The organism is Rhizobium bangladeshense, from assembly GCF_001662075.1.
Classification (GTDB): Bacteria; Pseudomonadota; Alphaproteobacteria; order Rhizobiales; family Rhizobiaceae; genus Rhizobium; species Rhizobium bangladeshense_B.
In genome coordinates, this window is sequence record NZ_LYPL01000007.1 from 171,232 (window position 1) to 228,554 (window position 57,323).

Annotated in this window: 52 protein-coding genes and 1 riboswitch (2 of these 53 only partly in view); of the genes, 38 read left to right on the forward strand and 14 right to left on the reverse strand. The window is 61.8% G+C overall.

From position 1 onward, the window contains the following. Together A7X77_RS16195 and A7X77_RS16200 are read left to right on the forward strand one after the other, a co-directional pair. Positions 1-1,561: the 3' portion of a GH36-type glycosyl hydrolase domain-containing protein gene (locus A7X77_RS16195; protein ID WP_064683881.1), read on the forward strand. It extends 6,959 nt beyond the left edge of the window; the window shows 1,561 of its 8,520 coding nt (coding positions 6,960-8,520); its start codon lies beyond the left edge, outside the window; the stop codon is at positions 1,559-1,561. 101 nt (positions 1,562-1,662) lie between these two features. Beyond that, a complete protein-coding gene (locus A7X77_RS16200) occupies positions 1,663-2,901 on the forward strand; it encodes an OpgC family protein (RefSeq protein ID WP_064683882.1) in 1,239 nt (412 codons plus the stop codon). 48 nt (positions 2,902-2,949) lie between these two features. On the opposite strand, the gene A7X77_RS16205 is transcribed toward A7X77_RS16200, so the two are convergent. Together A7X77_RS16205 and A7X77_RS16210 are read right to left on the reverse strand one after the other, a co-directional pair. Further along, positions 2,950-3,303, reverse strand: a complete 354-nt coding sequence (locus A7X77_RS16205; RefSeq protein ID WP_064683883.1) for a VOC family protein — start codon at positions 3,301-3,303, stop codon at positions 2,950-2,952. Positions 3,304-3,665: 362 nt separating this feature from the next. Continuing rightward, positions 3,666-5,429 (reverse strand): glucan ABC transporter ATP-binding protein/ permease, encoded by a 1,764-nt coding sequence (locus tag A7X77_RS16210; RefSeq protein ID WP_064683884.1) that lies wholly within the window; start codon positions 5,427-5,429, stop codon positions 3,666-3,668. Between the two features lie 389 nt (positions 5,430-5,818). On the opposite strand from A7X77_RS16210, the gene A7X77_RS16215 reads away from it, so the two are divergent. The 3 genes from A7X77_RS16215 (at position 5,819) to A7X77_RS16225 (ending at position 10,966) form a co-directional block, all read left to right on the forward strand. Further along, the gene (locus A7X77_RS16215; RefSeq protein ID WP_064683990.1) at positions 5,819-6,568 is read left to right on the forward strand and encodes a LuxR family transcriptional regulator; all 750 of its coding nucleotides are present in this window, start codon (positions 5,819-5,821) and stop codon (positions 6,566-6,568) included. 174 nt (positions 6,569-6,742) lie between these two features. After that, positions 6,743-10,207, forward strand: coding sequence for a pyruvate carboxylase (gene pyc / locus A7X77_RS16220; protein WP_064683885.1), 3,465 nt, complete (start codon positions 6,743-6,745; stop codon positions 10,205-10,207). Positions 10,208-10,393: 186 nt separating this feature from the next. Beyond that, positions 10,394-10,966, forward strand: a complete 573-nt coding sequence (locus A7X77_RS16225; RefSeq protein WP_064683886.1) for an NADPH-dependent FMN reductase — start codon at positions 10,394-10,396, stop codon at positions 10,964-10,966. 42 nt (positions 10,967-11,008) lie between these two features. On the opposite strand, the gene A7X77_RS16230 is transcribed toward A7X77_RS16225, so the two are convergent. From A7X77_RS16230 to A7X77_RS16240, 3 genes are all read right to left on the reverse strand, one after another. Further along, positions 11,009-11,770, reverse strand: a complete 762-nt coding sequence (locus tag A7X77_RS16230) for an amino acid ABC transporter ATP-binding protein (protein WP_064683887.1) — start codon at positions 11,768-11,770, stop codon at positions 11,009-11,011. After that, positions 11,767-12,447: an amino acid ABC transporter permease gene (locus A7X77_RS16235; protein WP_064683888.1), complete on the reverse strand. Its 681-nt coding sequence runs from the start codon at positions 12,445-12,447 to the stop codon at positions 11,767-11,769. Before A7X77_RS16235 ends, A7X77_RS16230 begins: the two co-directional genes overlap by 4 nt. A 216-nt stretch (positions 12,448-12,663) precedes the next feature. Next, positions 12,664-13,437: an amino acid ABC transporter substrate-binding protein gene (locus tag A7X77_RS16240; RefSeq protein WP_064683889.1), complete on the reverse strand. Its 774-nt coding sequence runs from the start codon at positions 13,435-13,437 to the stop codon at positions 12,664-12,666. Positions 13,438-13,734: 297 nt separating this feature from the next. Between A7X77_RS16240 and A7X77_RS16245 the strand changes: the two genes are divergently transcribed. The 4 genes from A7X77_RS16245 (at position 13,735) to hisC (ending at position 18,290) form a co-directional block, all read left to right on the forward strand. Then, the gene (locus A7X77_RS16245; RefSeq protein ID WP_064683890.1) at positions 13,735-14,511 is read left to right on the forward strand and encodes a DeoR/GlpR family DNA-binding transcription regulator; all 777 of its coding nucleotides are present in this window, start codon (positions 13,735-13,737) and stop codon (positions 14,509-14,511) included. A gap of 64 nt (positions 14,512-14,575) precedes the next feature. Then, positions 14,576-15,769 carry an MFS transporter gene (locus A7X77_RS16250; RefSeq protein ID WP_064683891.1) on the forward strand — a complete coding sequence of 398 codons (1,194 nt, stop codon included), beginning with the start codon at positions 14,576-14,578 and terminating at the stop codon, positions 15,767-15,769. 192 nt (positions 15,770-15,961) lie between these two features. Further along, positions 15,962-17,212, forward strand: coding sequence for a flavodoxin-dependent (E)-4-hydroxy-3-methylbut-2-enyl-diphosphate synthase (gene ispG, locus A7X77_RS16255; protein ID WP_064683892.1), 1,251 nt, complete (start codon positions 15,962-15,964; stop codon positions 17,210-17,212). 16 nt (positions 17,213-17,228) lie between these two features. After that, complete coding sequence (gene hisC / locus A7X77_RS16260; protein WP_064683893.1) at positions 17,229-18,290, forward strand: histidinol-phosphate transaminase; 1,062 nt, start codon at positions 17,229-17,231, stop codon at positions 18,288-18,290. Between the two features lie 8 nt (positions 18,291-18,298). Here hisC and A7X77_RS16265 read toward each other — a convergent pair whose 3' ends face one another. Next, positions 18,299-19,213 (reverse strand): polyprenyl synthetase family protein, encoded by a 915-nt coding sequence (locus A7X77_RS16265; protein ID WP_064683991.1) that lies wholly within the window; start codon positions 19,211-19,213, stop codon positions 18,299-18,301. A gap of 137 nt (positions 19,214-19,350) precedes the next feature. On the opposite strand from A7X77_RS16265, the gene mtgA reads away from it, so the two are divergent. From mtgA to A7X77_RS16290, 5 genes are all read left to right on the forward strand, one after another. Continuing rightward, positions 19,351-20,088, forward strand: a complete 738-nt coding sequence (mtgA, locus tag A7X77_RS16270; RefSeq protein WP_197486849.1) for a monofunctional biosynthetic peptidoglycan transglycosylase — start codon at positions 19,351-19,353, stop codon at positions 20,086-20,088. Positions 20,089-20,183: 95 nt separating this feature from the next. Next, positions 20,184-20,858: a DUF1868 domain-containing protein gene (locus tag A7X77_RS16275; RefSeq protein ID WP_064683894.1), complete on the forward strand. Its 675-nt coding sequence runs from the start codon at positions 20,184-20,186 to the stop codon at positions 20,856-20,858. Positions 20,859-20,867: 9 nt separating this feature from the next. Beyond that, positions 20,868-21,515: a glutathione S-transferase family protein gene (locus A7X77_RS16280; RefSeq protein WP_064683895.1), complete on the forward strand. Its 648-nt coding sequence runs from the start codon at positions 20,868-20,870 to the stop codon at positions 21,513-21,515. Positions 21,516-21,671: 156 nt separating this feature from the next. Continuing rightward, positions 21,672-21,857, forward strand: a complete 186-nt coding sequence (gene rpmF / locus A7X77_RS16285; protein ID WP_003543812.1) for a 50S ribosomal protein L32 — start codon at positions 21,672-21,674, stop codon at positions 21,855-21,857. 147 nt (positions 21,858-22,004) lie between these two features. Continuing rightward, positions 22,005-22,412 (forward strand): hypothetical protein, encoded by a 408-nt coding sequence (locus A7X77_RS16290; RefSeq protein ID WP_064683896.1) that lies wholly within the window; start codon positions 22,005-22,007, stop codon positions 22,410-22,412. On the opposite strand, the gene phaR is transcribed toward A7X77_RS16290, so the two are convergent. Next, complete coding sequence (phaR, locus tag A7X77_RS16295) at positions 22,407-22,982, reverse strand: polyhydroxyalkanoate synthesis repressor PhaR (RefSeq protein ID WP_064683897.1); 576 nt, start codon at positions 22,980-22,982, stop codon at positions 22,407-22,409. The genes A7X77_RS16290 and phaR overlap by 6 nt on opposite strands. Positions 22,983-23,220: 238 nt before the next feature. Here phaR and A7X77_RS16300 point away from each other — a divergent pair, with 238 nt between their 5' ends. Next, on the forward strand, positions 23,221-24,402 hold the full coding sequence (locus A7X77_RS16300) for an acetyl-CoA C-acetyltransferase (RefSeq protein WP_064683898.1): 1,182 nt from the start codon (positions 23,221-23,223) through the stop codon (positions 24,400-24,402). A 71-nt stretch (positions 24,403-24,473) separates the two neighbouring features. Next, positions 24,474-25,199, forward strand: coding sequence for a beta-ketoacyl-ACP reductase (locus tag A7X77_RS16305; RefSeq protein ID WP_064683899.1), 726 nt, complete (start codon positions 24,474-24,476; stop codon positions 25,197-25,199). Positions 25,200-25,377: 178 nt separating this feature from the next. Here the strand turns inward: A7X77_RS16305 and A7X77_RS16310 are convergent, their stop codons facing one another. Next, positions 25,378-25,638 carry a YMGG-like glycine zipper-containing protein gene (locus tag A7X77_RS16310; protein ID WP_010029962.1) on the reverse strand — a complete coding sequence of 87 codons (261 nt, stop codon included), beginning with the start codon at positions 25,636-25,638 and terminating at the stop codon, positions 25,378-25,380. Between the two features lie 26 nt (positions 25,639-25,664). After that, positions 25,665-25,820 carry a DUF3309 family protein gene (locus tag A7X77_RS16315; RefSeq protein ID WP_003543790.1) on the reverse strand — a complete coding sequence of 52 codons (156 nt, stop codon included), beginning with the start codon at positions 25,818-25,820 and terminating at the stop codon, positions 25,665-25,667. 804 nt (positions 25,821-26,624) lie between these two features. Between A7X77_RS16315 and A7X77_RS16320 the strand changes: the two genes are divergently transcribed. Both A7X77_RS16320 and A7X77_RS16325 read left to right on the forward strand, forming a co-directional pair. After that, positions 26,625-29,834, forward strand: coding sequence for a helicase-related protein (locus A7X77_RS16320; protein ID WP_064683900.1), 3,210 nt, complete (start codon positions 26,625-26,627; stop codon positions 29,832-29,834). 2 nt (positions 29,835-29,836) lie between these two features. Then, positions 29,837-30,241 (forward strand): RNA-binding S4 domain-containing protein, encoded by a 405-nt coding sequence (locus A7X77_RS16325; RefSeq protein ID WP_064683901.1) that lies wholly within the window; start codon positions 29,837-29,839, stop codon positions 30,239-30,241. Here the strand turns inward: A7X77_RS16325 and A7X77_RS33095 are convergent. Further along, complete coding sequence (locus tag A7X77_RS33095) at positions 30,238-30,435, reverse strand: hypothetical protein (RefSeq protein WP_156668117.1); 198 nt, start codon at positions 30,433-30,435, stop codon at positions 30,238-30,240. The genes A7X77_RS16325 and A7X77_RS33095 overlap by 4 nt on opposite strands. Between A7X77_RS33095 and fdxA the strand changes: the two genes are divergently transcribed. The 3 genes from fdxA to A7X77_RS16340 all read left to right on the forward strand — a co-directional run bounded on the left by fdxA (position 30,434) and on the right by A7X77_RS16340 (position 32,979). Continuing rightward, positions 30,434-30,772 (forward strand): ferredoxin FdxA, encoded by a 339-nt coding sequence (fdxA, locus tag A7X77_RS16330; RefSeq protein WP_011427210.1) that lies wholly within the window; start codon positions 30,434-30,436, stop codon positions 30,770-30,772. The genes A7X77_RS33095 and fdxA overlap by 2 nt on opposite strands. 393 nt (positions 30,773-31,165) lie before the next feature. After that, entirely contained in the window at positions 31,166-31,738 is a 573-nt protein-coding gene (locus tag A7X77_RS16335; RefSeq protein ID WP_011427211.1) for a CarD family transcriptional regulator, read from the forward strand. A gap of 377 nt (positions 31,739-32,115) precedes the next feature. Next, complete coding sequence (locus tag A7X77_RS16340) at positions 32,116-32,979, forward strand: RNA polymerase factor sigma-32 (protein ID WP_018244054.1); 864 nt, start codon at positions 32,116-32,118, stop codon at positions 32,977-32,979. Positions 32,980-33,083: 104 nt separating this feature from the next. Here A7X77_RS16340 and A7X77_RS16345 read toward each other — a convergent pair whose 3' ends face one another. Both A7X77_RS16345 and A7X77_RS16350 read right to left on the reverse strand, forming a co-directional pair. Next, positions 33,084-34,628, reverse strand: coding sequence for a M48 family metalloprotease (locus A7X77_RS16345; protein WP_064683902.1), 1,545 nt, complete (start codon positions 34,626-34,628; stop codon positions 33,084-33,086). Between the two features lie 399 nt (positions 34,629-35,027). Beyond that, positions 35,028-36,539: an MDR family MFS transporter gene (locus tag A7X77_RS16350; RefSeq protein ID WP_064683903.1), complete on the reverse strand. Its 1,512-nt coding sequence runs from the start codon at positions 36,537-36,539 to the stop codon at positions 35,028-35,030. Positions 36,540-36,652: 113 nt separating this feature from the next. Here A7X77_RS16350 and A7X77_RS16355 point away from each other — a divergent pair, with 113 nt between their 5' ends. The 3 genes from A7X77_RS16355 (at position 36,653) to A7X77_RS16365 (ending at position 39,717) form a co-directional block, all read left to right on the forward strand. Next, positions 36,653-37,180 carry a MarR family winged helix-turn-helix transcriptional regulator gene (locus A7X77_RS16355; RefSeq protein ID WP_064683904.1) on the forward strand — a complete coding sequence of 176 codons (528 nt, stop codon included), beginning with the start codon at positions 36,653-36,655 and terminating at the stop codon, positions 37,178-37,180. Between the two features lie 62 nt (positions 37,181-37,242). Next, entirely contained in the window at positions 37,243-37,893 is a 651-nt protein-coding gene (locus A7X77_RS16360; RefSeq protein WP_064683905.1) for a thiamine diphosphokinase, read from the forward strand. A 3-nt stretch (positions 37,894-37,896) separates the two neighbouring features. Next, complete coding sequence (locus A7X77_RS16365) at positions 37,897-39,717, forward strand: ABC-F family ATP-binding cassette domain-containing protein (protein ID WP_064683906.1); 1,821 nt, start codon at positions 37,897-37,899, stop codon at positions 39,715-39,717. A 48-nt stretch (positions 39,718-39,765) separates the two neighbouring features. Here A7X77_RS16365 and A7X77_RS16370 read toward each other — a convergent pair whose 3' ends face one another. Beyond that, a complete protein-coding gene (locus A7X77_RS16370) occupies positions 39,766-41,622 on the reverse strand; it encodes an ABC transporter ATP-binding protein/permease (protein WP_064683907.1) in 1,857 nt (618 codons plus the stop codon). Between the two features lie 155 nt (positions 41,623-41,777). Continuing rightward, positions 41,778-41,855: riboswitch (SAM riboswitch) on the forward strand. Between the two features lie 49 nt (positions 41,856-41,904). Here A7X77_RS16370 and metA point away from each other — a divergent pair. From metA to A7X77_RS16400, 6 genes are all read left to right on the forward strand, one after another. Next, entirely contained in the window at positions 41,905-42,828 is a 924-nt protein-coding gene (gene metA / locus A7X77_RS16375; RefSeq protein ID WP_064683908.1) for a homoserine O-acetyltransferase MetA, read from the forward strand. A gap of 113 nt (positions 42,829-42,941) precedes the next feature. Continuing rightward, positions 42,942-43,964: an aldose epimerase family protein gene (locus tag A7X77_RS16380; RefSeq protein ID WP_064683993.1), complete on the forward strand. Its 1,023-nt coding sequence runs from the start codon at positions 42,942-42,944 to the stop codon at positions 43,962-43,964. Positions 43,965-44,098: 134 nt separating this feature from the next. Beyond that, positions 44,099-44,872, forward strand: a complete 774-nt coding sequence (locus tag A7X77_RS16385) for a GntR family transcriptional regulator (protein WP_064683909.1) — start codon at positions 44,099-44,101, stop codon at positions 44,870-44,872. Then, entirely contained in the window at positions 44,869-45,900 is a 1,032-nt protein-coding gene (locus tag A7X77_RS16390; protein WP_064683910.1) for an SIS domain-containing protein, read from the forward strand. Before A7X77_RS16385 ends, A7X77_RS16390 begins: the two co-directional genes overlap by 4 nt. Then, a complete protein-coding gene (gene nagA / locus A7X77_RS16395; RefSeq protein ID WP_064683911.1) occupies positions 45,900-47,051 on the forward strand; it encodes an N-acetylglucosamine-6-phosphate deacetylase in 1,152 nt (383 codons plus the stop codon). Before A7X77_RS16390 ends, nagA begins: the two co-directional genes overlap by 1 nt. Positions 47,052-47,068: 17 nt before the next feature. Continuing rightward, positions 47,069-47,797, forward strand: coding sequence for an SIS domain-containing protein (locus A7X77_RS16400; protein WP_064683912.1), 729 nt, complete (start codon positions 47,069-47,071; stop codon positions 47,795-47,797). A 59-nt stretch (positions 47,798-47,856) separates the two neighbouring features. On the opposite strand, the gene efp is transcribed toward A7X77_RS16400, so the two are convergent. Then, positions 47,857-48,426: an elongation factor P gene (efp, locus tag A7X77_RS16405; protein ID WP_010031711.1), complete on the reverse strand. Its 570-nt coding sequence runs from the start codon at positions 48,424-48,426 to the stop codon at positions 47,857-47,859. Positions 48,427-48,574: 148 nt separating this feature from the next. Between efp and epmA the strand changes: the two genes are divergently transcribed. From epmA to A7X77_RS16445, 8 genes are all read left to right on the forward strand, one after another. Then, positions 48,575-49,636 carry an EF-P lysine aminoacylase EpmA gene (epmA, locus tag A7X77_RS16410; RefSeq protein WP_064683913.1) on the forward strand — a complete coding sequence of 354 codons (1,062 nt, stop codon included), beginning with the start codon at positions 48,575-48,577 and terminating at the stop codon, positions 49,634-49,636. Next, entirely contained in the window at positions 49,633-50,685 is a 1,053-nt protein-coding gene (locus A7X77_RS16415) for a lysine-2,3-aminomutase-like protein (RefSeq protein ID WP_064683914.1), read from the forward strand. Before epmA ends, A7X77_RS16415 begins: the two co-directional genes overlap by 4 nt. Positions 50,686-50,947: 262 nt before the next feature. Then, positions 50,948-51,199, forward strand: a complete 252-nt coding sequence (locus A7X77_RS16420; RefSeq protein WP_010031713.1) for an acyl carrier protein — start codon at positions 50,948-50,950, stop codon at positions 51,197-51,199. Beyond that, positions 51,199-52,380, forward strand: a complete 1,182-nt coding sequence (locus A7X77_RS16425) for an acyl-CoA dehydrogenase family protein (protein WP_064683915.1) — start codon at positions 51,199-51,201, stop codon at positions 52,378-52,380. Before A7X77_RS16420 ends, A7X77_RS16425 begins: the two co-directional genes overlap by 1 nt. Positions 52,381-52,385: 5 nt before the next feature. After that, positions 52,386-53,294 carry an amino acid--[acyl-carrier-protein] ligase gene (locus A7X77_RS16430; RefSeq protein ID WP_064683916.1) on the forward strand — a complete coding sequence of 303 codons (909 nt, stop codon included), beginning with the start codon at positions 52,386-52,388 and terminating at the stop codon, positions 53,292-53,294. An 8-nt stretch (positions 53,295-53,302) separates the two neighbouring features. Further along, positions 53,303-54,265 carry a DUF1839 family protein gene (locus tag A7X77_RS16435; protein WP_064683994.1) on the forward strand — a complete coding sequence of 321 codons (963 nt, stop codon included), beginning with the start codon at positions 53,303-53,305 and terminating at the stop codon, positions 54,263-54,265. A 16-nt stretch (positions 54,266-54,281) separates the two neighbouring features. Next, positions 54,282-56,762 (forward strand): glycoside hydrolase family 2 protein, encoded by a 2,481-nt coding sequence (locus A7X77_RS16440; protein WP_064683917.1) that lies wholly within the window; start codon positions 54,282-54,284, stop codon positions 56,760-56,762. A 46-nt stretch (positions 56,763-56,808) separates the two neighbouring features. After that, positions 56,809-57,323 carry the start of a glycosyltransferase family 4 protein gene (locus A7X77_RS16445; RefSeq protein ID WP_064683995.1) on the forward strand. Its footprint extends 664 nt past the window's final position, so 515 of the gene's 1,179 nt are visible here — the first part of the coding sequence; the start codon lies at positions 56,809-56,811; the stop codon falls past the right edge of the window.

Here is a 57,323-nt window from a genome sequence, read left to right on the forward strand (position 1 = left end):
CGATACGCCGACGGAAGAAGAAGCGCGCGCCGTCATCGCCGATATCCGCAAGGCTTCGTTCGACGATGCCGTCGAAGCAAACCGCAGCTTCTGGCGGGATTTCACCGGCAGGCTGCAGATCTCGACGCCGGATCGCGGGATGAACAATCTCGTCAACACCTGGCTGCCCTATCAGAGCCTCGGCTGCCGGATCATGGCCCGCACCGCCTTCTACCAGGCAAGCGGCGCCTTTGGCTTCCGCGATCAGTTGCAGGACACGCTAGCCTTCCTGCTGCACGAACCCTCGATCGCCCGCCGGCAGATCCTGAACGCCGCCTCGCGCCAATTCCGCGAGGGCGACGTCCAGCATTGGTGGCTGCCGGGAACCGGTGCCGGCGTCCGCACGATGATCTCGGACGACGTCGTCTGGCTGAGCTATGCGATCCACCACTATTGCAGCGTCACCGGCGACAAGAGCGTGCTCGACGAGGAAATTGCCTTCCTGGAAGGTCCGGCCCTTCTCGAGGGACAGCACGACTCCTTCTACAAGCCGGAGATTTCCGAGGATAAGGCGAGCGTCTACGAACATGCGGCGCTGGCACTCGATCTCGCCATCGCCCGCAAGGGGACTAACGGCCTGCCGCTGTTCCTCGGCGGCGACTGGAACGACGGCATGAACCGCGTCGGCATCGCCGGCCGCGGCACCAGCGTCTGGCTCGGCTGGTTCCTGGCGGGAGCATTGCGCTCCTTCATTCCCTATGCCGAAGAACGCGGCGACACGGCGCGTGCAAAGCGCTGGTCTGCACATCTCAAGGACTTGAAGAAAGCGCTCGAAACCGCGGGATGGGACGGCGGCTACTATCGCCGGGGCACGTTCGACGATGGCGCGCTGCTCGGTTCCAAGGAAAGCCCTGAATGCCGGATCGATTCGATCGCGCAGTCCTGGAGCGTTCTGTCCGGCGAGGGCGACCCGGCCCGCGCCGTCAAGGCGATGGACGCCGTGCTCGAGCAACTGGTCGACGAGGAAGCCCGCATCATCCGGCTGTTCACGCCGCCTTTCGTCAATTCCGCCAGGGATCCTGGTTATATCAAGGCTTATCCGCCGGGCGTGCGCGAAAACGGCGGCCAATATACTCATGCCGCGACCTGGGTGGTGATGGCGCTGGCGGAACTCAAGCGGGGCGATGATGCGCTGCGCTGCTTCCAGATCCTCAACCCGATCACCCATGCGCTCAACAAGGCATCAGCCGAGCAATACCGGGTCGAACCCTATGTCGTGGCCGCCGACGTCTATGGACATGAGCCTTATACGGCGCGCGGCGGCTGGACCTGGTACACCGGCTCGGCCGGCTGGCTTTACCGGGCGGCCGTCGAGGGCATTCTCGGTATCCGCTTGAAAGACGGCCGGCTTTATGTGCGTCCGTCGCTCCCGTCGGAATGGGACGGTTTTGCGGCAGAGGTGGAGCGGGGCGACGGCAAATACCGCATTTCGGTCTCAAAAGCGTCCAATGCCAGCGGCTACACTCTGTCGATCAACGGCAGCGAAATCGCCGATCCCGAAGAGGGATATCCGCTCGGATAAAAGCGTTTCTCCACGCAGACATCACGGCGATTCGCGAACGGCCAAAAGGGAACCCTTTTGGCCGTCGTCGCGTTTGCAAATCGGATAACAGGAGACACCCCATGGCAAGCACGCTGACCGAAGCCATCGGCGCCGAGCGCAGTTCCCTATCCATCGCTGCGCCAGGGCGCGATACACGGCTTGACGTGCTGCGTGGCCTGGCCCTGATCATGATCTTCATCAATCATGTTCCCGGGCAGTTCTTCGAATATGCCACAACGAAGAATTTCGGCTTTTCCGATGCCGCCGAGGCCTTCGTGCTGATATCAGGCATTGCCGTCGGCCTTGCCTACGGATCCCGCTTTCAGCCGCGCAACCGGCTCAGAATGGCGATCAAGGCGGCAAAGCGGGCCTTCACACTCTACCTCGCCCATATGATCACGACCTTCATGACGCTGGCGCTGTTCATCTGCGGCGCCTGGCTGTTCCACCGGCCCGGACTGCTTGTCGAAATCAATATTCTGGCGGTTCTGATGAACCTCAAGGAAGGCATTCCGGCGCTGCTCCTGCTCGGCCACCAGATCGGCTACAACAATATCCTGCCCATGTACGGGGCGCTGCTGTTGATGGTCCCCATCCTGCTTCTCCTGAACGAGCGAAGCCCGCTGCTGGCGCTTGCCGTCTCGGGCACGGTCTGGCTGCTCGCCGGCATTTATCAGGTGGCGCCGCACAACATGCTGATCGAGGGCTATTGGTTCCTCAATCCGCTGTCCTGGCAGTTCCTGTTTTCGATCGGTATCGTCTCGATCCTGCATATCAAGCGCGGCGGCCGGATCCCGCGGCACCCGCTATTGCTTGGGGTCGCCGCCGCTTACGTCGTGCTGTCCTTCGTCTGGGTGACAGGTCATCTCTGGATTTTCGGCAACTCGCTGGCAGCACTCGGCCTGCCGCCTGTTATCACCGGTTTCGACAAGACCTTCCTGTCGCTGCCGCGGCTGCTGCACGTGCTGGCGTTGACCTATCTGATTATCAGCATCCCCGCATGCTCCCGCATCCTGCGGCGTCCCGCGGACCACCCCCTGACGATCCTCGGCCGCCATTCGCTCAACATCTTTGTCGCCGGCACGATCCTCGCCATGGTCGGCCAGGTGGTGCTCTACATCACCAACAAGGATCCGCTGGTCGGCCCGATCTTCGTCATCGCCGGCATTGCGACGCAATTCACCTATGCCTACTATCTCGAGCACAAGCATCGGCAGGTCAAGGCCAAGAGTAAGCTCGTCACCGAGGTTGCCGCCGTTCCGGTGCCCGTGCGGGTCGGCGGAGCGGCAAACACCTATCGCCGCACCAATCGGAAATAGCAGCCAGCCTTGCCTGGATATACTGAGCCGGCGGGCCATGCAACCGGCTCAGTTTTTGTGAACGAGGATGTTCACCAGCCTGCCCAGGGGATCGCGGACATAAAAGCGCCTGACGCCCCAGGGCTCGTCCACCGGGCCGTATTCGATCGGAAAACCGGCGGCCGACATCGCCGCGAAAGCAGCATCCACATCGTCGACTTCGATCGAGAGGTCAGGCACCGGTGTGCCGGAGCCGCCTTGGCTGGCCACGCTCACCTGAACGTTCATAGGCCTCGCGGCGCCGAAGGTGGTGATCCAGCCGTGATCCATGATGACGTCGAGACCGAGAATATCCTGATAGAACCGCCGCGCCGGCGTGATGTCGGGTGCCGCAATATTGGCGACGATGCGCAGGACCTTCATGTGGCTTTCCCTCCGATGCTTGGACAAGGCGGAAGGTAGGAAGATCGGCAGGGTGGTCAATCGGGCTTCGGCTTGGAACGGCGGCGTGTGGTGCCCCCCTTTGCCCTGCCGGGTATCTCCCCCACAGTTGGGAGATTGGCAAAAAGTTGGCCGCGTAGCCCCTTTCCGCCGCCGTGCGGAATACAGGTTCGTTTGCTGTTTGGGGAAGGCAGTGGGCCCAGCCGATCTCCCCACCTGTTGGGAGAAGCCCGGTAGGGCAGAGGGGGCCCATGGTACACAGAGGAATTGGACTGACCTTACTCCGCCAAAGAAAAAGGCCGGAAGGAGCTATCCTTCCGGCCTTTGTTTTGAAACCCGACCGATCAGGCGGCTTCGGTGGCGTGGGCCTTGCGGACTTCGTCGTCCGTCAGGATACCGCTGGCGCGCAGCAGGGCGGCGAAGCGGCCGTTGCTGTGGCTGAGCTCATCGAAGCTGCCCTGCTCGGCGACGCGGCCGTTGTCCAGGAAGAGGACCATATCGGCTTCGCGTACCGTCGATAGACGGTGGGCGATGATGAAGGTGGTGCGGTTCTCACGCAGGTTGTCGATCGCGGCCTTGACGCGCGCTTCGGTCTCGACGTCGAGCGCCGAGGTCGCCTCGTCGAGCACCAGGATCGGCGCGTCCTTGAGGATGGCGCGGGCGATCGCGATGCGCTGGCGCTCGCCGCCGGAGAGCTTATTGCCGCGTTCGCCGACATGCGTATCGTAACGGTCCTTGCGGGTTTCGATGAAGTCGGCGGCGGCGGCGGCTTCGGCCGCACGGCGCATTTCCTCCTCGCTGGCACCCTCGCGGCCGAGGCGGATATTGTCGCTGATCGAACGGTTCAGCAGGCCGGCATCCTGGAAGACGGTGGCGATATGGCGACGCAGCGACTTCCGGGTCACTTTGGTGATATCGGTGCCGTCGACGAGGATCTGACCACCCTGCGGGTCGTAAACGCGCTGCAGCAGGTTGACCAGGGTCGTCTTGCCGGCGCCGGTCGGGCCGACGATGGCAACCGTCTGGCCGGCCTTCACCGAGAAGGAGACATTGTGCAGACCCTGCGAGCTGTTGCCGAAGCCGAAGGAGACGTCGCGGAATTCGACCGCACCCTTGACGCTCTTGATCTCGCCGTTGCCGGCCGGCTCTTCGCGTTCGCGCACCGAATCTTCGAGCGTGTAGAAGTCCTGCAGCTTGGAACGGGCCTCGAAGATCTGCGTGGCGAATTGACGCATCAGGTCGAGGCGGGCAATCAGCAGGTTGGCAAAGCCGATGAAGGCAATGACGTCACCGACGCGCAGCTGGCCGGACTGAACGAGCATCGTGCCGATGATCAGGACAACCATCATTGCGATGGTCGAGGCCATGCGGTTCAGCGCACTGGCGATTGCCCACCAGTCGAGCACCGGATACTGGGCTTCGAGCAGCCGGTCGGCGAAGGATTTCAACGCCTTGGTTTCGGCCTCGATGCGGTTGTAGCTATGCAGAACGGACACGTTGCTGATCGAGTCGCTGACATGCGAGAAGACGGTATGGTAGTGGTTCTCGACCGAAGCCTGGCCATCCTTGGTACGGCTCATGACCACACGACCGATCAGCCAGTAGGCAATGCCGAGCACGATGAGGACGGCCGATAGGCGCAGGTCCATCGATATTGCCGTCGGCACTAGCAGGGCAAGCGCGATGACCGTCGACAGATGGTTGCGCATGAATTCCAGCCAGAGGCCGAACAGCGTCTCGCAGGCGCGCAGCAGCGTATGCAGCGCGTTGGAGGTGCCGCGCTGGTGGTGCCAGGCGAGCGGCATGGATATGATCCGGCCGAAAGCCTCCGTCAGCAACGTGGCCCGCCGCCCATGGGCAAGCCGATCGGCTTCGCGCGACACCAGGACAAAGGCGATGGTGTTGAACACGGCGAAGCCCGCCCACATGAACAGGATGGGCTTGACTTCACCCTTGCCTGAGATCGCATCGATGATGCGACCGAACAGGATTGGTTCCGCAATGGTGATGGTCGCCAGAACAATATTGGCGATAACGACCAGGGATACGCGGAGCTTGTAGGCGCCAAGATAGCGCAGAGCTCTTGCATAGACCTTGAATAGCGACACGTCTAACCTCTTGTGCATCTGCGAAAAACGGGAATGGTGCGATGCTACGAAAGGCTACCTGAACCGGCGATTAACGGAGTATTCAGAGTTCATCCGAGGGTTAATCAACCTGGCCGACTTTCGCGGCTTGCGGCTAATCCGAAGCGGCATCAACAGCATAGAGCAGCGGCTCGGGTGGCGAGGCACTCACATTTTTCGTTATCAGGGTCTAGCGCGGGAATTGCGGGCACCTTATATCCCGTAACAATTTGCGCTTGCATTTTAATAAATGTTTAGCACAGCATTAAATAGAGACTGCATTTTTCGAAGAAGACCGTTCCGCGACCAAGATGAGAATGCCGCCAACGGCCTCGATGCGGATTTTGGGGGTCCGGACAAAGGGCGCTTTTGTGAATATTAATTCGTTAATTCAATTGCTTGTTATTTTGGAAGAATGCTCCGATCCGGATGCCGTCGTCGCCGAGCTCGAGCAGGTCCTCCACCTTTCCGGCTTCGAGTATTACGGTCTGCTGCGCCATTTGCACCAAAGTCCGGCGCAGCAGGAACTGCGGGCCGCGCCGCTCGCCGGCCGCTGGCCGGAACAATGGCTGCGGATATATGCCGCGAAAAAATATGTCCGGATCGATCCGATGGTGCGCTATCTCACCCATGCACAACGCCCGTTCCGCTGGCGGGAGAGTATGGCGGCGTTCAACGGCGACGCGCATCGGCGCCGCATGGAGCAGATGATGGTCGATGCCTTCGGCCACGGATTGGAGGACGGCTATCTCTTTCCGATCCACGGGCGCAACGGCATTCTCGGCAGCCTCAGTCTCGGCGGCAGACCGATCGAATTGTCGCCGGTAGAGATCGCCTTGCTCGAGGCCGTGGCGCGCAAGACCTTCTGGCGCTTGCTCGAGCTGACCGGCGAGGCCGAGGCGCTGGAGGCGGTGCTGCCGGCCGAGACGCCGCTGACGCGGCGCGAGATGGAAATCCTGCACTATCTCGCCGACGGCATGACGTCGATGGAGATCAGCAAGATGCTGAAGATCTCGAACCACACTGTCGATTGGTATATGAACGGCCTGCAGAACAAGCTCAAGGCGAAGAACAGGCAACAGGCGGTGGCGCTTGCTTTCCGCCATGGCCTGATAAGCTGAGCTTTTCCTTATCCATTTCGTCCAAATCGCTGCATACTGGCAGTCGACGTGTCTTCGCATGGCGAGAAATTGCATTTCGCAGTCGCAAGAGAAATTGAACTTCTTCTGACAAGAAGTTAAGAATTTTCTTCGCGGGTGCAGCATGCCCGCGTCTGAACGACGGAGGAGACCGTTTTGCCCATTTCCAAGATACTCGTTGCCAATCGCTCTGAAATAGCCATCCGCGTGTTCCGCGCGGCCAACGAGCTTGGAATAAAAACGGTGGCGATCTGGGCAGAAGAGGACAAGCTGGCGCTGCATCGCTTTAAGGCGGATGAGAGCTATCAAGTCGGGCGCGGTCCGCATCTTCCCCGCGATCTCGGGCCGATCGAAAGCTATTTGTCGATCGACGAGGTGATCCGGGTCGCCAAGCTTTCGGGCGCCGACGCCATCCACCCCGGTTACGGTCTCTTGTCGGAAAGCCCGGAATTCGTCGATGCCTGCAACAAGGCCGGCATCATCTTCATCGGCCCGAAGGCCGATACGATGCGCCAGCTCGGCAACAAGGTTGCGGCGCGCAATCTGGCGATCTCGGTCGGCGTGCCCGTCGTGCCGGCAACCGAACCGTTGCCGGACGATATGGCCGAAGTGGCGAAGATGGCCGAAGAGATCGGTTATCCCGTCATGCTGAAGGCTTCCTGGGGTGGCGGCGGGCGCGGCATGCGCGCGATCCGCGATCCGAAGGATCTCGCCCGCGAAGTGACGGAGGCCAAGCGCGAGGCGATGGCGGCCTTCGGCAAGGACGAGGTCTATCTGGAAAAGCTGGTCGAGCGCGCCCGCCATGTCGAGAGCCAGGTCCTCGGCGATACGCATGGCAATGTCGTGCATCTCTTCGAGCGCGACTGCTCGATCCAGCGCCGCAACCAGAAGGTCGTCGAGCGTGCACCGGCACCCTATCTTTCCGAGGCGCAGCGCCAGGAGCTCGCCGCCTATTCGCTGAAGATCGCAGCGGCGACAAATTATATCGGCGCCGGCACCGTCGAATATCTGATGGATGCCGATACTGGCAAATTCTACTTCATCGAGGTCAATCCGCGTATCCAGGTCGAGCATACGGTGACCGAAGTCGTCACCGGCATCGATATCGTCAAGGCGCAGATCCATATCCTTGATGGGGCTGCGATCGGCACGCCGGAATCGGGCGTTCCCGCCCAGGCCGACATCCGTCTCAACGGCCATGCGCTGCAGTGCCGCATCACCACCGAAGATCCGGAACATAACTTCATTCCGGATTACGGCCGCATCACCGCCTATCGCTCCGCTTCCGGCTTCGGCATCCGCCTTGACGGCGGCACCTCCTATTCCGGCGCCATCATCACCCGCTATTACGATCCGCTGCTCGTCAAGGTGACGGCTTGGGCGCCGAACCCTTCCGAAGCGATCAGCCGCATGGACCGGGCGCTGCGCGAATTCCGCATCCGCGGCGTCGCCACCAACCTGACCTTCCTCGAAGCGATCATCGGCCACCCGAAATTCCGCGACAACAGCTACACCACCCGCTTCATCGACACGACGCCGGAGCTCTTCCAGCAGGTCAAGCGTCAGGATCGCGCAACGAAGCTCTTGACCTACCTCGCCGACGTCACCGTCAACGGCCATCCCGAGGCCAAGGACAGACCGAAGCCGCTCGAAAATGCCGCCAGGCCGGTGGTGCCCTATGCCAACGGCAATGGCGTCAAGGACGGCACCAAGCAGCTGCTCGACACGCTCGGCCCGAAGAAGTTCGGCGAATGGATGCGCAACGAGAAGCGCGTGCTTCTGACCGATACGACGATGCGCGACGGCCATCAGTCGCTGCTCGCCACCCGTATGCGCACCTATGACATCGCCAGGATCGCCGGCACCTATGCGCATGCGCTGCCGAACCTTCTGTCGCTCGAATGCTGGGGCGGCGCGACCTTCGACGTCTCGATGCGCTTCCTCACCGAAGATCCGTGGGAGCGGCTGGCGCTGATCCGCGAGGGCGCGCCGAACCTGCTCCTGCAGATGCTGCTGCGCGGCGCCAACGGCGTCGGCTACACCAACTATCCTGATAACGTGGTGAAGTACTTCGTCCGCCAGGCGGCCCGGGGCGGCATCGATCTCTTCCGTGTCTTCGACTGCCTGAACTGGGTCGAGAATATGCGGGTGTCGATGGATGCGATTGCCGAGGAGAACAAGCTCTGCGAGGCGGCGATCTGCTACACCGGCGATATCCTCAATTCCTCCCGCCCGAAATACGACCTGAAATACTATACGGATCTTGCCGTCGAACTCGAAAAGGCCGGCGCCCATATCATCGCAGTCAAGGATATGGCGGGTCTCTTGAAGCCGGCCGCGGCGAAGGTGCTGTTTAAGGCGCTGCGCGAGGCGACCGGCCTGCCGATCCACTTCCACACGCACGACACGTCGGGCATTGCGGCCGCGACTGTTCTTGCCGCCGTCGAAGCCGGTGTCGATGCCGTCGATGCGGCGATGGATGCGCTTTCCGGCAATACCTCGCAGCCCTGTCTCGGCTCGATCGTCGAGGCGCTTTCCGGCTCCGAGCGCGATCCCGGCCTCGACCCGGAATGGATCCGCCGCATCTCTTTCTATTGGGAAGCGGTGCGCAATCAGTATGCCGCCTTCGAAAGCGACCTTAAGGGGCCGGCTTCTGAAGTCTATCTGCATGAAATGCCAGGCGGCCAGTTCACCAACCTCAAGGAGCAGGCCCGCTCGCTGGGGCTGGAAACCCGCTGGCACCAGGTGGCGCAGGCCTATGCCGACGCCAACCAGATGTTCGGCGATATCGTCAAGGTGACGCCCTCCTCCAAGGTCGTCGGCGACATGGCGCTGATGATGGTCAGCCAGGACCTGACGGTCGCCGATGTCGTCAGCCCCGAGCGCGAGGTCTCCTTCCCGGAATCGGTGGTCTCGATGCTGAAGGGCGATCTCGGCCAGCCGCCGTCGGGATGGCCGGCAGCGCTGCAGAAGAAGGCGCTGAAGGGCGAAAAGCCCTACACGGTGCGTCCCGGCTCGCTGCTGAAGGAAGCCGATCTCGATGCCGAGCGCAAGGCCATCGAGACCAAGCTGGAGCGCGAGGTCAGCGATTTCGAGTTCGCCTCCTACCTGATGTATCCGAAGGTCTTCACCGACTTTGCGCTCGCTTCCGATACCTATGGCCCGGTTTCGGTGCTGCCGACGCCGGCTTATTTCTACGGGCTGGCCGACGGAGAGGAACTGTTTGCCGATATCGAAAAGGGCAAGACGCTCGTTATCGTCAATCAGGCGATGAGCGCCACCGACAGCCAGGGCATGGTCACCGTCTTCTTCGAGCTCAACGGCCAGCCGCGCCGCATCAAGGTGCCGGACCGGGCGCATGGGGCGACGGGTGCGGCCGTGCGCCGCAAGGCCGAACCCGGCAATGGCGCCCATGTCGGCGCGCCGATGCCCGGCGTCATCAGCCGCGTCTTCGCCTCATCCGGCCAGGCCGTCAGCGCCGGTGACGTGCTCGTCTCCATCGAGGCGATGAAGATGGAAACGGCGATTCATGCGGAAAAGGATGGAACCATTGCCGAAATCCTGGTCAAGGCCGGCGACCAGATCGATGCCAAGGACCTGCTTGTCGTCTATGCCGGTTGAGCCTTGCCGAAAGGCTTGCTCAATTGGCCGGCTGCTTCGGCCAATCACCCGATTGTGTGTGATCGGGCTGTCGGAAAGCTGTTTTTTCGAAGCGTTTACGGCCTCCTCGCCTTGCCCGGCGCGGAGGCTTTCTCATAGACTTGAGGTCGTATTATCCGCCCCAAGAACAACCAGGAAATCCTCTCCATGAACAAGTTGAAGATTGCCGTCATCGTCGGCAGCACGCGTATTGGCCGTTTCGCCGAACATCCGGCCAAGTGGATCGCCGGGCTCGTCGGCCAACGCTCCGATCTGGAAGTCGAGGTTCTCGATCTTCTCGACTATCCCATGCATTTCTTTGGCGAAGAGCGCGCCACCACGGCGGAAAGCGACACCGCCGAGGGCTGGAAGAAGAAGCTGCGCGAATTTGACGGCTACATATTCACTGTCGCCGAGTACAATCATGCTCCAACGGCGGTTCTGAAGAACGCGATCGATCTCGGCGAGTTCATCCACAAGCCGGTCGCCTTCGTCGGTTACGGCGGCGTCGGCGGCGCGCGCGCCGTCGAGCAGCTTCGCCTGATCTTTGTGGAAATGGGCGCAGCCTCGGTGAAAACAGGCGTGCACATCGCCTTCAGCGAATATCTGAGCGTGCTCAAGGAAGGCAAGAGCCTTGGCGATTACCCGCACCTCAACGAGGCGGCGAAGAACCAGCTCGATCAGCTCATCTGGTGGGGCAATGCATTGAAGGCCGCGCGCGCCGTCGTCACGGCCGCTTGATCGATATGCCGGCGGTGCCGGGGGCGATAGCCCGGCACCGTTTTAAATATCGTAGGTATGCGCCGCGTTGATCGTCGAGATGAACCGCTTGGTGCGTTCGCGCTCAGGCGCGGTGAAGATCGCTCTGGCGCTGCCCGTTTCCACCACGCTGCCGGCTTCCAGGAAGACGACGTCATTGGCGATTTTCGAGGCAAGCCGGAGATCGTGCGTAGCCATGACCATCGTCGTGCCTTCCCGGGCCAGCTGGCCCAGCACATCGACCACTTCCGCCGACAGTTCCGGATCAAGCGCCGAGGTCGGCTCGTCACACAGAAGCACGCGCGGCGACGGCGCAAGGGCCCGGGCGATTGCCACACGCTGCTGCTGACCACCCGATAAGGTCGAAGGCCAGGCATCGGCTTTGTGCGCCATGCCGACCTTGGTCAGCAGTTCCATGGCGTGTTCGCGCGCCTTCTCCTTCGGCCACTTCAGCACCGTGACCAAACCTTCCATGACGTTTTCGATCGCGGTCTGATGCGGAAAGAGCTGGAAATTCTGGAACACCATGCCGGTCTGACGGCGGATCTTCTGGATCGCCTGCCAGCCGACACGTTTGCCGGGCGCGAAGCTCAACGTCTCCTCACCAAGGCGGATCGTGCCTGATGTCGGGATCTCGAGCAGGTTGATGCAGCGCAAGAGCGTGCTCTTGCCACCGCCGGACGGCCCGACCAGCGCCGTGACGCTGCCCTCGGGAATGCGGATGCTGATATCCTTCAAAATGACGGCATCGCCGAAGCGCTTCTCGATGTTGGAAAGCTCGATCATGCGTTTGCCTCCAGCATGCCGCCATAACGCGCGAAACGACGTTCCAGCCGCACCTGCAGCTGCGAGAGGATGGAGCTGAGGACGAGATAGATCAGCGCCGCCTCGATATAGAGGATCAGTGGCTCGTAGGTGGTGGCGACGATGCGCTGCGCGGCCTGGAAGAGCTCCGGCACGGTGATGGCGGCGGCAAGCGAGGTGTCCTTGACCAGCGAGATGAAGGTGTTCGACAGCGGTGGCACGGCGACGCGGCCGGCCTGCGGCAGGATCGTCCGGCTCATCGCCTGACGCCAGCTCATGCCGATCGAATAGGCCGCTTCCCACTGGCCCTTGGGCACGGAGGAGATGACGGCGCGGATGATCTCGGAGCTGTAAGCGCCGATGTTCAGTGTAAAGCCGATGAGGGCGGCGGGAAAGGCGTCAAGCAGGATGCCGATGCTCGGCAGGCCGTAGAAGATGACGAAGAGTTGCACCAGCAGCGGTGTGCCACGGATGACCCAGACATAGAAACGGGCGATGACCGCGAGAGGTGCCGGACCGAAGAGGCGGGCGATCGCCGTGACCAGGCCGAGGATCAGGCCGAAGGCGAAGGAGAGCAGTGTGAGGGGGATGGTGAAGATCAACCCCGCCCAGAGCAGCGAGGGAAGCGATTCCGCCATCAGTTGGAGCCAGTGCGGCAAGGGATATTCCCTCTCATGGATTGGGTGGTGATATCTCGGAATACCCCTCCCCAACCCCTCCCCACAAGGGGGAGGGACTTAATCTAGCTCCCGCCCCTCACGAAATAGCGACCGAGCTGCAAGTCGAGACGTTTATTTTGGAACGAGGCGCTGCGCCACCAAAGCCCCTCCCCCTTGTGGGGAGGGGTTGGGGAGGGGACTTTTCTTGAACGGAGCTTACTTCGAAACGTCCTGGCCGAAATACTTGTCGGCGATCTTCTTGTAAGTGCCGTCGGCCTTGATGTCGGCGAGCGCCTTGTTGATTGCGGCGAGCAGTTCCGGCTCGCCCTTGCGGATGATGATGCCGGAGTAATCGGCATTTTCCTGCTCGGCGGCGATCTTCACCGGCGCATCCGGCTTGTGCTTCTTGAAGTCGAGGAAGGAGAGGCTGTCGTTGATCGTTGCATCGGCGCGCTTGGTCAGCACGAGCTGGATCGACTGGTCGAAACCGTCGGTGCCGACGAGTTCTGCGCCGGCTTCGGTCGCGATCTTGCCGAAGTTGCTGGTCAGCGACTGTGCGGATTTCTTGCCCTTCAGATCGGCGAAGGTCTTGATGCTGTCATCGTCGTCACGGACGATCAGCACGGCCTTGGAAGCGATATAGGGTTCGGAGAAATCGTATTTCTGCTTGCGGGCTTCGGTGATGCCGACCTGGTTGATGACGGTGTCGTAGCGCTTGGCATCGAGGCCGGCGATCAGGCCATCCCACTTCCCTTCGACAAACTCGGCCTTGACGCCGAGCTTTGCGGCGATCGCTTCGCCGATCTCGACGTCGAAGCCGACGAGCTTGCCGCTTTCGTCATGATAGGTGAAGGGCGCATAGGTGCCTTCGGTACCGATCTTGAAGACGCCTGCCGATTTGATCGCGGCAAGGTTTTCGCCGGCATGGGCGGGCAGGAGGGCCGCAGCCTGAACGAGGGCAGCGGCGGCGAGGGTTTTCAACCAGTTCATTGTTCTATCCATCCTTGTTCTATCCATCCTTGGGAGGTTGTGATCGGATGCGGCATAGTTCGCAGAAAATTAGGGCGTCGGAAGCGAAGAAAACTGCGAATAAAAGCAGCAAGTGCAAATATTTTTCTCAAGCGGCCGATCGGGCCTCGAATTGCCTGGACCATGCCCTTTTGCCCTTCGTTGGTAGGGCTTTATTTCAATAGGTCAGAAAACGTGTGACTGTGCATGTTGCATGCACGATCGTAAGCGTTTATGCACGTTTTGGACGATTCAATTTTCGATCCGGTAGGAACGAACATGCAGGATTTTCTGTTGCGAGAGCGCCAAGGTGTGATTTCCGAGAGGCTGCGGCTGAACGGCCGTGTGCTGGCAGCGGAACTTGCGCTCGAATTCGGCGTCTCCGAAGATACGGTGCGGCGCGACCTTCGCGAGATGGCGGCGGCGGGACTCTGCGAGCGGGTCTATGGCGGCGCCTTGCCGGTCGCGCCGGCCTATGGAAGCCTGACGCAGCGCATCGGCCTTGCCGCCGACCGGAAGCAGGCACTGGCACGGGCCGCGGCAAAGCAGATCGCGGCCGGTCTGACGGTGTTCTTCGATGCCGGCAGCACCAATCTGGCGATTGCTAATGCCTTGCCGGCCGATCTCGAACTGACGGCTGCGACCAATGCGCCGGCGATCGCCGCGGTGCTGATCGACAAGCCCGCCGTCAACGTCATCCTGATCGGCGGCATGGTGGATCGGCAGACCGGCGGGTCGCTCGGCGCCAAGGCGCTGCGGGATATGGGACAGATATCGCCGGATCTCTGTATTCTCGGCGCCTGCGGCGTCGATCTCGAGGCCGGCATCACCGCGTTCGGCTTCGAGGATGCGGAGTTCAAACGGTTCGCCACGTCGAAAAGCAGAAGAGTCCTGGTGGCCGCGACCTCGGAGAAATTCGGCACCGCCGCCCCCCACAGCATCCTGCCGATGGCGCATTGCGAATGCCTGGTTGTCGAGCACGACGCTGACCCGGCCGTCCTTGCCGGCTACCGCGCGCGCGGCTGCAGGACCGTCATCGCCGAGCAAACGAACTGAGACCGCTGTCATAGAGTTTAGAAAAACCGGGCGCGCAAACCCGGCAACGAGGAAAGACCGAGAAATGGACAGTCATGTGAGTGCAGAGCGGGGAGCCAGGAGCGGCTTCATCACCAGAAGCAGGGCGGCGGTTTCCCTGCTCTTTCTCATGAACGGCTTCGTCGTCGGCTGCTGGGCGCCGAAAATCCCGGATTTTGCCGATCGTCTCGGTCTGAGCAAGTTCGAGCTCGGGCTTATGATCATCGTCTTCGGTGTTGGGTCGCTGGTCATGATGCCGATCGCCGGCGCGCAGATCGCCAAACATGGCTCGCGTGTCGTCGTTCGGGCAACCGCCGTTTGCGTGCTGCCGCTGCTCCTGGCTTTGACGCTCGCCCCGAACGTGATCACCGCGGCTATCTCGCTCTTCCTTTTCGGTGGCTTCATCGGCGCCATGGACGTGGCGATGAATGCCAACGCCGTCTCTGTCGAAAAATCCATGCGCCGCGCCATCATGTCGTCCTGCCACGCCTTTTGGAGCCTCGGCGGCTTGATCGGCTCCGGCCTCGGCGGCATTGTCATCGCCAAGCTCGGCATTCTCGGCCATGCCCAGCTGGCGACCGTACTGGCGGCGATCTTCGTTGCCGTCGCCTGGCCGATGATCCTTGCCGATCAACCCCATCCCGACGCCAAGAAGGAGAAGACGAGGCTGCCGATGGTACCGCTGCCGTGGCTGCTCGGCTTGATGGCGCTGTTCTCCATGGTGCCGGAAGGCGCGGTTCTGGATTGGGGCGCGCTCTACCTCCGGCAGGAAATGGATGCGTCGGTCGCCCTTTCGGGTCTCGGTTTCGCAGCCTTTTCGGCGACCATGGCGATCATGCGCTTCGCCGGCGATCTGGTGCGCGATCGCCTCGGAGGCGTCAAGACGCTACGCATCTGCACGCTCTTTGCCATCATCGGCATGTTGCTTGCTGGCCTTGCGCCGGACGCCGAGATCGCCATCCTGGGTTTTGCCCTTTGCGGCATCGGCATTTCCAACATGGTGCCGATCGCTTTCTCGGCGGCAGGCAATATTCCCGGCCTCAAACCCGGCATCGGCATCTCCGTCGTGACGACGATGGGCTATTCCGGCATGCTCGTCGCGCCGTCGCTGATCGGTTTCGTTGCTGAACATATCGGCTTTGCCGTAGTCTTTATGGCGCTGCCGGTGCTGCTGCTGTTCGTTCTCGCGTTTTCGAAGCTGGCCCATTATGCCGACGGAGTTTCCGGGGGCGGCCATTGAGCCGCCTCCAAACAAAAGTGATATAGGGGGCGGTTGACAAGAAAGCGGTCATGATCCACCTGAAAGGCACCATTTCTAAATCGCGGCGCAATCTTTTCAGATTCGCTTGCCGTGCTTTGGAACTTTGTTTTACGCATGTCGTCATCGCAAAACCGCTGCGCACTGACATGCCTAGGGGTGCAAGAGCTTCCGATGTTGTCAGCCGCCGATTTTGATCCGAAACCGCGCCGCGCTTCCGTTGCCGTCGATGTCGGCGGCGTCATCGTCGGCGGCGGCGCGCCGATCGTCGTGCAATCCATGACGAACACCGATACGGCGGATATCGATTCGACCGTCGCCCAGGTCGCGGCCCTCCACCGGGCAGGCTCGGAGCTGGTGCGCATCACCGTCGACCGCGACGAGAGTGCGGCTGCCGTGCCGAAGATCCGTGAGCGGCTGCTGCGGCTCGGCATGGACGTGCCGCTGATCGGCGACTTCCACTATATCGGTCACAAGCTGCTCGCCGATCACCCGGCCTGCGCCGAGGCGCTGGCGAAATACCGCATCAATCCCGGCAATGTCGGTTTCAAGGACAAGAAGGACAAGCAGTTCGCCGAGATCATCGAGATGGCGATCCGCTACGACAAGCCGGTGCGCATCGGCGTCAACTGGGGCTCGCTCGATCAGGACCTGTTGACGGCGCTGATGGATGAGAACGCTGCAGCCGGCTCGCCGCTCTCGGCCCGGCAGGTGACGCGCGAGGCGATCGTGCAGTCGGCGCTGCTGTCGGCGGCGCTTGCCGAGGAAATCGGCCTGCCGCGCAACCGCATCATCCTCTCGGCCAAGGTCAGCCAGGTGCAGGATCTGATCGCCGTCAATTCCATGCTCGCCGAGCGCTCCAACCATGCGCTGCATCTCGGCCTCACCGAAGCCGGCATGGGCAGCAAGGGCATCGTCGCCTCGTCGGCGGCGATGGGCTTCGTGCTGCAGCATGGCATCGGCGATACGATCCGCGTGTCGTTGACGCCCGAGCCGAACGGCGACCGTACGCGTGAAGTCCAGGTGGCGCAGGAAATCCTGCAGGTTATGGGCTTCCGCCAGTTCGTGCCTGTCGTTGCCGCCTGTCCGGGCTGCGGGCGCACGACGTCAACGGTGTTTCAGGAATTGGCCCAGAACATCCAGAACGATATCCGCAAGAACATGCCGGTCTGGCGCGATAAATATCCCGGCGTCGAAGCGCTGAATGTCGCCGTCATGGGCTGCATCGTCAACGGACCGGGCGAAAGCAAGCACGCCGATATCGGCATTTCGCTTCCCGGCACCGGCGAGACGCCGGCCGCACCCGTTTTCATCGACGGCAAGAAGGCGCTGACGCTGCGCGGCCCCAATATCGCCGCTGATTTCGAAGCACTTGTCGTCGATTATATCGAGAAGCGCTTCGGCCAGCGGACAGCGGCGGAATGAAGACCGGCGTGTTTGGATGAGCCGGTACTGGTCTCCCATTGTCAGCAAGCTTCGGCCATATGTCGCGGGGGAGCAGCCACGCATTCCCGGCCTGATCAAGCTTAACACCAACGAGAATCCCTACGGGCCGTCTCCGACGGCGCTTGAGGCGATCCGGCAAGCGGCGGACGATCGTCTGCGGCTCTATCCCGATCCGACTGCGACGGAACTGCGCGAGGCGATCGCCGCCCGTTTCGGTCTGGAAAAAGATGAAGTCTTCGTCGGCAACGGCTCCGACGAGGTGCTCGCTCATACGTTTCAGGCGCTGCTGAAACACGAGCTGCCGCTTCTCTATCCGGATGTCTGCTATCCGTTCTATCCAGCCTATAGCCTGCTATACGACGTCGAAACGATCGAAGTGCCCGTCGACGACGGGTTGCGGATCCGGCCGGGGGGTTACGACAGGCCGTGCGGCGCGATTATCATCGCCAATCCGAATGCGCCGACCGGCATCGGCCTGCCGCGTGCCGACATCGAAGCGCTTGTCGCCGCCCATCCGGATGCGGTCGTGGCGATCGACGAGGCCTATGTCGATTTCGGGGGTGAAAGCGCTGTCCCGCTCATTTCCAGATATCCCAATCTGCTTGTCATTCAGACCTTGTCGAAATCCCGCTCGCTTGCGGGTCTGCGCGTCGGTATTGCGCTGGGGCAGCGGGAGCTGATCGAGGCGCTGGTGCGCGTCAAGGACAGCTTCAACTCCTATCCGCTCGATCGCCTGGCGCAGGTCGCCGCGGCGGCGGCGATCAAGGACGAGGCGTGGTTCGAGACGTGCCGGAAGAAGCTCATCGCCAGCCGGGACGGCCTCGTCCGGGAACTCGAAGCGCTGAAGTTCCAAGTGCTGCCGTCTCAGGCGAATTTCGTTTTCGCGAGGCACGTTAGCCGGCCGGGTGCCGCGCTTCAAACGGCGCTGCGCGAGCGCGGCGTCCTCGTCCGGCATTTCGCCAAGCCGCGCATTTCGGAATTCCTGCGCATCAGCATCGGCACGGATGAGGAATGCGCCCGTCTGGTGTTCGCTCTCAAGGAAATATTGTCGGCCTGATCAGTCAGTTAGTTTTTCCGGTCGGCGATGAAATGCGCCGCGGCGATGAGGGTCGATGCGCGGGCGCCGTAGGGAGCCAGCAGCGCCTCGGCGTCGGCGACATGCCGGCGGAGCTCGGTCTCGGCCCAGTCCATGCCATGCAGCGCCACGAGCGTTCCCTTGCCTCGGGCCGCATCCTTGCCGGTCGCCTTGCCCATGGTTGCGGCATCCGAGGTCAGGTCGAGAATGTCGTCGGCGAGCTGGAAGGCAAGGCCGATCTTTTCGCCGAACGCGCGCAGGCGACGGCGATCGTCCTGCGGGCTTCCCGCGATGATGGCGCCTGCCTCGCAGCCGAAGCGGATCAGCGCGCCCGTTTTCATCGCCTGCAGGCGGATAATGCCGGCCTCGTCAGGAGCCTGTCTTTCCGCCGCCAGATCGAGCGCCTGGCCGCCGGCCATGCCGCCGAGACCGGCGGCGCGCGCAAGAGCCAGAACCAGCGATGCCTTGCTGGCATCGGGAAGTGCCGTTTGCGGTGCTGCGACAATATCGAAGGCGTAGGTCAGCAGGCTGTCGCCGGCGAGGATCGCGGTGGCTTCATCGAACTTGATGTGCACCGTCGGTTTGCCGCGGCGCATGTCGTCGTCGTCCATGGCCGGCAGATCGTCATGCACGAGGGAATAACAATGCACGCATTCGAGCGCGGCGCCGATACGAAGGGCGGCCTGCGCATCGCCGCCGAGAAGAGCGGCACTTTCGACGACCAGGAGGGGACGCAGCCGCTTGCCGCCGTTCAACACGGCATAGTGCATGGCGCTGCGCAGGGTCTCGGGCCTGGCGATTTCGTCGGAGAGGGCGTTCGGCGACAGCAATGCGACGAGCAGCGCCTCGATCTCGCGGGCGTTGTTCTTCAGCCTCGTCTCGAAAGTGTCCCGGTTCGCGTCCATCGGCGCTGTTTGGCATGGGGCAAGGGGGCTTGCAACGGAATTGTCGATGGTCGCCGCAAGATTTCCCATGCGCTCTGGCATAAGCGCCTCGCAGGCGTTATGAGAACGACAGGGGAGCGAAGTGGACTGGGGACATTTTGGATATAGCGCCGGAGACAGAGGATATCGCCGACATGCCGGCCCGTCGGCGATGGTTCGAAAATCGGCCTGTGCTGAAGCGCATCGTTCTTGCCCTGTTGGCGCTGGTCGTCCTTCCCTACGTGCTGATCTTTTTGTATCTGCTGCCCTTCATCCACCCGGTCTCGACGCTGATGCTGCGGGATCTCGTGCTGTTGCGCGGTTATGACCGCAGATGGGTCTCGCTGGACGAGATCTCTCCGGTCCTGGTGCAGTCGGTGATGATGTCCGAGGACGGGCAATATTGCTTCCATGGCGGCGTCGACTGGGCCGAGATGCGCATGCTGGTTGTGGATACGCTGAAAGGCCAGGCAACGCGCGGCGGCAGTACCATCCCGATGCAGACGGCCAAGAATCTCTTTCTCTGGAACAGCCGTTCCTTCGTACGCAAAGCGATGGAGCTTCCGCTCGCGGTCTCCACGGATTTCGTGCTGTCGAAACGGCGGCTGATGGAAATTTATCTCAACATCGCCGAATGGGGTCCCGGTATTTACGGCGTCGAGGCGGCAGCCCAGCATCATTTCAAGGTGCCGGCCTCGAAGCTGACGCGGCGGCAGGCATCGCTGCTTGCCGTATCGCTGCCGAACCCGATCGACCGCAATGCCGGCAAACCAGGACGCGGCCTTCGTCGGCTGGCCGGCGTGATCGAGAGGCGTGCGCAGGGTTCCGGCGATTACGTCAAATGCATCTATGATTGAGATCAGAACTTATCGTTAGAAGCGGCAAGCGTCATCTGACATTCTTGGTTCTGCCATATGGGCGATTCAGTCCAGCAGGAGCCCTTGAGTCGCCCATGACCGCCATGACCTTTTCTCCCGAGCTTCTCCTTTATTCGAAGAGGCACAATCCCAGCCCGCCCCCCCATCTCGGTAGCCGTTATCGCAAGGTCGGCGGGTTCCTGCCGGAGGCCGGCAACACCATCGTTTGCCACCCGGTGACGATGCCCGAGGCGCCGCAATTCCTCTTCACGCCGATCTCCAGCCTTCACATGACGCTCTTCGACGGCGTCATCGAGACCATGCGGCGGCAGGATCGCTGGCCGGCCGATCTTCCTCTCGAAACGCCCATCGACGACATGACCGCGCTGCTGGCGGCCCGGCTCGAAGGTTTTTCGATGGCCGAGCCTTTCAGGGTCGCCATCGCCGGAGCACGTCCTTCAGGTTTGCTGGTCGACGGCGCGACGGAGAAGGACCGCAGGATCATGCGCGCCTGGCGCGATGCCTTCGCCGATCTGTTCGGCTATCCCCAGCAGAACCATGCGGACTACACGTTCCACATCACCTTCGCCTATCCGATCGAATGGCTGGAGGACGAAGCCTTGCCGCGCTGGCAGGCGATGCTTGACGAGGTGGTCGAGGATATTCGCCGCAAAATCCCTGTTTTCGAGCTGATGCCGCCGGCATTCTGCGTCTACGAGGACATGAACCATTTCCACGAACTGCTGATCTTTGATTTCCACGCTGAATAGGAGAAGCCCATGGACAGACCGACGCTCTACATCGCCAACAAGAATTATTCCTCCTGGTCGTTCCGGGCCTGGATGGCGCTGACGGGCGGCGGCATCGACTTCGAGGAAGTCCTGATCCCCTTCGACTATCCCGGCGGCAATCCCGACATCAAGGCCATCTCGCCAAGCGGCAATGTGCCGGTCCTGCAGCACGGCGCATTGAAGATCTGGGAATCGCTGGCGATCATCGAATATGCCGCCGAGCTTCATCCCGAAGCCGGCCTTCTGCCGAGGGATCGCGCTGCGCGGGCGCTCGCCCGTTCGGTTTCGATGGAAATGCTGTCGAGCTTCCGGGCCCTGCGCGGCTCCTGCCCGATGAATATCCGCCGGCCGAAGGCCAAGATCGTCTTGCCGGATGGTGTCAACGCCGATATCAGCCGTATCGAGACGATCTGGCGCGACCTCCTGCAGAAATCCGGCGGACCGTTTCTTTTCGGTGCCTTCAGCGGAGCGGATGCGATGTTTGCGCCTGTCGTCAACCGGTTCGACATCTATGACCTCGTCGATCGGGACGACACGCTCGCCTATATGACGACGATGAAGGCGCATCGGGCCTGGCGCAAATGGGAAGAGGGGGCCCGCGCCGAGCGGTGGATCGTGGCGGAAGACGAAGTCTGAGGCAGGAATCATCGCCTCGCAAAAAATATTCGTGGGGACTGGTCAAGGCCGCCCCTTGCATGTATAAGCGCGCAAAATTTCCGAAATCGCGACATGTCCGTTTCGGCCGCCAGTCTGGCCGTGGGGAATGTTTTGCCCGCAAGTGGAGTAAGAGAAATGGCTGTACCGAAGAGAAAAACGAGCCCGTCCAAGCGCGGCATGCGCCGTTCGGCTGATGCGCTGAAGGCTCCGACCTATGTCGAAGACAAGAATTCCGGCGAACTGCGCCGCCCGCATCACATCGACCTGAAGACCGGCATGTATCGTGGCCGCCAGGTTCTGACGCCGAAGGAAAGCGCATAATTTTCCGATTCGGCTTGTCCGATCGAAAGTTTCAAAGGCCGGCGTCACGCCGGCCTTTTGCATTTCGGCGATATAATATTTGCAATGACTTGCGGTGGAGCAACGGTTTACGGCAGTATTCTTCCGGTCGCCAAGGAGAGAGTGCCGATGATAGCCGCCATGCCGCTGATGATTATCCCGTTTATTCTTTACAATCTGGCGATGCTCGGCCTGATGGGCGACGGCGGCATTGCAGCGCTGCAGCACGACATCATTGTGCTGTCCATGCTCTCGGGCGCGATCTGGAGCATGGCGCTCGGTGATCTCTTCATCGTCATAGCGCTCGTCGTGCTCTTCTTCGAAATCCTGAAGGCAAGCAGAAACGGCCCCGGCAACCTCATGAACCACATCTTGTCGATGCTGGTGTTCATCGCCTTCCTGGTCGAGTTTCTGCTCGTCCAGGATGCTGCGACGCAGGTATTCTTCATACTGATGACGATCGCTCTGATCGATGTGATCGGCGGTTTTGCCGTTTCGATCCGAAGCGCCGGGCGGGACGTCTCGATCGGCTTATAGGTTATCGAGCTTGTTCTGAAGGGCGCGGAGCTGTTCCTTCAGCTCGTCGATATCCTTGGCCTCGGCCTTGCGGCTTTCCTTGGCCGCCGGCGGGTTCATGAAAGGCGAGAACATCTGCATTGCCTGCTGAAACAGCTCCGTATTGCGGCGAACCTGGTCCTCTACCATCTGCATCGGCAATTGCAGGTTCTTGCCGAGCGGCGTTTCGCCAAAGGCGCGGTTCACCTGCTCGCGCATCTGGGCCTGCTGTTCGCTAAAGGCGCGCATCGAATGTTCGAGAAAGCTCGGCACGACCATCTGCATCTGGTCGCCGTAATAGGTGATGAGCTGGCGCAGGAAGGAGATCGGGAGCAGTGTGTTGCCGGTCTTCGATTCCTGTTCGAAGATGATCTGGGTCAGCACCGAATGGGTGATGTCATCTCCGCTTTTTGCATCCTGGACGGTAAAATCCTCGCCCTTCTTGACCATCTCCGCCAGATCTTCCAGCGTCACATAGGTGCTGGTGCCTGTATTGTACAGGCGGCGATTGGCGTATTTCTTGATGACTATCTGACCCTCATTCTTCGCCATATCAGTCTCCTGAACCCCCGTCTGATTTATGGATGTTCCTCCACCTCAGACTGTAAACGCAAAAGAAGGCCGGTGACAATCTCTTTGTGCGTTGCGGCAAACCTTTAACAGATCATACGAATTGGCTTTTCGGGCTGTCGCCGAAAAATGCCGGCGGCCGGTCTTCGCGTTTGACTTGTGCTCAAAGCTTTGCCAGTTTCCCCTTATGTAAGTGGGACGAAAAACGAGGAGCCTCCCCATGAGCAATTCATCCGTCGTCATCGCCAGCGCAGGTCGAACCGCAGTCGGTTCGTTTAACGGCGCTTTCGCAACGGTCCCCGCCCATGAACTCGGTGCGGCCGTCATCAAGGGTGCGCTCGCGCGCGCCGGCGTCGAAGCCGGCGAAGTCGACGAGGTGATCCTCGGCCAGGTGCTGGCCGCCGGCGAGGGCCAGAACCCGGCCCGCCAGGCGGCGATCAAGGCCGGTATACCCAAGGAAGCGACGGCCTGGGGCGTCAACCAGCTCTGCGGCTCGGGCCTGCGCGCCGTCGCGCTCGGCATGCAGCAGATCGCCACCGGCGATGCCAGGATCATCGTTGCCGGCGGCCAGGAATCCATGTCGATGGCGCCGCATGCCGTGCATTTGCGCGGCGGCGTCAAGATGGGCGACGCGAAGATGGTCGACACGATGATCAAGGACGGCCTGACCGATGCCTTCCACGGTTATCACATGGGCATCACCGCCGAAAATATTGCGCGCCAATGGCAGCTTTCGCGCGACGACCAGGATCAGTTCGCCGTCGCTTCGCAGAACAAGGCGGAAGCCGCCCAGAAAGCCGGCCGCTTTACCGATGAGATTATCCCTTATGTCATCCAGACGCGTAAGGGCGACGTGACCGTCGACGCCGACGAATATATCCGTCACGGCGCCACGCTGGAGGCGATGGGCAAGCTGCGTCCGGCCTTCGACAAGGACGGCACGGTGACGGCTGCAAATGCCTCCGGTCTCAACGACGGAGCCGCCGCCGCGGTGCTGATGAGCGAGGCCGAAGCGGTCCGCCGTGGCATCCAGCCGCTCGCCCGCATCGTTTCCTGGGCAACGGCGGGCGTCGATCCTTCGATCATGGGCACCGGCCCGATCCCGGCGTCCCGCAAGGCGCTCGAAAAGGCCGGCTGGTCGGTCGGCGATCTCGATCTCGTCGAAGCCAACGAGGCTTTTGCGGCGCAAGCCTGCGCCGTCACCAAGGATCTCGGATGGGATCCGGCCATCGTCAACGTCAATGGCGGGGCGATTGCGATCGGCCACCCGATCGGCGCTTCCGGCGCGCGTGTTCTCAACACGCTGTTGTTCGAAATGAAGCGCCGCGGTGCGAAGAAGGGCCTGGCCACGCTTTGCATCGGCGGCGGCATGGGCGTCGCGATGTGCTTCGAGGCATTTTAATAGAATACGATACGATCCGTCATTGATTGAAATCCCGCCACGCGCGGGCGAAAACACAAGGGGAGCGGAACATGAGCAGAGTGGCTCTGGTCACCGGAGGTACACGCGGCATCGGCGCAGCCATATCCATGGCGCTGAAAAACGCCGGATACAGAGTTGCGGCGACTTATGCCGGCAATGACGAGAAGGCCAGAGCCTTCCACGAGGTCACCGGCGTTGCCGTATTCAAGTGGGACGTTTCGGACTACGCCGCCTGCGGTGAAGGGATCGCCAAGGTTGAAAGCGAGATCGGTCCGGTCGAGATTCTCGTCAACAATGCCGGCATCACCCGCGATGCAATGTTCCATAAAATGACGCCGCAGCAGTGGCACGAGGTGATCAATACCAATCTCACTGGCCTGTTCAACATGACGCATCAGGTCTGGACCGGCATGCGCGACCGTAGCTTCGGGCGCATCGTCAACATCTCCTCGATCAACGGCCAGAAGGGCCAGATGGGCCAGGCGAACTATTCGGCCGCCAAGGCCGGCGATCTCGGCTTTACCAAGGCGCTTGCCCAGGAAGGGGCGGCGAAAAACATCACCGTCAACGCCATCTGCCCCGGTTACATCGGAACGGAAATGGTGCTTGCCGTGCCGGAGAAAGTGCTGAACGAACGGATCATTCCCCAGATTCCCGTCGGCCGTCTCGGCGAGCCGGAAGAGATCGCCCGTTGCGTCACCTTCCTCGTCTCCGACGATGCCGGTTTCATTACCGGCTCGACGCTGACGGCCAATGGCGGGCAGTTCTTCGTCTAGCTCATTTGCGAGCATCGAATTCGATTTCGAAATGATCATGTGGACTGAAAAAGGAGCGCATCCGGCTGGATGCGCTCCTTTTCTGTCCGACATGCCGCCGGGGAGCTGACGGCTGCGGCCGGCAAAGAAAAACGGGCGCCGAAGCGCCCGTTGGGGAAGTCCGATATGAGCTTGCCGGTCAGTAGCGGCAGCGGGCCTCGTAGCGGCGGCCGTAGCGGTCGCGATAGATGCAGTAGCCGCGGCGTTCGACCGACTGGCCGATCAGAGCGCCGGTAAGACCGCCGGCAACGGCGCCGACAGCGGCACCACCCCAGCTGTTGGTGACTGCGCCGCCGATGACCGCACCGGTGCCGGCTCCGATCGCCGTGCCCTGCTCGGTCGCCGTGCAGGATGCGAGAGCGCCTACAAGCGCGCCAACGAGAACAATCTTCTTCATCATGTCGTAACTCCCCAGGTTGTCGGGCTTTAGATGCGGCCCATTAGTACAAGGATAATGATAATGACGAGAACTAGCCCCAAACCGCCGGAAGGTCCATAGCCCCAGCCACGGCTATAACCCCAATTCGGCAGGGCTCCGATCAAGAGCAGAATGAGGATAACGAGAAGTATCGTGCCAAGCATGGTGTGTTTCCTTCATTTCATCCGCAATCTGAATGGACAAGAAACACGCATTGGCGATTTTTGTTCCCGGTTGAGCGCGCGAATTGTGATGCGACGCGATTCATGGTTTGCGATTCGTCTTCCCCGGTAAATTGTCGATATGGTTAAAAAGACATTTAAATACAATATGTTGCTGTGAACAAAACGGGAAGTTTGCAATGTCGCCGATTCGTCGGTGATTCGTTCCGTTTTTGATCGATCCGACCGCGCAAGGGGTTCCCGGGTTAAGGCTGTGTGAATTTCGCCGTCGAAGGATTAACGCGCGCCTGAACGCTCAGACATGAGGATCTGTCGTCTGCCTGCATCTAGCGGCGGATGACGGCGGCGCCACCAGATCTTGCCGTGAACGAAAGGTGAAAGCGAAGCAGTCGGCGATTCGTCTCCGATTCGTTCCGGATTTGGTCGAGGTTAATTTGGGGTGGAATTTGCGCTCGGCAAGAAGCGATGCAGCCCGCCTGCAAGGCGACGGAAATGCGAATGGGACGGAGTCTCGCGATTCAGCATCTAGTGGGAAAAAGTGATTCAAAATCAATACTTAGCCGTGAACAAAAGCTGAATCAGCGGGAGTCAGCGATTCGTCGCTGATTCGTTCTCAGGCTGTTCCGAATCGGAAATGCAGGCGTTCCCGATGACTCGCAAAGGTCGTAATCGCGGAAGCATTTTAAAATCTGCCCTTGCGTTTGCGGCGGCAGCTGTCCATGTGTTCTATGCCTCCGTCGCGAGGCGACAGTTTTCCTGGGGCCGCCTGCCTCATTTGCATGGACCATGACTCTGACTTCGCAGCCGATGATTCTGAGCGGGCGCGGTGTGACCGCGATGCTCGGACCAACCAATACCGGCAAGACCCATTATGCCATCGAGCGCATGGTTGCGCACGGGACCGGCGTGATCGGCCTGCCGCTCCGGCTGCTGGCGCGCGAGGTCTATACGCGGGTGGTGGAGAAGGTCGGCGTGCAGAATGTGGCGCTGGTCACCGGTGAGGAAAAGATTTCGCCGGCCAACGCACGTTTTTCCGTCTGTACCGTCGAAGCGATGCCGCGCGACACCAAGGCCGCTTTCGTCGCGATTGACGAGGTGCAGCTCGCCGGCGATCTCGAGCGCGGCCATATCTTCACCGACCGCATCCTGCACCTTCGCGGCCGCGAGGAGACGTTGCTGCTCGGCGCGGCAACGATGCGGCCGATCCTGCAGCAGCTCCTGCCCGGTATCACCATCGTCGAGCGGCCGCGGCTTTCGCATCTTTTCTATGCCGGGCAGAAGAAGATCACCCGGCTGCCGCAGCGTTCCGCCATCGTCGCTTTTTCGGCCGACGAGGTCTATGCCATCGCCGAGCTCATCCGCCGGCAGCGCGGCGGTGCGGCGGTCGTGCTGGGCGCGCTCAGCCCGCGCACCCGCAATGCGCAGGTCGCGCTTTATCAGGCGGGCGACGTCGAATATCTGGTGGCGACCGACGCAATCGGCATGGGCCTCAATCTCGATGTCGATCACGTCGCTTTCGCCCAGGACAGAAAATTCGACGGCTACCAGTTCCGAAACCTCAATCCGGGTGAACTTGGCCAGATCGCCGGCCGCGCCGGGCGGCACGTGCGCGACGGAACCTTCGGCGTCACCGGCCAGGTCTCGCCCTTCGACGAAGAGCTGGTGCAGCGCATCGAGGGGCATGAATTCGACAACGTCAAGGTCTTGCAATGGCGCACGACCGAGATGGACTTCTCCTCGATCCAGTCGCTGCGGGCGAGCCTCGAGGTCGGGCCGCGCGTGCCGGGGCTGACGCGGGCGCTGCCCGCGGTCGACCAACAGGCGCTTGAACAGCTTTCGCGTTATCCCGAGGTCATCGATCTCGCCGATCGGCCGGCCCGCGTCGAAAAACTCTGGGAGGCTTGCGCACTTCCCGACTACCGGCGTATCACTCCGGCACAACATGCCGATCTTATCTCGACCCTCTTTTCCGATCTCGTCCGCTATGGCACGGTGAACGAGCAGTTTCTGGCGGAGCAGGTTCATCGCTCCGATCGGACAGATGGGGAAATTGACACGCTTTCGGCGCGAATCGCGCAGATAAGGACCTGGACCTACGTTTCGAATCGGCCCGGCTGGCTGGCTGATCCGACACATTGGCAGGAAAAGACGCGGGAAATCGAAGATCGATTGTCCGATGCGTTACATGAAAGGTTGACGAAACGCTTTGTTGATCGCAGGACATCTGTGCTCATGAAGCGCCTGAGAGAGAATGCGATGCTGGAAGCTGAAATCAGTGTGAATGGCGATGTCTTCGTTGAAGGACATCATGTAGGGCAGTTAAGCGGATTCCGTTTCACGCCGGTGGCGGGAACGGACGGACCGGATGCCAAGGCGGTTCAGGCTGCGTCACAGAAGGCGCTCGCGCTCGAATTCGAAGCCAGAGCGGCGCGGATGCATGCCGCCGGCAATAGCGATCTGGCGATCGGCTCGGACGGGTTGATCCGTTGGCTCGGCGACCCGGTCGCGCGGCTTTCGGGCAGCGATCACGTCATGCGCCCGCGAGTGATCCTGCTGGCCGACGAACAGTTGACGGGCAATGCCCGCGATCACGTCGCCGCCCGCATCGAGCGCTTCGTCAATCATCATATCAGCACGGTGCTGAAGCCGCTCGACGACCTGTCGCGCGCCGAGGACCTGCAGGGGCTAGCCAAGGGGCTGGCCTTCCAGCTCGTCGAAAATCTCGGCGTGCTCTTCCGTCGTGACGTGACCGAGGAGGTGAAGTCGCTGGATCAGGAGGCCCGCGCCTCCATGCGTCGCTACGGCGTGCGTTTCGGCGCCTACCATATCTTCGTGCCGGCACTTCTGAAGCCGGCCCCGGCCGAACTGATCACGCTGCTCTGGGCGTTGAAGAACGACGGTCTCGACAAGCCGGGTTACGGTGACCTTATTCCCGTGCTGGCCGCCGGCCGAACCTCCGTCGTGACCGATCCGAGCTATGAGCGGATGTTCTACAAGCTCGCCGGCTTCCGTTTCCTCGGCAAGCGCGCCGTGCGAATCGACATTCTTGAGCGGCTTGCCGATATCATCCGTCCGCTGCTGCAGTGGAAACCTGGTCAGAACAACCGTCCGGAGGGCGCCTATGACGGCCGCCGCTTCACGACGACGACGGCGATGCTGTCGATCCTCGGTGCGACGCTCGAAGACATGGAAGAAATCCTCAAGGGTCTCGGCTATCGCGCCGATGCCGTGAAGGCGGAAGAGGCCTCGGCTCATCTTGCCGCGCAGGACGCCGCTTCGGCGCCTGCCGCCGCTGCGGAAACCTCCGCGGAAGAGACGCTGGAAAAAGCCGATCATGACGACGCCGACGCGTCGGCGGAAGAGGCTGCTTCCGAGCCATCCCCAGCCGAGGCGGCCTCGGCCACAGCCAACGCACCCGCGGCAGAAGCATTCCAAAGCAACCCTGCGGCCGAAGCGGTCGAAACATCCGCCTCGGTGGAGGCTTCGGCTGCCGGCGACGCCGCCGCTGCTTCCGGGGAGGCTGGCGAACCGGCGGAACCGAAGCCGGTTCTTCTGTGGCGCCTCGGCGGCCGTAACGATAATCATCGCCAGGCGCGTGGTCATGGCGAACGCCGCGGCGGCCAGGGCCACGATCGCGGCCAGAACCAGGACCGCGGCGAGCGCAATCGCCGTCCGGGCGGCGGTGAAGGCGGCGAGGGCAATCGCGGCGGCGACGGACGCGATAACAACCGCAACAACCGCGGCAAGGATGGCGGTCGCGATGGCCGGCCGCAGCAGGCAAGGGGTGGCGAGCGCAAGGACCAGCCGCGCGGCGACCGGCAGGACCGTGGCGATCGCAAGGATCGCGGTGAGCGCAATGACCGTAACGATCGCAACAACAATCGCGGCGCACAGCCGCTGCGCTTCGAGGCTAAGCCGCCACGCAAGGAGAAGCCGATCGATCCGGATTCGCCCTTCGCCAAGCTCGCCGCTCTCAAGGAACAGATGAAGAAGTAGTCATGGGCGGGGAGACACAGCCAGCAAGCGGTTCGCGCCAGCGCATCGACAAGTGGCTGTTCTTCACGCGCATGGTGAAGTCGCGTTCGCTGGCGCAGAGCCATGTCCAGTCGGGGCACGTGCGAATCAACGGCGAGCGCTGCAGCCATCCGAGTCAGATGGTCAAGCCGGGCGACCGCATCGAGTTGACGCTGGAACGGCGTGACGTCGTTCTCATCGTACGTCTCGCCGGGGAGCGGCGGGGTCCCTATGAGGAGGCCCGCCTCCTCTATGATGACCAATCCCCGCCGCCGGATGGGGCAAAACGCCTCACCCCCTACGAGCAGGCGATCCGGGCGACCGGGACCGGCCGTCCGACCAAAAAGGAAAGACGCGCAATCGACAGGCTGATGTCGGACGAGGATTAGAAAACTCTGTCTGCGGCGGCGGCTTTTGCAGATCGTTTATCCTTGAAATCCGGCAATAAAGCCGATACGTCACTGACAACCTGCCGGAAGCGTGCTTGCCTCCCAAGCTTGTCCACGCTTCGTCCGGCACGGGGATAGGCGCGACGTTCCAGGTTGCCCGGCCCCATCCGCATGGAAATCCTGGAGTTCTTCATGACCTATGTCGTGACCGACAATTGCATCAAGTGCAAATACACCGACTGTGTAGAAGTTTGCCCTGTCGACTGCTTCTATGAAGGCGAGAATTTCCTCGTCATCCATCCCGACGAATGCATCGATTGCGGTGTCTGCGAGCCCGAATGTCCCGCCGAGGCGATCAAGCCGGATACCGAGCCGGGCCTCGACAAGTGGCTGAAGATCAACACCGAATATGCCAGCATCTGGCCGAATATCACGGTCAAGAAGGACCCGCTGCCGGAGGCCAAGGAGATGGACGGCCAGACCGGAAAATTCGAGAAGTATTTCTCCGAAAAACCCGGTTCCGGCGATTAACACGGCTGCCCGATCGACCGCCGGATTTGGGCGTTTCCGCGATGAAACGTTTTAAATCCTGCGTATCTGATATGGGTGATGTGTGTTGCTCGCATGACTCAGGCGAACCAAATTATTGATTTCCTCATATTTTTATGATAGGTTTCGCCTACTGTTCCATTTGTGGCATGACGCATGCCCAAAACCATCACGAAAGCAAAACCAATCCGTACGCGGTTTCCGTGACATATCAACGCTTTGAGCGCCGGGTCCCCCAGATCGCGCGCAAGAAGTCTTTGCTTTTGCCTGATGGGACCAGAGTGAAGTCACCCGACGGATGCAACCGTCTCAACCGGGCCTGACTGACCCGGCTCCGGCCGCCGCCGGATGCGTAACAGGGAGTTTTTGAATAGAATGACGACTCAGCAGAAAAAACCTTCTACAGCACGTCACGGCTTCAAGACCGGTGAATCGATCGTCTACCCCGCTCACGGCGTCGGTACCATCACGGCTATTGAAGAGCAAGAAGTTGCCGGCATGAAGCTTGAACTTTTCGTTATCGATTTCGAGAAGGACAAGATGCGCCTGAAGGTTCCGGTCGCGAAGGCGATGAGCATCGGCATGCGCAAGCTTTCGGAAACGGATTTCGTCGATCGTGCATTGAAGGTTGTGCAGGGCAAGGCGCGCGTCAAGCGCACCATGTGGTCCCGGCGTGCCCAGGAATATGATGCCAAGATCAATTCCGGCGATCTAATTTCCATCGCTGAAGTCGTGCGTGATCTTTATCGTGCGGAGAACCAGCCAGAGCAGTCCTATTCCGAGCGCCAACTCTACGAGGCTGCGCTGGACCGCATGGCGCGCGAAATCGCCGCTGTCAACAAGATGTCGGAAACCGAGGCTGTCCGCCTCGTCGAGACCAACCTCAACAAGGGTCCGAAGCGCGGCAAGGCCATCGAGGAAGACGATTCGCAGGACGAAGCCGCGTAAGGCGACTCTGTTTTTCCTATGAAAAAACCCGGCCTTCGTGCCGGGTTTTTTATTGGAACTTTTTCCCGGCTGGCGCGTTTATCACACGTAATTGCGGACTGCTCGTCGGGCGCTGGCTCGTCGGGCGAACTGCCATTCCGTCAATGTTCGGTGAGGAGCGGATCATGCCTTTTCATTATCGCCCATCCGGCAACGTGAAGAAACAGGTCCGGCCCGGCCGTCTTAGCGGCACATGATGAGAATTAGGGCCTCCCCCTGAAAAGTCCAGGGGTGAGGCCTTCATGCACTCGCAACCCCATTCAGCCCGGGCAGCGATGTTCCGGAAGGTGAGTTTTATTGTTCATTTTGAGGGCGAAGGCCTGTTTTGGGAGATCGAAATGAAGAACATGTCTGCAGATCGGCGCATGATCAAAATCGCGATGGCCGCCCCCTATCTCGCCCGCCAGGAAGAGCACGACCTCGCCACCCGCTGGAAAGATCACGACGATCGGGGTGCGCGCAACCAAATCGCCATGGCGCATATGCGCCTGGTGATCTCCATGGCCGGCAAATTTCGCAATTTCGGTCTGCCGATGAGCGACCTCGTGCAGGAAGGCTATGTCGGGCTGCTGGAGGCCGCCGCGCGTTTCGAACCGGAGCGTGATGTGCGCTTTTCGACCTATGCCAGCTGGTGGATCCGGGCCTCGATCCAGGACTATATCCTGCGCAACTGGTCGATCGTGCGCGGCGGCACGAGTTCGGCGCAGAAGGCGCTGTTCTTCAATCTGCGTCGCCTGCGTGCCAAGCTCGCCAAGGGCGACACGCAACTGACCCTGCAATCCATTCATCAGGAAATCGCTGCCGCCCTCGGGGTCAGCCTTGCCGACGTTCAGACCATGGATGCCAGACTCTCCGGCAACGACGCTTCGCTGCAGGCGCCCTCGGTCTCCGGCGATGCCGAGAGCGCGGAGAAGATGGATTTCCTCGTCAGTGACGACCCCTTGCCGGACGAACAGGTTTCCAACATGATCGACGGCGAGCGCCGCCGCGTCTGGCTCGCCTCGGCGCTGAAACATCTGAACGAACGCGAGATGAAGATCATCAGCGCCCGGCGACTTGCGGAAGATGGCGCCACGCTCGAAGAGCTCGGCGCCGATCTCGGCATTTCCAAGGAGCGCGTGCGCCAGATCGAAAGCCGGGCGATGGAGAAGCTCCGCAGCGCTCTGGTCAGCGCAGATCCGCATATGGCCGCATATGCCTAATCCGCCACTGCTTACAGCATCCTTTGCGCGTCTGAAAAGACGCGCGCCGTAAACATCATTCCCCTCCAGCAGCACAGACTGGCCCGGCGCAAGCCGGGCTTTTTTTACTCGGCTATGATCTTGACGCGATCGCCGGGTGAAACGGCTGCGCCCATGGGCAGGGCGTTGATGAGTTTGAAGAGATCGAGCTTGCGGTCGGTGCCCATCATGCGGGCGGCGAGCGTCGAGATGTTCTCGCCCGGCCGCACCGTGACGACACGGATGCGCAGCGGCCTCAGCGAGGCCGCTTCCGCCGGCGTCATGCGCCGGAAACTCGCCCGCAGAACATTGGCTGTCGGCTCCAGGGCCGCGCTGCCTTTCGGCACGGCGGTGAGGAAACGGAAGATCTGCGCATTGTTGCGGATCACGGTGACATCGAAATCCCAGCGATCGGCGCTGGCGCGTGCGGTGGCGGCTTCCATGCCATTGACGGTGATCTGCTGGATGGTCGACGGATCGAGACCGGTCACCCAGCCGCTGGAGATATAATTGGTGAGGCTCTGGTTCTGGTTGTCGGCGACGCCATCGAAACGGACGGCGATGTCGCTCGGGCCGGTGGCCATCACCGCCTCGACCTTGTTATCGATGTGAAAGTCCGGCGGCACGTCGAAGCGGATGCCGAGACCGCCATGCAGGAAGGTCTGACCGCGCACATAGCCTTCTTCCGGGCTGTCGCCGTAGAGCAGGCCGTCTATGCCGTCGAGATAATAATCGCGGCCCTTATCGCCGACCGAACCTTCCTGGCCGAACGCCCGCGCATGGGTGCGGGCAAGCTCGATGCGCTGGGCGGAATTCGGGTGGCTCGACAGGAAGTCGAGGCTCTGGTCGGCTTCCGGGTCGACCGACATGAAGCGGCTGTAGGCAGCCATGGAATCGAGGAAGCGGGCGGCCGCATAGGGATCGTAGCCGGCTTCGCCAAGCATGCGCACGCCGATGACATCGGCCTGCAGTTCCTGCTGGCGGGAAAAGGCGGCGAGCCGCAGCTTGCCGCGGGCCAGCGCCTGTTTGCCGGCGATATCGCTTGAAAGGACTTCGGCGACGACGCGGCTGGCGATGACCTCCGCCTCTTCGCGCTTCTGCCGCTCGATGCCGTGGTTCGCCGTCACGTGGCCCATCTCATGCGACAGCACGGCGGCGACCTCTGAGGCGTCATTGGCAAGGGCGAGCAGGCCGCGGGTAACGTAGAGGTAACCGCCCGGCAGCGCAAAGGCGTTGATAGCAGGCGAGTTCAAGATGGTGATGCGGTAGGACTGGCTCGGGTTTTCCGACACCGCCGTCAGCGCGCCGGCGATGCGGGCGACGAGACGCTCGGTCTTGGCATCCTTATATTCGCCGCCGTAGCTCGCCACGATGCGCGGATGTTCGCGGGCGCCCATCGCCGCACGCGGGTCGTTCTTCTGCACCTCGTCGACGATCTGCGGATTGGAAGACGGCGAGATGCTCGGCTGATAGGATTGTTCGATCAGCGATTGACACCCGTTCAGCGTCATTGCGATGGCTGAAAGCAACATCAGGCGGCGCGCGAAACGGCGCGGCGCGGAAATGGCATCACTGGAAAGCGCGGGTGATTTCCACGTCGTCAAGCTATCCAGTCTGGTTCTCCGCATCATGTCGCTGCTTTGCCGGTTTGCCGCAAATCGGGACCGGCCTTGGGAACTCAACAGGTGCGCACCCCTGATCTCGCGCTGCACAATAGGCCGATACAAGTCATTGCTGTAGCTGATTTACGCATCGGTTGCATAGCGAGACTCTGTTTAATTGTGGCGCCGTTGCATTTTGGCAATGCCTCAGCCTTGAGGCCTCCCTTCGCTCGGATGAAATTATGGCGAAAGTTCCGTCATGCGGCGCAGATTTGTCGGCGGCACGGAAAAAGAACGGGGCGATTGAGGCAATGGCCGGGGAAACAGCAGAAATGCGCGAAAATCACAACTCTTGATTGTTATTTGGAGAAGGGAACGCTTGCCGTGAGGCATTCCGGTTTTGCCTTTGGGCTATTCCGTCGTTGCCGGTTACAGGTGCTTCGTCTCTGCGGCACGCGGCAGCTGCACCGGCTTCAGCATCACGGCGGCGGCAAGGCCGATCAGGGCAATGGCACAAGAGGTCGTGAACAGCGGCGAGAAGGCGGCGGCATAGAGATCCGCGACGGCCTGGCGGCTAGCTTCGGGAAGGGCGGCCATCTTCGTCGGCGTTAGCTGTTCGATATCGGCAACACCGGCAATGGAAACGCCGGCCTTGCCGAGACCGGAGGCGATGATGGCCCCGTAAATGGAAATGGCGATCGAGGCGCCGCCCATGCGCGAGAGCGTCACCGAGCCGGTCGCGGCGCCGACGTCGCGGGCCGGCGCGGCATTCTGGACGCCGATAACGGGAACCTGCTGGGCAAGGCCGATGCCGATTCCGTGCAACAGCATAATCGCGCCGATGAAGGCGATCGGCGTTCCGGCCTGGATCTGCGACATCAGCGCGAAGGCGACGGCGCTACAGGTAAAACTGGCGATGGCGAAGGGTTTGTAACGTCCCGTCCTGGAGATGATGCGGCCTGCCGACAGCGAACCGCACACCAGACCGCCCGTGAGAAGGATGAAGAAAAGGCCGGCGGCGGAGGGCGAAAGACCCGTCGTCGTCTGCAGGAAGAGAGCGAAGTAATTGACCATGCCGATGGCAATGGCGCCGCCCATGATCGAGATGATCAGCAGCAGGCTGAAGGTCGAATTGCGAAAGAGCTGCAGCGGCACGATCGGCTCCAATGCGCGGCGCTCGACGAAAACCCAGGCGACGGCGCAAACGACCCCGAAGGCGACGACACCAATACTTTCAGGCGAGATCAATGCGCCGAACAGTTCGCTGCTATCGGTGGCGAGCACGATGCTCGTCGCCGTCAGCGCAAGCAGCAGCGCACCGGCATAGTCGATCTTGGGGTGGCGATGCGGTTTGCGGTAAGGCAACATGAAGGCAAGGCCGGCCAGCGCGATGACGCCGATCGGGACGTTGACGAGGAAGATCGAGCGCCAGCCGAAGAGGTCGCTCATCGTGCCGCCGAGCACTGGTCCGATCGCGCCCGACGCCATCAGCACCAGGCTGGAATAGCTCTGATAGCGCGCCCGCTCGCGCGGCTCGAACAGATCGGCGTTGACGGCAAAAATCGATACCATGATGCCGCCGCCGCCGAGGCCCTGCAGCACGCGGGCGGCGATCAGCGTATCCATCGAGACGGCGAGGCCGCAGACTGCGGAGCCGACGGTGAAGATTGCGATCGCCGTCATCATTACGTATTTGCGGCCGAAGAGATCGCCGAGCTTGCCGTAAAGCGGCATGACGGCGCTGAGCGCCAGAAGATAGGCCGAGCCGATCCAGCCGAAACGTTCGAGATGGCCGAATTCGCCGACGATCGTCGGCAGCGCCGTGGACACGATCTGATTATCCAGCGTCGCCATGAACATGGCGGTCATCAGGAAGAAGAAGAGGATAAGCCGGCGACGAGAGTCCGTCACCAGCGGCGCAGGCGCGAGTTGCATGTCCATGGGCGTCGTTCCGATTGGCCGGCTATTTATGTGCTGTTAGCATATAATTGTCAACAGCACATTATTGACGTCGGCATATTCAGTTTCCGCTTCCGCTCTGTTATGGTGTCGTCATGAATGAAACTCTGACCAGCATCCCGTCCAACAGCCCGGCCGAGCCGGACGACGACAACGTGCCTCTCATCGGCCGGAGCATGGCGCGCATGCGGCTGATGACAGGGCGACGGCTGATCGGCCGGTTGGCGATCCAAAGCGCCGCACCGGGCCTCGAGCTTTCGCATCTCGATGTGCTCGATGCCGTGCGCAGGGCACAGCCTGCTGGCGAGGTCACGGTCGGCCTGATCGCGGAGATGCTGCGCATCGATCCCTCACGGGCAAGCCGGGTGGTCGCCGACATGGTCGGACGCAACGTGCTGCGCCGCGAGGCGTCGCAGGCTGATGCGCGGCGTATCGTTGTTGTCATGACCGCGGCGGGCGAGGCCCTGCTTGCGGAGATCCGCGCGCAGAAATTCGCAATCATCTCTCAGATCGTCTCCGATTGGCCTGAAGAGGATGTCGAACGTTTCGCGACGCTGTTCGATCGTTTTATCGAGGGCTACGAGGCGATCTTCCTGTCGCGTGACAAGGATACGCCGGGTTGAGGTGATCCGCCGGTCCTTCGGCCCTTCCCCTCGACCCCCCGTTTGCGCTAAGGGCAATGCCCATGAGCCAATCCACCTTCACCATTCTGCTCGGCGGCGAACTCAGCCTGACGGAGCGTCTGCGCCGTGCGATCGGCGGCAGCCGCTTCATCGCAGCCGATGGCGGCATGCGGCATGCGGCCGCACTCGGCGTGACGCCGGAGCTCTGGGTCGGCGATTTCGATTCGACGCCGGCCGATCTCGAAGGGGCGTTTCCCGATGTGCCGAAACAGCCCTATCCCGTAGCGAAAGCGGCAACGGATGGCGAAATCGCGGTTTCGGAAGCGATCGCCCGCGGTGCACGGCGGCTGATCCTCGCCGGCGCGCTCGGCGGCGAACGCTCCGATCATGCCCTTCAGCATTTGCTGTCGGCTGTCGGCCTGGCGGAGGCGGGTTTCGATGTGCTGCTGACCTCGGGCAAGGAGGAGGCAGTGCCGCTGATTGCCGGCACGATCGAACTCGATCTTCCCAAAGGCAGCCTGTTTTCCGTTCCCGGATTCAGCCCGCTGACCGGCCTTTCGATTGAAAATGCGCGTTATCCGCTCACAGATTTCCACCTGCCTTTCGGCTCGTCGCGCACCATCTCCAACGTGGCGGAAGGCAAGGTTCGTTTTTCGCTCGGCAGCGGCCAGGCGATCGTGCTTGCCCGACCATATGATCTTTCCGGAGTCTGATTTTTGGCCCCTCCCATTCTGAAACTCGACGATATCTTCCTGAGCTTCGGCGGCGCGCCGCTTCTAGCCGGCGCTTCGCTGCAGGTTGAGCCCGGCGACAAGATCTGTCTCGTCGGCCGCAACGGCTCGGGAAAATCGACGCTGCTGAAGATCGCCGCCGGCCTGGTCGAGGCGCAGTCCGGCGAGGTCTTCCGCCACCCCTCTTCGACGGTGCGTTACCTTGAACAGGCGCCGGATTTTGCCGGCTTCGGCACGGTGCAGGCCTACGCGGAAGCCGGGCTTGGGCCGGGCGACGATCCCTATCGCGTCACCTATCTGCTGTCGCATCTCGGACTGACCGGCGAGGAAGACCCTAACACCCTTTCCGGCGGCGAATCGCGCCGGGCAGCCCTTGCCCGCGTCTTGGCGCCGGAACCTGATATTCTCCTGCTTGACGAGCCGACCAACCACCTCGATCTGCCGACGATCGAATGGCTGGAAGGCGAACTGCAGAAGACGCGCAGCGCTCTGGTGCTGATCTCACACGACCGGCGTTTCCTCGAAAAGGTTTCGACCGCAACCGTCTGGCTCGACCGCGGCAGCTCGCGCCGCCTCGACAGGGGGTTTGCGCATTTCGAAGCCTGGCGCGACCAGGTCCTGGAGGCCGAGGAGCTGGAACAGCACAAGCTCGGCAAGGCGATCGAGCGCGAGGAACATTGGCTGCGCTACGGCGTCACGGCGCGGCGCAAGCGCAATATGCGCCGCCTCGGCGAACTGCAGACGATGCGTTCGCAGTATCGCGGCCATAAGGGACCGCAGGGCACCGTGCAGGCGACAGTTTCCGATGCCCAGGAATCCGGCAAGCTGGTGATAGAGGCCGACAAGATCACCAAGAGTTTCGGCGAGCGGGCCATCGTCACGCCCTTCTCCATCCGCGTGCATCGCGGCGATTGCATTGGCTTGGTCGGGCCAAACGGCGCCGGCAAGACGACATTGCTGAAAATGCTGACCGGGCAGCTTGCCCCGGATAGCGGCGCGATAAAGCTCGGCACCAATCTGGAGATCGCGACACTCGACCAGAAGCGCGAGGATCTCGAGCCCGAGGATACGCTTGCAAACTACCTGACGGACGGGCGCGGCGAAAACCTGATCGTCAACGGCGAGCAACGGCATGTCACTGGCTACATGAAGGAGTTCCTGTTTCAGCCGGAACAGGCGCGGACGCCGATCAGGAGCCTCTCCGGGGGCGAGCGCGCCCGGCTGATGCTGGCCCGCATCCTGTCACGCCCGGCAAACCTCCTGATCCTCGACGAGCCGACCAACGATCTCGATATCGAGACGCTCGACCTCCTGCAGGAAATCGTCGCCGGCTTTCCCGGCACCGTCATTCTCGTCAGCCACGATCGCGATTTCCTCGACCGCACCGTGACTTCGACGATCGCGCCCGCCGTGCCGGATGCGCCAGACGGCCGCTGGATCGAATATGCCGGCGGCTATTCGGACATGCTTGCCCAGCGCAAGGGCGCGCTTGAAGAGCGCAAGAAGGCCGAGAAGGCGGCAGAAAGGCCGAAACTCCAGGAGACGGCGACTGCCGCGGGAAGCGCGAAGGGCAAACTTTCCTTCAAGCAGAAATTCGCGCTGGAAAACCTGCCGAAGGAGATGGCCAAAGCCGAAGCCGAGATCACCAAGCGCGAGCTCGTCATGGCCGATCCCAATCTCTTCACGCGCGATCCCGCTGCCTTCAACCGGCTTGCTTCCGAGATGGAGAAACTGCGCGCCGGGTTGACTGCCATGGAAGAGGAGTGGCTGGAGCTCGAAATGCTGCGGGAAGAGCTGGAGGGCTGACTTTCACAACTCAACCGCTCGTGTAACCAGCGGTCCGGCCAGGGCGACCTAAAGCGCCGGCGAGGGGACGGCGGCGGCGCCCGCACTGGCGCTGGTGCAAGCCTGGGCGACGTGCGGCTGCGGCTCTTCGGATTTTGACGGCAGCGCCTGCAGATGCAGGACGCGCGGCTGCAGCGCTTCGAGATAGGCTTCGGAGCGGCCGATGTAGATCATGCCGGTTTCGGGCATGGAGGTCAGCAGCTTTGCCATCGTTTCCTGCCACTCCGGCTCCATGCCTTCCAGCACTTCGTCGAAGATAATCCAGCGCGGGCGCACCAGCAGCAGGCGGGCGAAGCCGATCGCCTTCTGTTCGTCGCTGTCGAGCAGCTTGTCCCAGCGGGCGCGGGTATCGAGCCTTGTGATCAGCGAATGCAGGCCGGCTTTTTCGAGGGCGGCCTCGACGGCGGCCTTCTCGTAGGCATCGGCGCTTTCGGGGAAAGCCAGGGCTTCGCGCAGGGTGCCGCCCGGAACATAGGCGATCTGGGGCACGAACAGCATGTCGTCTGCCGGCGGCAGCCCCATCGTGCCGCTGCCGCATGGCCAGAGGCCGGCCATGGCCTGGAACAACAGCTTGCGATTGACGCTGTGATCGCCGTTGATCATGATTTTTTCGCCGGCCTTGATCACGACATCGGTTTCGCGCAGGCGGAAACCGCCGCATTCGTCGATATCTTCGCCGATCTTGGCGTTGATCACCACATCCTTCAGCGTCAGCATGTCGGGCGCGGTGCTTTCGTAAGCGATGCTGTCTTTCAGGTCGTAGTCCTCGTCCATGTCGAGCAGCGCCTGGCGGAAATCGGTGACGCGCATCAGCGTCGCGCGCCATTCGGCAATCGGACCGAAATTGGCGACATACCAGCGCAGCGCGGTGTTGACCTGGTTGAAGGCGCCGACCGACATCATCAGCTGGCCGAGGGTGAGGCCGCCGGAGAAATAGGCGGGTGCGGCGACGATGATCGGGATAACGATCACCAGCCAGCCGTAGCCGGCCGAAACCCAGGTGAGGTTGGTATTGGCCATAGCCAGCCGCTTGACGACCTTCAGCACCGAGCTGATGTCGGTGTTGATGCGCCGGCGCTCGTTCTCCTCGCCACGGGCGACTGTGATCGCCGGCATGTTCTCATTGGCATGCATCAGCGTGAAGCGAAGCTCGGCCTCTTTCGAGAAGCGGTCGGCATTGAGCTTCACCAGCTTGCGGCCGACGACCTGGCTCAGCACCGAGGCGGAGGCGGCATAGAAAATCGCCGCCCAGACCATGTAGCCCGGAATGGAGAAGCTGTGGCCGCTGATGTGGAAGATGAAGCCGCTGGAAAGCTGCCAGAGCACGCCGATGAAGCTGACCAGAAGAATGGTCGATTGCAGCAGGCCGAGAACGAGCCCCGTCGTGCTTTCGGCGAGATTGCGGGAATCCTCGTGCAGCCGCTGGTCCGGATTGACGCCGATCAGGCCGCTGGAGGCGAGCCGCAACGCCCGCTTGCGCTTCAGCCACTGGTCGACGAGATCGCGCGACAGGCCCTCACGCATATAGAGCGCGGTCATCTGATTGAGCCAGGCCTGCAGCACGTTGAGCAGCAGCAGCGTGCCAGCGATCATCGCGAAGATTTCAAGCTGGTGGAAGAATTCGCCGAGGTCGCGGCGCTCCAGCGAGTCGTAGAAGGGGGCATTCCACTCATTCAGGATGACCTGGCCGTAGGAGGTCGCCAGGATGACGAGGATCAGCACGGTCGCCAGAAACAGCACCTTGCCACGCACTTCAGAATTCCAGAACGCTGAGAACATCACCCCGAGGCGATATGTCAGGCTGAGATCGTACCCTACCCTGTCCTGCCTTCGGATGCCCGGCCTCCCCTTGCTCTTATCTGCCATCACGCTTTTCCAACACCGCCCATACTGTCATTATTAGCATGGTGGCGTTACCGGTCTATCAACAGATTCTATCAGTCATTAAACTGTGATGAGGCTTGCCTGAGTCGCCGCTGCATGCATTCGGCAGTTGATTCGTCGCGCAACTGGGACTAATTAAGGCATTCCGTGGTGATTTGGCCGGCCGGCTTGCAGCCACGTTAAAAAATTCGCTAAAGGGCCGCGTGCGGACCGGTAGCGATTTTTTGTCGCCGCCGGTTTTTTATTTTTGATCGAGTGACCGCAATGCCCATCAAGATCCCCGATACGCTGCCCGCTTTCGAAACCCTCGTCCAGGAGGGTGTACGGGTAATGACCGAGACAATGGCGATCCGGCAGGATATTCGCCCGTTACAGATCGGGCTGCTCAATCTCATGCCGAACAAGATCAAGACCGAACTGCAGATGGCCCGCCTGGTCGGCGCCTCGCCGTTGCAGGTGGAGCTGTCGCTCATTCGCATCGGCGGGCACAAGGCGAAGAACACCTCCGAAGATCACCTCCTTGCCTTCTACCAGACCTGGGAAGAGGTAAAGCAGCGCAAATTCGACGGCTTCATCATCACCGGTGCACCGATCGAACTCCTGCCCTATGAAGACGTCACCTATTGGAAAGAGATGCAGGAGATTCTCGACTGGACGGAAACCAACGTTCATTCGACCATGAACGTCTGCTGGGGCGCGATGGCGGCGATCTATCATTTCCACGGCGTTCCGAAATACGAGCTGAAGGAGAAGGCTTTCGGCGTCTACCGCCACCGGAACTTGAAGCCTTCCTCGATCTATCTCAACGGCTTTTCCGATAATTTCGAGGTGCCGGTATCGCGCTGGACGGAGGTGCGGCGCGCCGACATCGAGAAATCCGAAAGCCTGGAAATTCTGATGGAATCGAGCGAGATGGGCGTCTGCCTCGTGCATGAGAAAAGGGGCCGTCGGCTCTACATGTTCAATCATGTCGAATATGATTCCACCTCGCTCTCGGACGAGTATTTCCGTGATGTCGATGCCGGCGTGCCGATCAAGATGCCGCACAATTACTTCCCGCATAACGATCCGGCGCTTGCGCCGCAGAACCGCTGGCGCAGCCACGCACATCTGTTGTTCGGCAACTGGATCAACGAAATCTACCAGACGACGCCCTATGACGTCGAAGAGATCGGCATGGATCTCTGAGCGGATGAGCGGAGGCCGCGGCATTTCTTTCTGTTCCGACCGGTTGCGGATTGAAGCAAATGCGGGCAGGTTCCGGTCCTGAACCCAAGGATAGAACGGAACGGATGTCGATCATGTCGGAGAAGTTGGAGCGGGAAGTTTTCGGGCAGACGAAGGCGGGCGAAACCGTCTATCGCGTCGCCATCAAGGGTGGCGGGCTGACGGCGAAGATCATCAGTTGGGGCGCGGTCATCCAGGATCTGCGCCTTGACGGACATGACGCGCCGCTCTCGCTCGGCTTTGAGCAGTTCGACAGTTATCCGCTCTATTCCGCTTATTTCGGCGCGACGCCCGGCCGCTGCGCCAACCGGATCGGCGGCGGCAAATTCGCGCTCGACGGCAAGGACTATCAGCTCGAGCCGAACGAAAACGGCGTCACCCATCTGCATGGCGGCAGTGACAATATTGCCAAGCGCAACTGGACGATCGTCGAGCATGCCGCCGACCGCGTGGTGCTGAAGATCGTCGATCCCGATGGCCGCGCCGGCTATCCCGGCAATTGCACCATCCAGGCAACCTTCTGGGTGCATGGCAACGGCGAACTGTCGATTACCTATGAATCGACCAGCGACCAGCCGACGCTCGCCAATGTCTGCCAGCACGCCTATTTCAATCTCGATGGCCGCGAGGATGCGCTCGGCCACGACATCATGATCGCCGCCGATCATTATCTGCCGACCGATGAAAGGCAGGTGCCGACCGGCGAGATCCGTTCTGTTGCCGGTACGGAATTCGACTTGCGCGAAATGACGCCGATGAAGCGTTTCGTCGGAAGCGAGCAGGTGCTGTACGACCATAATTTCTGCCTGTCAGCCGAACGCACCGCCAAGCGCAGCGTCGCGCTCGCCCGCAGCCTTTATTCCGGTGTGTCGCTTGAGGTGCGCAGCACCGAGCCGGGCGTGCAGTTCTATGCCGGTTTCAAGCTGAATACGGGGGCGCCCGGCCTCGGTGAGCGCAAATACGGCCCCTTCGCCGGCTTCTGCCTGGAAACGCAGGTCTGGCCGGATGCCATCAATCACCAAGGTTTCCCGAATGCGGTGCTGCGCCCCGGCGAAGTGCTGCGCCAGGAGACGGATTATATCTTTACCAAGAGCTGAGCGTCCGCCGGACGAACACCTGTCAAATTTGAGCGGTATGAAACCCTCTCCGGACACTCGCCGGGGAGGTTTTTTTCTATCGGCATCCGATTGCGTCTTGCCGATTGGTTCTAAATAGGTTCTATTGCCTGCCCATGGATAGAACCAGTCTGATAGCGGAACTGAATAGCCGCGGTCTGCGTGACGCGGGTCTGACCGGGCCGCTCTACAAGCGGCTGGCGCAGGCCCTGACCGGCCTTGTGCAGGAAGGCCTGCTGAAGCCTGGCACAGCGCTTCCGGGCGAGCGCGACCTTGCCGAAGCCTTGAAGCTCGGCCGCGTCACCGTGCGCACCGCCTATCGCGATCTGATGGCGTCGGGCGTGCTGGAATCGCGCCACGGCAGCGGTACTTTCGTATCGAGCAGAGTGGAGCGCATGGAACAGTCGCTCTGGCGGCTTTCCTCCTTCTCTGCCGACATGCGCTCGCGCGGGCGGCTGCCGGCTGCACGAATATTGTCGCGGTCGGTCAACACGCCGTCGCCGGAGGAATCCTTCCTGCTCGGCCTCGGTGGCGACGAGCCGGTTCTGCGGCTCGACCGCCTGCGTCTTGCCGACGGCCTACCGCTGGCGATCGAGCGCGCGGTGGTGCCGATCAAGTTCCTGGGCGACGATGCCGGCGGCGAAGGATCGCTTTACGATGCGCTGGCGGCCAACGGCCACAGGCCGGTGCGGGCGCTGCAGCGGCTGACCGCGGTCACCCTCGACCCGTCGTCGGCCGCCATCCTGAATGTCAAATCGGGCGCGCCGGCGCTTCTGATCGAGCGCGTCTCACGCCTGGAAGACCAGCGCGTCGTTGAGTACACCCGCTCGCACTATCGCGGCGATGCCTATGATTTCGTTGCCGAATTGAGAATCGGAGATGACCTATGAGTGAGAACCAGTCGCTGATGCTGCAGGAAGCCGGCCAGTCGCCGGAGGTGGTGGCCACACTTCTCGAAAAGGAAAAGCCGGTCTTTGCCGAGATCGCCCGGCTGTTTTCGTCCGCCCGCCCGAGCGTCGTGACGACGGCGGCGCGCGGCTCTTCGGATCACGCCGCCACCTTCTTCAAATATCTCTTCGAGATCACCTGCGGCGTTCCCGTTGCGTCCGTCGGTCCGTCGATCGCTTCCGTTTACGGCGCCGCACTCCATCTGAAGGGCGGCGTGCATTTCACCGTCTCGCAATCCGGTGCCAGCCCCGATATCGTGGCGCTGCAGGAGGCGGCCAGGAAGGGCGGGGCGACGACGATCGCCGTCGTCAACGTCACCGACAGCCCGCTGGCGAAACAGGCGGATATCGTTCTCGGCCTTAATGCCGGCGCCGAAAAAAGCGTTGCGGCAACGAAGTCCTTCATCGCTTCCGTTGCCGCTCTTGCCGGCGTCACGGCTGCGATCGGCGGCGCGTTCGACCTGCAGACTGCGCTCGCCAAGCTGCCGGAGGTGCTTTCGGCGACCGCCGGGATCGATACGACGGCAGCCGAAGAGGTGCTCTTCTACGCGACCTCGCTCTATACGGGCGGCCGTGGCCCGGCTTTCGCGATCGCACTTGAAGCGGCATTGAAGGCCAAGGAAACTGCCGGCCTGCACGCGGAGGCCTTTTCGCTGGCGGAACTGATGCACGGTCCGATGCGCCTGGTGCAGCCGGGCTTTCCGATCGTCGCCTTTGCGCCTGACGACGCGGCCTTCGCCAATAACGGCCAGGCGCTGGAGCGCCTGCAGAAGCTCGGCGCCACCACTGTCGGCTTCTCCACGCAGCCGCTTTCTGGCCTCAATCTGCGGGTGCCGACGACGGGCAACGGTCTTGTCGATCCGTTGGTCTCGCTGCTCGTCTATTACCGGCTGATCGAGTCGGTGACGCGCCGCAAGGGCTTCGATCCGGACAAGCCGGCAAACCTGCTCAAGGTGACGGAGACGGTCTGATGGCCCGCAAGATCTTCATCGGCGCCCGCATCTTCGACGGCGAGCGCTTCCACGACGACAAGGCGCTGATCGTCGCAGACGGCCGGGTCGAAGCGATCGTTGCGACAAACGATCTGCCGGACGGCGAGACGGTGACGCTTGCCGGCGGCGTGCTTTCGGCCGGCTTCATCGATGCGCAGGTCAACGGCGGCGGCGGACGGATGCTGAACGACGAACCATCAGTCGCCTCGATGGAGATCATCGCCGGCGGGCATCGGCCCTATGGCACGACGTCGCTGCTGCCGACGCTGATCACGGATACGGCAGAGGCCTCCATTGCCGCGATCGAGGCCGCGATCGAGGCTGTCAAAGGGAACTGCGGCGTCGCCGGCCTGCATCTCGAAGGCCCGCATCTGGCGCCGGCGCGCAAAGGCGCGCATCTGGCCGAATTGATGCGGCCGGTCGAGGACCGCGACGTCAAGGCCTTCATCCGTGCGCGTGAGGCAATCGGCACGCTGCTGGTCACTATTGCCGCCGAACAGGTGACGGTTGCCCAGGTGCGCGAACTTGCCGAAGCCGGCGTCACCGTCAGCATCGGCCATTCCGATTGTTCGAGCGAGGCGGCGGAGGAACGTTTCGATGCTGGGGCGCGCGGCGTCACGCATCTCTTCAACGCCATGAGCCAGATGGGACATCGCGCCCCCGGCCTCGTCGGCGCCGCGATCGATCATCCCTCCACCTGGTGCGGCATCATTGCCGACGGTCATCATGTCGATCCGAAGGCCTTGCGCACGGCGCTGCGCGCCAAGCGGGGCGAGGGCAAACTGTTCTTCGTCACCGATGCGATGTCGCTCGTCGGATCGGAAGAGAATTCGTTCACGCTGAACGGGCGCATCGTCCGGCGCGAAAGGGGCGGCTTCTGCTCGAAGCTGGTGCTGTCGGACGGCACGCTGGCCGGCTCCGACGTCGACATGATCTCGACGATCCGTTACGGCGTCACCTATCTCGACCTGACGCTCGCCGAGGCTCTGCGCATGGCAACCCTCTATCCCGCGCGTTTCCTCAGGCTTGCCGATCGCGGCCATCTCTCGCCGGGCGCGCGCGCCGATCTCGTCCATCTCACCGATGCGCTGGCTGTTACCGCCAGCTGGCTTGCCGGCGAAGCGGCCTGACAGCAAGGGGACCTGGCATGACTGATATCACCGATGCCTATTTCTCCAATCTGATCGGTCGACTGGAAACGCTGAAGCAGGCGCTTGCCGAGCCGATGGCGCAGGCAGCGTCGGTGATCCTCGATGCCGCCCGGGGCGACAAGCGCGTCTATGTCTTCGGCACCGGCCATTCGCACATGCTGGCGGAAGAGGTGCACTACCGCGCCGGCGGGCTCGCCTTCACCGTGCCGGTGCTTGTCGGGTCGGCCATGCTGCACGAGGGAGCGGTCATCAGCTCGGTCTATGAACGCACCCAGGGCCTGGTGCGGCCGATGCTGGAGCGTTACGGCATGCAGCCGGGCGACGTCATTATCATCGCCTCGAATTCCGGCGTGAACGCCGCGCCGATCGAAGCCGCCGACTATGCGCATGAAATCGGCGCCAAGGTGATCGCCATCACCTCGATTGCCTATTCCGCAGCGATCGCCAATGGCCGCCGGCGGCTCGCAGAAGTCGCCGATATCGTGCTCGACAACGGGCTGCCGCCGGGTGATGCCGTTCTCGACCTTGCAGGTACGGGGCTTCGGGTCGGCCCGGTCTCGACGGCGGTCGGGGTCACAGTCATCAATGCGATCTTTGCCGAAGTCGCCTCGGAGCTTGCGAAATCCGGCGATGCGCCGGTCTATCTCAGCGCCAACATGCCGGGGGCAGCGGAAATCAACCAGAAGCTCGTCAAGAAATACCGGCCGCGCAATCCGCATCTCTGATATCGCGGATATAAAAAAGGCCGGTCTGAGCCGGCCTTTTGCGCGAGATGCAACCAGGATCAGTCCTTGGCGCGCTCGACGTAGGAATTGTCTTCGGTCGCGATGACGACGCGGGTGCCGGCATTGATGTGCGGCGGCACCATGGTGCGCACGCCGTTCGACAGCATGGCCGGCTTGTAGGAAGACGACGCCGTCTGGCCCTTGACGACCGGCTCGGTCTCGGTGATTTCGAGCGTGACGTGGCGCGGCAATTCGAGCGCCAGCGGAATACCTTCATGAATCGACAGGATGCAGGACATGCCTTCCTGAAGGAAGGCCTTCTGGTCGCCCATGGTCTCGACGTCGACCACGACCTGGTCATAGGTCGCCGGGTTCATGAAGTGGAAGCCTTCGCCGTCTTCATAGAGATACTGGAAGGAGACGTCTTCGACGAAGGCGCGCTCGACCTGTTCGGTGGTGCGCCAGCGCTCGGAAACCTTCACGCCGTCGACGATGCGGCGCATGTCGACCTGGGTGACCGGCGTGCCCTTGCCCGGATGAAAGTTCTGGGCGGTGAGAACGACGTAGAGCTTGCCGTCGACATCGAGAACGTTGCCCTTGCGGACCGAAGAGGCGATGACCTTGACCATAAGACTTCCTTGTAACTCGGCTTTCGGCGTCGTAGAGGACTGTCGAAACGCCCCGAAGACGCAAATGTTTTTCTTTGGGGGCGCAACTAACCTAAAATCCGGGAAATAGCCACCCCCATACCGGCTTGTCCGGCGAAGAAAGCTTGGAATGAACTCTGCGGCCAAAGCGTCCCCCTGGTGGACCCCGTCCGTGCATGCCGATCGCCGCCCGTTCCTCATCGGGCGCAATGCGATCCAGGCCGCGTTGCGCGGGTTTTTCGCGCGCGAGGATTTCATCGAGGTGGATACCCAGGTGCTGCAGATATCGCCGGGCAACGAGGCGCACCTGCATGCCTTCGCGACGGAAGCGGTGACGACGGACGGGCAGAGGGCGCCGTTTTATCTGCACACCTCGCCGGAATTCGCCTGCAAGAAGCTGCTCGCAGCCGGTGAGCAACGCATCTCCTGCTTCGCCCATGTCTACCGCAATCGCGAGCGCGGGCCCCTGCATCACCCGGAATTCACCATGCTCGAATGGTATCGGGCGGGCGAAAGCTATGAGAGCCTGATGATGGATTGCGTGCGCATTCTGGCGCTTGCGGCCGAGACGGTGAAGACTGACAGGCTTGTCTATCGCAGCCGTGAGAGCGATCCCTTTGCAGGGCCGGAGCGGCTGAGCGTCGCCGAAGCGTTCGAGCGCTACGCCGGCATCGATCTTCTCGCCTCCGTCGCCGCGGACGGTTCGACCGATCGTGAGCATCTGGCGGCCGAGCTCAGGCGCGTCGGCATGCGTGTGGCCGAAGACGACGGCTGGGCCGATCTTTTCAGCCGGGTGCTGGTCGAAAAGATCGAGCCGCATCTCGGCTTCGGCCGCATCACCATCCTCGACGAATATCCGGTGTCGGAGGCGGCCCTTGCCAGGCCATCAGCCCGCGATCCGCGTGTTGCCGAGCGTTTCGAGGTCTATGCCTGCGGCGTCGAGCTCGCAAACGGCTTCGGCGAGCTCACCAACGCCGCCGAACAGAAGCGGCGGTTCGAGATCGAGATGGCCGAGAAGATGCGGGTCTATGGTGAGACCTACCCGATCGACGAGGATTTCCTGGCGGCGCTTTCGTCGATGCCCGAGGCAAGCGGCATTGCGCTCGGTTTCGACCGGCTGGTCATGCTGGCGACGGGCGCTTCGCGCATCGATCAGGTGCTCTGGGCACCGGTCGCGGAGTATGGTCGATGAACGCCGTCAAACCGCTCAAGAGCGTCGATGATCTTGTGCAGGCAGGACTGGTCTTGCCCGCCGATCGCGCAATGCTCGACGAGGTGGCCGCGCGTTATGCGATGGCCCTGACACCTGTTATGACCAGGTTGATCGATGGCGCCGATCCTGATGATCCGATCGCACGGCAATTCGTGCCCGATGCGGCCGAATTGGCGGTCACGCCGGGGGAACGCGCCGATCCGATCGGCGACCATGCCCATAGCCCCGTCGAAGGCATTGTCCACCGCTATCCCGATCGCGTACTGCTCAAAGCCGTGCATATCTGCCCGGTCTATTGCCGCTTCTGCTTCCGACGCGAAATGGTCGGACCGCAGGGTCTCGGCACGCTCGATGCGGCGGCGATGCAGAAAGCCTTCGATTACATAACCGGCCATCAGGAGATCTGGGAGGTCATCCTCACCGGCGGCGATCCGCTGGTGCTGTCGGCACGCCGGCTCCGCGACATCATGGAGGCGTTGGCGGCAATCGCGCATGTCAAGATCGTGCGCTTCCACACCCGCGTTCCCGTGGTCGATCCCGAAAAGATCGACGCGGCGCTGATCGCTGCCCTGAAGGCGAGCGGCAAGACGGTCTATGTCGCGCTGCATGCCAACCACCCGAGGGAACTGACAAGCGAAGCGCGCGCGGCTTGCGTCCGCCTGGTCGATGCCGGCATCGCCATGGTCAGCCAGTCGGTACTGCTGAAGGGCGTCAATGACGATCCCGATGTGCTTGCCGAACTCATGAAGGCCTTTGTCGAGATCCGCGTCAAACCCTATTACCTGCATCATCCGGATCTCGCGCCCGGCACCGGCCATTTCAGATTGACGATCGACGAGGGGCAGCGGATCGTCGCGGCGCTGCGCGGACGGATTTCCGGGCTTTGTCAGCCGGCCTATATCCTCGATATCCCGGGCGGTCACGGTAAGGCCGTTATCAGCGAAAGCGTTGTCAGGGCAACAGGTGACGGATGTTACTCCGTCTCGGATTATCGCGGCGGCCAGCATTCCTATCCCCCCGCCGGTTGACGCAAAATGGCGCTTTGCGTGTCATTTCTGTACTCGTCGCGTCAGAGAGTGCCGCAAGGTTCGTCGGCGAAACTCTATTAAATTATTGATGTATAATTGTTATTTTTACTCCAGCCGGGCCGATCGCTAAAATTCTAACTATGAGTGCTAATCATATTTAACCCAACAAATTAGCGGAATGTTCTGTTTTCCGCACTAAAAGAACGCTCATGACAAGGCGATGAACGCCGGTTCGGGATCATGAGTATCTTGGAGTGATGGGATGAATACGACAATCCGCGACCTCGTAGCCAAATTCGGCAAGCTTCCGACGTCGATCGACCAGATCGCCGACGATGCCGATCTTTATGCAGCAGGTCTGACGTCCTTCGCTTCGGTGCAGCTGATGCTCGGCATTGAAGAGGCGTTCGATATCGAATTTCCCGACAATCTCCTGAACCGCAAATCCTTCGCGAGCATCTCGGCGATCGCTAAAACCGTCGATCTCATCCGGGACGGTCGGAAGGTCGCTTGATGAATTTCCCCGTCAAGATCATGCAGGGCGGTCTTGTCGCAAGGGTGGCTCGCGTCGCCGAAATCGCGTCCAGACATGCCGATGCCGTTGACGCCGAGGGTCGTTTCCCACGGGAAGCCGTGGATGCCATGAAGGCCGAGAGGCTGCTCGGCATTCAGGTGCCGCACGATCTAGGCGGTGAATCGGCCTCGATCACCGAGATCGCCGAATTGTGCTCGATGCTCGGTCAGGCTTGCGCGGCGAGCGCCATGGTCTTCGCCATGCACCACATCAAGCTGTCGAGCCTTGTCGAACACGGCGCGGACAGCCAATGGCATTGCGACTTCATGCGCAACATTGCTGCCGAGCAGCTGCTGATCGCCTCCGCCACCACCGAGGGCGGGATCGGCGGAAACCTGCGCAACAGTATTTGCGCGGTCGAAGTGGATGGCGGCACCTGCCGCCTCGAAAAGGATGCGACCGTCATTTCCTACGGCTCGCATGCCGACGCCATTCTCATCACCTCGCGTGCCCACGCCCAGGCGGCGTCCTCCGATCAGGTGCTGACGGCCTTCCTCAAGGATCAGTACACGCTCGAAAGGACGCACGTCTGGAATACGCTCGGCATGCGCGGCACCTGCTCCGACGGCTTCCTGTTCAAAGGGCAAGCGCCGGCGCATCAGGTCCTGCCGAAGCCTTTCGCCGAAATCGCGGCGCAATCCATGCTCGCTTCCTCGCACCTCCTGTGGAGCGGGGTCTGGTACGGGATTGCGGTCGACGCCGTTGCTCGCGCCCAGGCCTTCGTGCGCGCTGCTGCCCGCAGGGCCCCCGATGCCCAGCCGCCCGGCGCGCTGCGCCTCGCCGAGGTCTCGAACCTGCTGCAGATGGTGAAATCCAATGTGGTGGCCGGCCTGAAGGCCTATGAACATGCCAAGGCCGATCCCGACAGGCTGTCGTCGATGGGCTTTGCCGTGGCGATGAACAACGTCAAGATCGCCTCGTCCGAGACGATCCTGGAGATCGTCAACCATGCCATGCTGATCTGCGGCATCATGGGCTACAAGAACGGTACGCCCTTTAGCCTCGGACGCCATCTGCGCGACGCGCATTCTGCACAACTCATGATCTCGAACGACCGCATCCTCGGCAATACGTCGAGCATGCTTCTTGTCCACAAGCAGGACACTAGCCTACTGGGGTAACAGTCATGGATATGCAGACCTCGTTTCTCGACCGGCTTTTCGAAGCCGGCCTGCTGATCGACACGGGCATCGATGGACTCTATGGCCGCAGCGGCCAGTTCGAAGAGATGATCGCTGCCTTCGAGCGCCTCATCGACAAGGTCGGCGGCGGCGACGGTGCGGAAGCCATGCGCTTTCCTCCAGGCATGAACCGCGCCTTCTTCGAAAAGAGCGGCTACATGAAGAGCTTCCCGCAGCTGGCTGGCACGGTGCACAGCTTCTGCGGCAGCGAACTCGACCATGTCAGCCTGCTGCAATGCATGGAAGTCGGCGATGACTGGACCAAGGGGCAAGAGGCGACCGATATCGTGCTGACGCCGGCGGCCTGCTATCCGCTCTATCCGACGGTCGCCAAGCGCGGCAATCTGCCGAAGACCGGCGGCCTCTTCGACCTGCAATCCTATTGCTTCCGCCACGAGCCGTCGAAAGACCCGGCCCGCCAGCAGCTGTTCCGCATGCGCGAATATGTTTGCATGGGCACCGAAGAGCATGTCACCGATTTCCGCCAACGCTGGATGGATCGCGGCGTCGAGATGATGAAGGCCGTCGGCCTCGATGTGACGATCGATATTGCCAACGATCCGTTCTTCGGCCGCGCCGGCAAGATGCTCGCCAACAATCAGCGCGACCAGAATCTGAAGTTCGAACTGCTGATCCCGATCACCTCGGCCGCCAATCCGACCGCCTGCATGAGCTTCAACTATCATCAGGATGCCTTCGGCGCGAAATGGGGCCTCAGCCTCGAAGACGGCAGCGTTGCGCACACGGCCTGTGTCGGCTTCGGGCTCGAACGCATCGCGCTTGCCTTGTTCCACCATCACGGGCTCGACGTGAAGCAATGGCCGGCCAATGTGCGGAAAGCGCTGTGGGGCTGAGCTACTCGATGACATCGGTATTCCCGGGGATCAGCCCGGAAAGCTACCGTCAGCACGCGCTGCATTCCAGCGAGCGCGCCTGGCCGGAAACCAACTGTTACGTCGATCTCTGGATCGAAGTGCTGGCGACGTCAGGCGCAGCACCCGAGGCGATGCTGGGTTTCACCCTGGCGCAGGATTTCGAAGGCGACCAGTTCACCTTCTTCAAGGTGCCGCTCGAGGATCTCGAGGCGCTTTACGGCATCCGCGCGAGCGAGCTTGCCATCTATGACCGGGTCGAGCGGCATGTCGACGTGCAGATCGCGCGGGGCCGCCTCTGCCTGATCGAGATGGATTCCTTCTACATGCCGGATACGCGCGGCACCGCCTACCGGCAGGAACACGGCAAGACGACGGTTGCGATCAACCGGCTGGACGTTGCCGCCAAGCGTGTCGAGTATTTCCACAATGCCGGCTATTTCCGCCTCGAAGGCGAGGATTTCGACGGGCTGTTCCAGTTGCAGCTGACGGAGAACGACTCGCCGTTCCTCCCCTATACGGAATTTGCACGATTCCCGGAAAAGCCCGCCGATGATGCGCATCTGAGTTCGACCGCGCGCCGCCTTGCGGGGGTCCATTTTATCAGGCGGCCCAGCGAAAACCCGATCCGCGCCTTTGCAAGCCTCTTTCCGCAACAGGTCGAAGCGGTGGCGGAACGGCCGTTCGGCTTCTTCCACAAATATGCCTTCAACACGCTTCGCCAGTTGGGTGCCAATTTCGAGCTGGCGGCCGATCACCTGGCCTGGCTCTCCCCGGATGAATTCGCCGCCCCCACCGAGCATGCCAGGCGCATTTCGGAAGTGGCGAAATCGGTGCAGTTCCAGCTTGCCCGCGCCGTCAGTCGCAGGAAGTTCGAGCCGCTGCAGGCAGCCCTTGATCCGGCCGCCGATGCATGGGATTTGATGATGGCATCGCTTGCAGAGCGAATCTGAGGCCGGAGATCAGACCATGCGGGGGCGTTTGGCAAGCATCGGAGCCGAGGAAAGCGTGCTTTCCGAAGGCTGGAACCTGGTCCTGACGGAACCGGATGCCTGTGCGGTGCCGCATGATATTCCGCTCTCTGCGCAATTCATTCCAGCACCCGTTCCCGGAACCGTCGCCGCCGCACTCGAAAGAGCCGGGCTCTTCGACCGGGAAAATCCGGAACCGCTGAACACGAAAGACGCCTGGTACCTCTGCCGGCTCTTCGATGCCGAACCCGGCGAGGCGATCCTGCGTTTCGAGGGACTTGCAACGCTGTGCCATGTGTTCCTGAACGGCCAGGAAATTCTCTTTTCCGAAAGCATGTTTACGGCGCACGAAATTCCGGTGACGCTTTCGGGCGGCGACGAGCTGGCGCTCTGCTTCCGGGCGCTCGGCCCCCGGCTGTCGGAGCACGGCCCCCGCGCGCGCTGGCGGCCGCAGATGATCACGCCGGTGGGCTTGAGAAATTTCCGCACGACGCTGCTCGGCCATATGCCGGGCTGGTGCCCCGATATTCATGCAGTCGGTCCGTGGCGACCGATTTCGTTGCTGCGGCGCAATCCCATCTCGATCCACAATGTCTCCATCCGCGCCGTCCTGGAGGAGAGTGGCGTCGGCCGGCTGAGCGTTTCCCTGCACAACAATGCCGACAACCCTTCGATGCTGCTGCGCTGCGGCGGCATGGAACAGCCGTTCGAGAAGGTCGGCGACAATCATTACTCGGCTATCCTCAAGCTTGCCGACATCGAGCCCTGGTGGCCGCACACGCACGGCGCTCCACGTCTCTACGAACTGACGCTGGTTTCCGACGGCGTCGAGTACACGCTCGGCAGCACCGGCTTTCGGCGTATCGAGGTCGAGCGCGGCGATGACGGCGACGACTTCGCGATTCTCATCAACGGCGAACGCGTCTTTTGCCGCGGCGCGGTGTGGACGACGGCGGATATCGCGCGCTTGCCAGGCGGACGGGCGGACTACGAGCCGCTCCTGCGTCTTGCCACCGACGCCGGCATGAACATGATCCGCATCGGCGGCACCATGACCTATGAGACGCCGGATTTCTTCGCGCTCTGCGACGAACTCGGCCTGCTCGTGTGGCAGGACTTCATGTTTGCCAATTTTGACTATCCGCGCAACGACAAGACTTTTCTCGGCCACGTGCATGCCGAGGTCGAGGAATTCCTGCACGGCGTCCAGGCCTCGCCTTCGCTCGCGGTGCTCTGCGGCGGCAGCGAGATCCACCAGCAAGCGGCGATGCTCGGCCTGCCGATGGAATTCTGGAGCGGGCCGATCACCGATGAGATTATCCCGGCCGTCATCGCGCGCATGCGTCCCGACGTTCCCTATGTCCCGAATTCTCCCTATGGCGGCGCAATGCCTTTTTCGCCGAACGCCGGTATCGCGCATTATTACGGCGTCGGCGCCTATATGCGGCCGATTGCCGACGCCCGCCGCGCCGAGGTGCGGTTTGCCTCCGAAAGCCTCGCTTTCGCACATGTGCCGCAGCAAAGGACGCTGCGTCGTCATCTCGACGTGCCCGCCGTCCACAGCCCGCTCTGGAAGGCGCGCGTGCCGCGCGACCGCAGCGCGTCATGGGATTTCGAGGACGTTCGCGACTTCTATCTGGAGCTTCTTTATGGCTGCGATCCGGCCCGGCTGCGCCGCGAGAATCCGGAACATTATCTCGATCTCTCCCGCGCCGTCACCGGCGAGGTGATCGAGGAAACCTTTGCCGAATGGCGGCGCAAGGGCTCCGGCTGCAGCGGCGCGCTCGTCTGGACGCTGCAGGACCTGTTGCCCGGTCCCGGCTGGGGCGTGATCGATTCAACCGGCGAGCCCAAGCCGGTCTGGTATGCGATGCGCCGTGCATTCCGGCCGGTTCAGACTGTCTTTACCGATGAGGGAACCAACGGCCTCGATGTGCATGTCGTCAACGAGACGGACGCCGCACTCGACGTGGAGCTCGAAGTCTTCTGCCTGCGCGACGGCAAGCAGCAGGTCGTCAGCGGCAATACGGGCTTCACGCTGGCGGCAAGGAGCGTGGAACGTTTCGCGTCCACCGCGCTGTTCGGCGCCTTCTTCGATACGACCTATGCCTTCCGCTTCGGCCCGCCGGCGCATGATGTGGGCGTGGCGCGACTGCGCTCGCTCGCCGACGGCGCCGTTCTTGCCGAAAGCTTCCACTTCCCCTTGGGACGCGGCAAAGCGCTTCACGATGCGGGCATTGAGGCATCCCTCGGCAAGGCCGGTGACGATTGGTTCGTCGATCTCAGGACCGACCGGCTGGCGCAATCGGTGCATATCGACGTCGAAGGCTATCGGGCCGACGACGATTGGTTCCATCTGGCCCCCGGCGCGATGCGGCGCGTGAAGCTCCACGCGCTCTCCGGCACGGAAAGCGATGTTCCACCTGCGGGCGAGATCAGAAGTCTGGGCAGTTCACATCGCGTCATGCTCGATGGCTGATGCTTCCGCCAAAAATAATGCCGACGCATTGAGAAAGACCCGTGATTTGAGAACGATTTACCGCTTTCTGCGCGCCCATGTCCTGCAGCGGCTGATTCCGCGGTCGCGTGTCGCCTTCAATCCGCGCAGGCCGGTGGAAATCGTCGGCTATCTCTCGATGGCCGTCGGCGTCGGCGAATCGGCAAGGCTCTGCGCCGGGGCTCTGTCGGAGGCCGGGCGGGCGATTTCGCTCTCCGACGTCAGCACCCATCCCGACGAGAATTCTTTCGCCGGCGGTACGCCGTCGCGTCTCCCCAGCGAACCGCCGGGAAGCCGTATCTGGCATCTCAATCCGCCGATGCTGCCGCGCGCCATCCTGAAGAAGGGCGTCGCGAATTTCACCCGCGCCTTCAACATCGGCTATTTCGCCTGGGAGCTCGAAGTCGTGCCGGCGGAATGGCGCAATGCAATGCATTATATGAACGCCGTCCTCGTGCCGTCGGAATTCACCCGGCGGGCGATCGCGCCGCTGACCAAGGCGCCGGTCATCGTCGTTCCGCATCCGGTCACCGAGGCGGCTGC

Coding starts and splice junctions, on each gene's coding strand:
- A7X77_RS16200 (WP_064683882.1), top strand. CDS start 1,663: ATGGCAAGCACGCTGACCGAAGCCATCGGCGCCGAGCGCAGTTCCCTA.
- A7X77_RS16205 (WP_064683883.1), bottom strand. CDS start 3,303: ATGAAGGTCCTGCGCATCGTCGCCAATATTGCGGCACCCGACATCACG.
- A7X77_RS16225 (WP_064683886.1), top strand. CDS start 10,394: ATGAACAAGTTGAAGATTGCCGTCATCGTCGGCAGCACGCGTATTGGC.
- A7X77_RS16230 (WP_064683887.1), bottom strand. CDS start 11,770: ATGATCGAGCTTTCCAACATCGAGAAGCGCTTCGGCGATGCCGTCATT.
- A7X77_RS16240 (WP_064683889.1), bottom strand. CDS start 13,437: ATGAACTGGTTGAAAACCCTCGCCGCCGCTGCCCTCGTTCAGGCTGCG.
- A7X77_RS16245 (WP_064683890.1), top strand. CDS start 13,735: ATGCAGGATTTTCTGTTGCGAGAGCGCCAAGGTGTGATTTCCGAGAGG.
- A7X77_RS16250 (WP_064683891.1), top strand. CDS start 14,576: ATGGACAGTCATGTGAGTGCAGAGCGGGGAGCCAGGAGCGGCTTCATC.
- ispG (WP_064683892.1), top strand. CDS start 15,962: ATGTTGTCAGCCGCCGATTTTGATCCGAAACCGCGCCGCGCTTCCGTT.
- hisC (WP_064683893.1), top strand. CDS start 17,229: ATGAGCCGGTACTGGTCTCCCATTGTCAGCAAGCTTCGGCCATATGTC.
- A7X77_RS16265 (WP_064683991.1), bottom strand. CDS start 19,213: ATGGACGCGAACCGGGACACTTTCGAGACGAGGCTGAAGAACAACGCC.
- A7X77_RS16275 (WP_064683894.1), top strand. CDS start 20,184: ATGACCGCCATGACCTTTTCTCCCGAGCTTCTCCTTTATTCGAAGAGG.
- A7X77_RS16280 (WP_064683895.1), top strand. CDS start 20,868: ATGGACAGACCGACGCTCTACATCGCCAACAAGAATTATTCCTCCTGG.
- rpmF (WP_003543812.1), top strand. CDS start 21,672: ATGGCTGTACCGAAGAGAAAAACGAGCCCGTCCAAGCGCGGCATGCGC.
- A7X77_RS16290 (WP_064683896.1), top strand. CDS start 22,005: ATGATAGCCGCCATGCCGCTGATGATTATCCCGTTTATTCTTTACAAT.
- phaR (WP_064683897.1), bottom strand. CDS start 22,982: ATGGCGAAGAATGAGGGTCAGATAGTCATCAAGAAATACGCCAATCGC.
- A7X77_RS16300 (WP_064683898.1), top strand. CDS start 23,221: ATGAGCAATTCATCCGTCGTCATCGCCAGCGCAGGTCGAACCGCAGTC.
- A7X77_RS16305 (WP_064683899.1), top strand. CDS start 24,474: ATGAGCAGAGTGGCTCTGGTCACCGGAGGTACACGCGGCATCGGCGCA.
- A7X77_RS16310 (WP_010029962.1), bottom strand. CDS start 25,638: ATGATGAAGAAGATTGTTCTCGTTGGCGCGCTTGTAGGCGCTCTCGCA.
- A7X77_RS16315 (WP_003543790.1), bottom strand. CDS start 25,820: ATGCTTGGCACGATACTTCTCGTTATCCTCATTCTGCTCTTGATCGGA.
- A7X77_RS16320 (WP_064683900.1), top strand. CDS start 26,625: ATGACTCTGACTTCGCAGCCGATGATTCTGAGCGGGCGCGGTGTGACC.
- A7X77_RS16325 (WP_064683901.1), top strand. CDS start 29,837: ATGGGCGGGGAGACACAGCCAGCAAGCGGTTCGCGCCAGCGCATCGAC.
- fdxA (WP_011427210.1), top strand. CDS start 30,434: ATGACCTATGTCGTGACCGACAATTGCATCAAGTGCAAATACACCGAC.
- A7X77_RS33095 (WP_156668117.1), bottom strand. CDS start 30,435: ATGAAGAACTCCAGGATTTCCATGCGGATGGGGCCGGGCAACCTGGAA.
- A7X77_RS16335 (WP_011427211.1), top strand. CDS start 31,166: ATGACGACTCAGCAGAAAAAACCTTCTACAGCACGTCACGGCTTCAAG.
- A7X77_RS16340 (WP_018244054.1), top strand. CDS start 32,116: ATGAAGAACATGTCTGCAGATCGGCGCATGATCAAAATCGCGATGGCC.
- A7X77_RS16345 (WP_064683902.1), bottom strand. CDS start 34,628: ATGATGCGGAGAACCAGACTGGATAGCTTGACGACGTGGAAATCACCC.
- A7X77_RS16350 (WP_064683903.1), bottom strand. CDS start 36,539: ATGGACATGCAACTCGCGCCTGCGCCGCTGGTGACGGACTCTCGTCGC.
- A7X77_RS16355 (WP_064683904.1), top strand. CDS start 36,653: ATGAATGAAACTCTGACCAGCATCCCGTCCAACAGCCCGGCCGAGCCG.
- A7X77_RS16360 (WP_064683905.1), top strand. CDS start 37,243: ATGAGCCAATCCACCTTCACCATTCTGCTCGGCGGCGAACTCAGCCTG.
- A7X77_RS16370 (WP_064683907.1), bottom strand. CDS start 41,622: ATGGCAGATAAGAGCAAGGGGAGGCCGGGCATCCGAAGGCAGGACAGG.
- metA (WP_064683908.1), top strand. CDS start 41,905: ATGCCCATCAAGATCCCCGATACGCTGCCCGCTTTCGAAACCCTCGTC.
- A7X77_RS16380 (WP_064683993.1), top strand. CDS start 42,942: ATGTCGGAGAAGTTGGAGCGGGAAGTTTTCGGGCAGACGAAGGCGGGC.
- A7X77_RS16385 (WP_064683909.1), top strand. CDS start 44,099: ATGGATAGAACCAGTCTGATAGCGGAACTGAATAGCCGCGGTCTGCGT.
- A7X77_RS16390 (WP_064683910.1), top strand. CDS start 44,869: ATGAGTGAGAACCAGTCGCTGATGCTGCAGGAAGCCGGCCAGTCGCCG.
- nagA (WP_064683911.1), top strand. CDS start 45,900: ATGGCCCGCAAGATCTTCATCGGCGCCCGCATCTTCGACGGCGAGCGC.
- A7X77_RS16400 (WP_064683912.1), top strand. CDS start 47,069: ATGACTGATATCACCGATGCCTATTTCTCCAATCTGATCGGTCGACTG.
- efp (WP_010031711.1), bottom strand. CDS start 48,426: ATGGTCAAGGTCATCGCCTCTTCGGTCCGCAAGGGCAACGTTCTCGAT.
- epmA (WP_064683913.1), top strand. CDS start 48,575: ATGAACTCTGCGGCCAAAGCGTCCCCCTGGTGGACCCCGTCCGTGCAT.
- A7X77_RS16415 (WP_064683914.1), top strand. CDS start 49,633: ATGAACGCCGTCAAACCGCTCAAGAGCGTCGATGATCTTGTGCAGGCA.
- A7X77_RS16420 (WP_010031713.1), top strand. CDS start 50,948: ATGAATACGACAATCCGCGACCTCGTAGCCAAATTCGGCAAGCTTCCG.
- A7X77_RS16425 (WP_064683915.1), top strand. CDS start 51,199: ATGAATTTCCCCGTCAAGATCATGCAGGGCGGTCTTGTCGCAAGGGTG.
- A7X77_RS16430 (WP_064683916.1), top strand. CDS start 52,386: ATGGATATGCAGACCTCGTTTCTCGACCGGCTTTTCGAAGCCGGCCTG.
- A7X77_RS16435 (WP_064683994.1), top strand. CDS start 53,303: ATGACATCGGTATTCCCGGGGATCAGCCCGGAAAGCTACCGTCAGCAC.
- A7X77_RS16440 (WP_064683917.1), top strand. CDS start 54,282: ATGCGGGGGCGTTTGGCAAGCATCGGAGCCGAGGAAAGCGTGCTTTCC.